This is a genomic window from Methanofastidiosum sp., assembly GCA_013178285.1.
GTDB lineage: Archaea > Methanobacteriota_B > Thermococci > Methanofastidiosales > Methanofastidiosaceae > Methanofastidiosum.
Genome location: JABLXD010000003.1, coordinates 1 through 55,929, shown reverse-complemented (window position 1 = coordinate 55,929; position 55,929 = coordinate 1). Strand labels below are relative to the sequence as shown.

The 55,929-nt window shown below is 36.1% G+C and carries 74 protein-coding genes; 33 read left to right on the top strand and 41 right to left on the bottom strand.

The window, feature by feature from the left end:
- Positions 1-121 precede the first annotated feature (121 nt).
- Complete coding sequence (locus tag HPY60_02750) at positions 122-1,321, bottom strand: hypothetical protein (GenBank protein ID NPV50103.1); 1,200 nt, start codon at positions 1,319-1,321, stop codon at positions 122-124.
- A gap of 122 nt (positions 1,322-1,443) precedes the next feature.
- Here HPY60_02750 and HPY60_02745 point away from each other — a divergent pair, with 122 nt between their 5' ends.
- Positions 1,444-2,256 carry a PHP domain-containing protein gene (locus HPY60_02745; GenBank protein NPV50102.1) on the top strand — a complete coding sequence of 271 codons (813 nt, stop codon included), beginning with the start codon at positions 1,444-1,446 and terminating at the stop codon, positions 2,254-2,256.
- Here the strand turns inward: HPY60_02745 and HPY60_02740 are convergent.
- The 6 genes from HPY60_02740 to HPY60_02715 are packed head-to-tail and all read right to left on the bottom strand — an operon-like array spanning position 2,242 to position 6,319.
- Positions 2,242-2,784 (bottom strand): LOG family protein, encoded by a 543-nt coding sequence (locus tag HPY60_02740; protein ID NPV50101.1) that lies wholly within the window; start codon positions 2,782-2,784, stop codon positions 2,242-2,244. The two genes, HPY60_02745 and HPY60_02740, sit on opposite strands and share 15 nt — an antisense overlap.
- 6 nt (positions 2,785-2,790) lie before the next feature.
- Positions 2,791-3,546: a hypothetical protein gene (locus HPY60_02735; GenBank protein NPV50100.1), complete on the bottom strand. Its 756-nt coding sequence runs from the start codon at positions 3,544-3,546 to the stop codon at positions 2,791-2,793.
- A gap of 8 nt (positions 3,547-3,554) precedes the next feature.
- Positions 3,555-3,866 (bottom strand): replication protein RepA, encoded by a 312-nt coding sequence (locus tag HPY60_02730; GenBank protein NPV50099.1) that lies wholly within the window; start codon positions 3,864-3,866, stop codon positions 3,555-3,557.
- On the bottom strand, positions 3,863-4,909 hold the full coding sequence (locus tag HPY60_02725; GenBank protein NPV50098.1) for a hypothetical protein: 1,047 nt from the start codon (positions 4,907-4,909) through the stop codon (positions 3,863-3,865). The genes HPY60_02730 and HPY60_02725 overlap by 4 nt, the downstream gene beginning before the upstream one ends.
- Before the next feature lie 59 nt (positions 4,910-4,968).
- Positions 4,969-5,373, bottom strand: a complete 405-nt coding sequence (locus HPY60_02720) for a hypothetical protein (GenBank protein ID NPV50097.1) — start codon at positions 5,371-5,373, stop codon at positions 4,969-4,971.
- A 31-nt stretch (positions 5,374-5,404) separates the two neighbouring features.
- Positions 5,405-6,319, bottom strand: a complete 915-nt coding sequence (locus tag HPY60_02715) for a 2-dehydropantoate 2-reductase (GenBank protein ID NPV50096.1) — start codon at positions 6,317-6,319, stop codon at positions 5,405-5,407.
- 154 nt (positions 6,320-6,473) lie between these two features.
- Between HPY60_02715 and HPY60_02710 the strand changes: the two genes are divergently transcribed.
- Positions 6,474-7,328, top strand: a complete 855-nt coding sequence (locus HPY60_02710) for a DUF2666 family protein (GenBank protein NPV50095.1) — start codon at positions 6,474-6,476, stop codon at positions 7,326-7,328.
- Here HPY60_02710 and HPY60_02705 read toward each other — a convergent pair.
- From HPY60_02705 to HPY60_02650, 12 genes are all read right to left on the bottom strand, one after another.
- Positions 7,318-7,791 carry a DnaJ domain-containing protein gene (locus tag HPY60_02705; GenBank protein ID NPV50094.1) on the bottom strand — a complete coding sequence of 158 codons (474 nt, stop codon included), beginning with the start codon at positions 7,789-7,791 and terminating at the stop codon, positions 7,318-7,320. The two genes, HPY60_02710 and HPY60_02705, sit on opposite strands and share 11 nt — an antisense overlap.
- Positions 7,792-7,883: 92 nt before the next feature.
- Positions 7,884-8,198: a hypothetical protein gene (locus HPY60_02700; GenBank protein NPV50093.1), complete on the bottom strand. Its 315-nt coding sequence runs from the start codon at positions 8,196-8,198 to the stop codon at positions 7,884-7,886.
- A gap of 24 nt (positions 8,199-8,222) precedes the next feature.
- Positions 8,223-8,645 (bottom strand): hypothetical protein, encoded by a 423-nt coding sequence (locus tag HPY60_02695; GenBank protein ID NPV50092.1) that lies wholly within the window; start codon positions 8,643-8,645, stop codon positions 8,223-8,225.
- Positions 8,627-9,139 (bottom strand): hypothetical protein, encoded by a 513-nt coding sequence (locus HPY60_02690; protein ID NPV50091.1) that lies wholly within the window; start codon positions 9,137-9,139, stop codon positions 8,627-8,629. The genes HPY60_02695 and HPY60_02690 overlap by 19 nt, the downstream gene beginning before the upstream one ends.
- 1 nt (position 9,140) lies before the next feature.
- Complete coding sequence (locus HPY60_02685; GenBank protein NPV50090.1) at positions 9,141-9,281, bottom strand: DNA-directed RNA polymerase subunit P; 141 nt, start codon at positions 9,279-9,281, stop codon at positions 9,141-9,143.
- Positions 9,282-9,548, bottom strand: coding sequence for a 50S ribosomal protein L37ae (locus tag HPY60_02680; GenBank protein ID NPV50089.1), 267 nt, complete (start codon positions 9,546-9,548; stop codon positions 9,282-9,284).
- 5 nt (positions 9,549-9,553) lie between these two features.
- The gene (locus tag HPY60_02675) at positions 9,554-10,354 is read right to left on the bottom strand and encodes an exosome complex protein Rrp42 (GenBank protein NPV50088.1); all 801 of its coding nucleotides are present in this window, start codon (positions 10,352-10,354) and stop codon (positions 9,554-9,556) included.
- On the bottom strand, positions 10,347-11,075 hold the full coding sequence (locus tag HPY60_02670) for an exosome complex exonuclease Rrp41 (GenBank protein ID NPV50087.1): 729 nt from the start codon (positions 11,073-11,075) through the stop codon (positions 10,347-10,349). The genes HPY60_02675 and HPY60_02670 overlap by 8 nt, the downstream gene beginning before the upstream one ends.
- Positions 11,076-11,090: 15 nt before the next feature.
- Positions 11,091-11,771: a KH domain-containing protein gene (locus HPY60_02665; GenBank protein NPV50086.1), complete on the bottom strand. Its 681-nt coding sequence runs from the start codon at positions 11,769-11,771 to the stop codon at positions 11,091-11,093.
- Positions 11,772-11,786: 15 nt separating this feature from the next.
- Positions 11,787-12,479 carry a ribosome assembly factor SBDS gene (locus tag HPY60_02660; GenBank protein ID NPV50085.1) on the bottom strand — a complete coding sequence of 231 codons (693 nt, stop codon included), beginning with the start codon at positions 12,477-12,479 and terminating at the stop codon, positions 11,787-11,789.
- Positions 12,480-12,484: 5 nt separating this feature from the next.
- Positions 12,485-13,234, bottom strand: coding sequence for an archaeal proteasome endopeptidase complex subunit alpha (gene psmA / locus HPY60_02655; GenBank protein ID NPV50084.1), 750 nt, complete (start codon positions 13,232-13,234; stop codon positions 12,485-12,487).
- Between the two features lie 17 nt (positions 13,235-13,251).
- Positions 13,252-13,599 carry a hypothetical protein gene (locus HPY60_02650; GenBank protein ID NPV50083.1) on the bottom strand — a complete coding sequence of 116 codons (348 nt, stop codon included), beginning with the start codon at positions 13,597-13,599 and terminating at the stop codon, positions 13,252-13,254.
- A gap of 109 nt (positions 13,600-13,708) precedes the next feature.
- Here HPY60_02650 and HPY60_02645 point away from each other — a divergent pair, with 109 nt between their 5' ends.
- From HPY60_02645 to HPY60_02635, 3 genes are read left to right on the top strand one after another with little or no spacing between them, the layout of a single operon-like run.
- Entirely contained in the window at positions 13,709-14,362 is a 654-nt protein-coding gene (locus tag HPY60_02645) for an ACT domain-containing protein (protein ID NPV50082.1), read from the top strand.
- Positions 14,363-14,400: 38 nt separating this feature from the next.
- Positions 14,401-14,886: an adenosine monophosphate-protein transferase gene (locus HPY60_02640; GenBank protein NPV50081.1), complete on the top strand. Its 486-nt coding sequence runs from the start codon at positions 14,401-14,403 to the stop codon at positions 14,884-14,886.
- A complete protein-coding gene (locus HPY60_02635) occupies positions 14,883-15,431 on the top strand; it encodes a flavin reductase family protein (GenBank protein ID NPV50080.1) in 549 nt (182 codons plus the stop codon). The genes HPY60_02640 and HPY60_02635 overlap by 4 nt, the downstream gene beginning before the upstream one ends.
- Here the strand turns inward: HPY60_02635 and HPY60_02630 are convergent, their stop codons facing one another.
- The 5 genes from HPY60_02630 to HPY60_02610 are packed head-to-tail and all read right to left on the bottom strand — an operon-like array spanning position 15,432 to position 20,084.
- Complete coding sequence (locus HPY60_02630) at positions 15,432-15,923, bottom strand: hypothetical protein (GenBank protein ID NPV50079.1); 492 nt, start codon at positions 15,921-15,923, stop codon at positions 15,432-15,434. It lies immediately after the preceding gene.
- A gap of 2 nt (positions 15,924-15,925) precedes the next feature.
- Positions 15,926-16,726 carry an HAD-IIA family hydrolase gene (locus HPY60_02625; GenBank protein NPV50078.1) on the bottom strand — a complete coding sequence of 267 codons (801 nt, stop codon included), beginning with the start codon at positions 16,724-16,726 and terminating at the stop codon, positions 15,926-15,928.
- Positions 16,727-16,728: 2 nt separating this feature from the next.
- Positions 16,729-18,117, bottom strand: a complete 1,389-nt coding sequence (locus HPY60_02620) for an NAD(P)/FAD-dependent oxidoreductase (GenBank protein NPV50077.1) — start codon at positions 18,115-18,117, stop codon at positions 16,729-16,731.
- A 45-nt stretch (positions 18,118-18,162) separates the two neighbouring features.
- Complete coding sequence (locus HPY60_02615) at positions 18,163-19,785, bottom strand: hypothetical protein (protein ID NPV50076.1); 1,623 nt, start codon at positions 19,783-19,785, stop codon at positions 18,163-18,165.
- 35 nt (positions 19,786-19,820) lie between these two features.
- Positions 19,821-20,084, bottom strand: coding sequence for a hypothetical protein (locus HPY60_02610; GenBank protein ID NPV50075.1), 264 nt, complete (start codon positions 20,082-20,084; stop codon positions 19,821-19,823).
- 271 nt (positions 20,085-20,355) lie between these two features.
- Here HPY60_02610 and HPY60_02605 point away from each other — a divergent pair, with 271 nt between their 5' ends.
- From HPY60_02605 to HPY60_02580, 6 genes are read left to right on the top strand one after another with little or no spacing between them, the layout of a single operon-like run.
- Positions 20,356-21,075, top strand: coding sequence for an FAD-dependent thymidylate synthase (locus HPY60_02605; GenBank protein ID NPV50074.1), 720 nt, complete (start codon positions 20,356-20,358; stop codon positions 21,073-21,075).
- Between the two features lie 13 nt (positions 21,076-21,088).
- Complete coding sequence (locus HPY60_02600; GenBank protein NPV50073.1) at positions 21,089-21,541, top strand: dCMP deaminase family protein; 453 nt, start codon at positions 21,089-21,091, stop codon at positions 21,539-21,541.
- Positions 21,542-22,231 (top strand): serine/threonine protein kinase, encoded by a 690-nt coding sequence (locus tag HPY60_02595; protein NPV50072.1) that lies wholly within the window; start codon positions 21,542-21,544, stop codon positions 22,229-22,231. It abuts the gene before it with no gap.
- Between the two features lie 43 nt (positions 22,232-22,274).
- Complete coding sequence (locus HPY60_02590) at positions 22,275-23,222, top strand: replication factor C small subunit (protein ID NPV50071.1); 948 nt, start codon at positions 22,275-22,277, stop codon at positions 23,220-23,222.
- A 7-nt stretch (positions 23,223-23,229) separates the two neighbouring features.
- Positions 23,230-24,603 (top strand): replication factor C large subunit, encoded by a 1,374-nt coding sequence (locus tag HPY60_02585; GenBank protein ID NPV50070.1) that lies wholly within the window; start codon positions 23,230-23,232, stop codon positions 24,601-24,603.
- 11 nt (positions 24,604-24,614) lie between these two features.
- Entirely contained in the window at positions 24,615-25,781 is a 1,167-nt protein-coding gene (locus HPY60_02580; protein NPV50069.1) for a pyridoxal phosphate-dependent aminotransferase, read from the top strand.
- On the opposite strand, the gene hypA is transcribed toward HPY60_02580, so the two are convergent.
- On the bottom strand, positions 25,778-26,140 hold the full coding sequence (gene hypA, locus HPY60_02575) for a hydrogenase maturation nickel metallochaperone HypA (GenBank protein ID NPV50068.1): 363 nt from the start codon (positions 26,138-26,140) through the stop codon (positions 25,778-25,780). The two genes, HPY60_02580 and hypA, sit on opposite strands and share 4 nt — an antisense overlap.
- 62 nt (positions 26,141-26,202) lie before the next feature.
- On the opposite strand from hypA, the gene HPY60_02570 reads away from it, so the two are divergent.
- A complete protein-coding gene (locus HPY60_02570; GenBank protein NPV50067.1) occupies positions 26,203-26,493 on the top strand; it encodes a signal recognition particle protein Srp19 in 291 nt (96 codons plus the stop codon).
- Here the strand turns inward: HPY60_02570 and HPY60_02565 are convergent.
- The gene (locus HPY60_02565; GenBank protein NPV50066.1) at positions 26,490-26,783 is read right to left on the bottom strand and encodes a DUF211 domain-containing protein; all 294 of its coding nucleotides are present in this window, start codon (positions 26,781-26,783) and stop codon (positions 26,490-26,492) included. The genes HPY60_02570 and HPY60_02565 overlap by 4 nt on opposite strands.
- A 106-nt stretch (positions 26,784-26,889) precedes the next feature.
- Between HPY60_02565 and HPY60_02560 the strand changes: the two genes are divergently transcribed.
- The 3 genes from HPY60_02560 to HPY60_02550 all read left to right on the top strand — a co-directional run bounded on the left by HPY60_02560 (position 26,890) and on the right by HPY60_02550 (position 32,070).
- The gene (locus HPY60_02560; GenBank protein NPV50065.1) at positions 26,890-27,402 is read left to right on the top strand and encodes a nitroreductase family protein; all 513 of its coding nucleotides are present in this window, start codon (positions 26,890-26,892) and stop codon (positions 27,400-27,402) included.
- Positions 27,403-27,511: 109 nt separating this feature from the next.
- Complete coding sequence (nifJ, locus tag HPY60_02555) at positions 27,512-31,081, top strand: pyruvate:ferredoxin (flavodoxin) oxidoreductase (protein NPV50064.1); 3,570 nt, start codon at positions 27,512-27,514, stop codon at positions 31,079-31,081.
- Complete coding sequence (locus HPY60_02550; GenBank protein NPV50063.1) at positions 31,081-32,070, top strand: dihydroorotate dehydrogenase-like protein; 990 nt, start codon at positions 31,081-31,083, stop codon at positions 32,068-32,070. Before nifJ ends, HPY60_02550 begins: the two co-directional genes overlap by 1 nt.
- On the opposite strand, the gene HPY60_02545 is transcribed toward HPY60_02550, so the two are convergent.
- From HPY60_02545 to HPY60_02525, 5 genes are all read right to left on the bottom strand, one after another.
- Positions 32,071-32,682, bottom strand: coding sequence for an ABC transporter permease (locus HPY60_02545; GenBank protein ID NPV50062.1), 612 nt, complete (start codon positions 32,680-32,682; stop codon positions 32,071-32,073). It abuts the gene before it with no gap.
- Positions 32,676-33,320, bottom strand: a complete 645-nt coding sequence (locus tag HPY60_02540; protein ID NPV50061.1) for an ABC transporter permease — start codon at positions 33,318-33,320, stop codon at positions 32,676-32,678. The genes HPY60_02545 and HPY60_02540 overlap by 7 nt, the downstream gene beginning before the upstream one ends.
- A gap of 8 nt (positions 33,321-33,328) precedes the next feature.
- Positions 33,329-34,444: a betaine/proline/choline family ABC transporter ATP-binding protein gene (locus HPY60_02535; GenBank protein ID NPV50060.1), complete on the bottom strand. Its 1,116-nt coding sequence runs from the start codon at positions 34,442-34,444 to the stop codon at positions 33,329-33,331.
- A gap of 42 nt (positions 34,445-34,486) precedes the next feature.
- Entirely contained in the window at positions 34,487-35,386 is a 900-nt protein-coding gene (locus HPY60_02530; GenBank protein NPV50059.1) for a glycine/betaine ABC transporter substrate-binding protein, read from the bottom strand.
- Positions 35,387-35,459: 73 nt separating this feature from the next.
- A complete protein-coding gene (locus HPY60_02525; GenBank protein NPV50058.1) occupies positions 35,460-35,945 on the bottom strand; it encodes a GNAT family N-acetyltransferase in 486 nt (161 codons plus the stop codon).
- Between the two features lie 149 nt (positions 35,946-36,094).
- Here HPY60_02525 and HPY60_02520 point away from each other — a divergent pair, with 149 nt between their 5' ends.
- From HPY60_02520 to HPY60_02495, 6 genes are all read left to right on the top strand, one after another.
- The gene (locus tag HPY60_02520) at positions 36,095-37,468 is read left to right on the top strand and encodes a dihydrolipoyl dehydrogenase (protein NPV50057.1); all 1,374 of its coding nucleotides are present in this window, start codon (positions 36,095-36,097) and stop codon (positions 37,466-37,468) included.
- Positions 37,469-37,514: 46 nt separating this feature from the next.
- Positions 37,515-38,234, top strand: a complete 720-nt coding sequence (locus tag HPY60_02515; protein NPV50056.1) for a DUF432 domain-containing protein — start codon at positions 37,515-37,517, stop codon at positions 38,232-38,234.
- Between the two features lie 86 nt (positions 38,235-38,320).
- The gene (locus tag HPY60_02510) at positions 38,321-39,070 is read left to right on the top strand and encodes a mechanosensitive ion channel (protein ID NPV50055.1); all 750 of its coding nucleotides are present in this window, start codon (positions 38,321-38,323) and stop codon (positions 39,068-39,070) included.
- Positions 39,071-39,161: 91 nt separating this feature from the next.
- Entirely contained in the window at positions 39,162-39,716 is a 555-nt protein-coding gene (locus tag HPY60_02505; protein ID NPV50054.1) for a zinc-ribbon domain-containing protein, read from the top strand.
- Positions 39,717-39,776: 60 nt separating this feature from the next.
- Positions 39,777-40,466, top strand: a complete 690-nt coding sequence (locus HPY60_02500; GenBank protein NPV50053.1) for a DUF4389 domain-containing protein — start codon at positions 39,777-39,779, stop codon at positions 40,464-40,466.
- The gene (locus HPY60_02495) at positions 40,467-41,231 is read left to right on the top strand and encodes a PrsW family intramembrane metalloprotease (GenBank protein NPV50052.1); all 765 of its coding nucleotides are present in this window, start codon (positions 40,467-40,469) and stop codon (positions 41,229-41,231) included. It begins immediately after the preceding gene.
- Between the two features lie 290 nt (positions 41,232-41,521).
- Here the strand turns inward: HPY60_02495 and HPY60_02490 are convergent, their stop codons facing one another.
- The 4 genes from HPY60_02490 to HPY60_02475 all read right to left on the bottom strand — a co-directional run bounded on the left by HPY60_02490 (position 41,522) and on the right by HPY60_02475 (position 43,531).
- Positions 41,522-41,977 (bottom strand): hypothetical protein, encoded by a 456-nt coding sequence (locus HPY60_02490; protein NPV50051.1) that lies wholly within the window; start codon positions 41,975-41,977, stop codon positions 41,522-41,524.
- A gap of 148 nt (positions 41,978-42,125) precedes the next feature.
- The gene (locus tag HPY60_02485) at positions 42,126-42,734 is read right to left on the bottom strand and encodes a hypothetical protein (GenBank protein ID NPV50050.1); all 609 of its coding nucleotides are present in this window, start codon (positions 42,732-42,734) and stop codon (positions 42,126-42,128) included.
- A 5-nt stretch (positions 42,735-42,739) separates the two neighbouring features.
- On the bottom strand, positions 42,740-43,069 hold the full coding sequence (locus HPY60_02480) for a DNA-binding protein (GenBank protein ID NPV50049.1): 330 nt from the start codon (positions 43,067-43,069) through the stop codon (positions 42,740-42,742).
- A 9-nt stretch (positions 43,070-43,078) separates the two neighbouring features.
- Positions 43,079-43,531: a 30S ribosomal protein S19e gene (locus HPY60_02475; protein NPV50048.1), complete on the bottom strand. Its 453-nt coding sequence runs from the start codon at positions 43,529-43,531 to the stop codon at positions 43,079-43,081.
- Positions 43,532-43,638: 107 nt separating this feature from the next.
- Between HPY60_02475 and HPY60_02470 the strand changes: the two genes are divergently transcribed.
- From HPY60_02470 to HPY60_02460, 3 genes are read left to right on the top strand one after another with little or no spacing between them, the layout of a single operon-like run.
- Positions 43,639-45,420 (top strand): chloride channel protein, encoded by a 1,782-nt coding sequence (locus HPY60_02470; GenBank protein NPV50047.1) that lies wholly within the window; start codon positions 43,639-43,641, stop codon positions 45,418-45,420.
- 35 nt (positions 45,421-45,455) lie between these two features.
- The gene (locus HPY60_02465) at positions 45,456-46,094 is read left to right on the top strand and encodes an SdpI family protein (protein ID NPV50046.1); all 639 of its coding nucleotides are present in this window, start codon (positions 45,456-45,458) and stop codon (positions 46,092-46,094) included.
- Positions 46,095-46,631, top strand: a complete 537-nt coding sequence (locus HPY60_02460; GenBank protein NPV50045.1) for an NAD(P)H nitroreductase — start codon at positions 46,095-46,097, stop codon at positions 46,629-46,631.
- Between the two features lie 2 nt (positions 46,632-46,633).
- Here the strand turns inward: HPY60_02460 and HPY60_02455 are convergent, their stop codons facing one another.
- Positions 46,634-47,233, bottom strand: a complete 600-nt coding sequence (locus HPY60_02455) for a tetratricopeptide repeat protein (GenBank protein ID NPV50044.1) — start codon at positions 47,231-47,233, stop codon at positions 46,634-46,636.
- Between the two features lie 254 nt (positions 47,234-47,487).
- Here HPY60_02455 and HPY60_02450 point away from each other — a divergent pair, with 254 nt between their 5' ends.
- The 6 genes from HPY60_02450 (at position 47,488) to pfdA (ending at position 49,582) form a co-directional block, all read left to right on the top strand.
- Complete coding sequence (locus HPY60_02450) at positions 47,488-47,652, top strand: DNA-directed RNA polymerase (protein ID NPV50043.1); 165 nt, start codon at positions 47,488-47,490, stop codon at positions 47,650-47,652.
- 209 nt (positions 47,653-47,861) lie between these two features.
- Positions 47,862-48,017 (top strand): 50S ribosomal protein L39e, encoded by a 156-nt coding sequence (locus HPY60_02445; protein ID NPV50042.1) that lies wholly within the window; start codon positions 47,862-47,864, stop codon positions 48,015-48,017.
- Positions 48,018-48,028: 11 nt separating this feature from the next.
- Positions 48,029-48,304, top strand: a complete 276-nt coding sequence (locus HPY60_02440) for a 50S ribosomal protein L31e (GenBank protein NPV50041.1) — start codon at positions 48,029-48,031, stop codon at positions 48,302-48,304.
- A 5-nt stretch (positions 48,305-48,309) separates the two neighbouring features.
- Complete coding sequence (locus HPY60_02435) at positions 48,310-48,963, top strand: translation initiation factor IF-6 (GenBank protein NPV50040.1); 654 nt, start codon at positions 48,310-48,312, stop codon at positions 48,961-48,963.
- A 10-nt stretch (positions 48,964-48,973) separates the two neighbouring features.
- Complete coding sequence (locus HPY60_02430; GenBank protein ID NPV50039.1) at positions 48,974-49,165, top strand: hypothetical protein; 192 nt, start codon at positions 48,974-48,976, stop codon at positions 49,163-49,165.
- Positions 49,166-49,582 carry a prefoldin subunit alpha gene (pfdA, locus tag HPY60_02425; GenBank protein ID NPV50038.1) on the top strand — a complete coding sequence of 139 codons (417 nt, stop codon included), beginning with the start codon at positions 49,166-49,168 and terminating at the stop codon, positions 49,580-49,582.
- Positions 49,583-49,640: 58 nt separating this feature from the next.
- Here pfdA and HPY60_02420 read toward each other — a convergent pair whose 3' ends face one another.
- The gene (locus HPY60_02420) at positions 49,641-50,663 is read right to left on the bottom strand and encodes a deoxyhypusine synthase (GenBank protein NPV50037.1); all 1,023 of its coding nucleotides are present in this window, start codon (positions 50,661-50,663) and stop codon (positions 49,641-49,643) included.
- Between the two features lie 85 nt (positions 50,664-50,748).
- Here HPY60_02420 and mtnP point away from each other — a divergent pair, with 85 nt between their 5' ends.
- Positions 50,749-51,486, top strand: coding sequence for an S-methyl-5'-thioadenosine phosphorylase (gene mtnP / locus HPY60_02415; protein ID NPV50036.1), 738 nt, complete (start codon positions 50,749-50,751; stop codon positions 51,484-51,486).
- Between the two features lie 32 nt (positions 51,487-51,518).
- Positions 51,519-52,034 (top strand): adenine phosphoribosyltransferase, encoded by a 516-nt coding sequence (locus HPY60_02410; protein ID NPV50035.1) that lies wholly within the window; start codon positions 51,519-51,521, stop codon positions 52,032-52,034.
- 39 nt (positions 52,035-52,073) lie between these two features.
- On the opposite strand, the gene upp is transcribed toward HPY60_02410, so the two are convergent.
- Entirely contained in the window at positions 52,074-52,748 is a 675-nt protein-coding gene (gene upp / locus HPY60_02405; GenBank protein NPV50034.1) for a uracil phosphoribosyltransferase, read from the bottom strand.
- A 34-nt stretch (positions 52,749-52,782) separates the two neighbouring features.
- Complete coding sequence (locus tag HPY60_02400) at positions 52,783-53,760, bottom strand: hydrogenase (protein NPV50033.1); 978 nt, start codon at positions 53,758-53,760, stop codon at positions 52,783-52,785.
- A 95-nt stretch (positions 53,761-53,855) separates the two neighbouring features.
- Between HPY60_02400 and HPY60_02395 the strand changes: the two genes are divergently transcribed.
- Positions 53,856-54,368: a 50S ribosomal protein L16 gene (locus HPY60_02395; protein NPV50032.1), complete on the top strand. Its 513-nt coding sequence runs from the start codon at positions 53,856-53,858 to the stop codon at positions 54,366-54,368.
- Positions 54,369-54,414: 46 nt separating this feature from the next.
- Here HPY60_02395 and HPY60_02390 read toward each other — a convergent pair whose 3' ends face one another.
- Positions 54,415-55,185, bottom strand: coding sequence for a rhodanese-like domain-containing protein (locus HPY60_02390; protein NPV50031.1), 771 nt, complete (start codon positions 55,183-55,185; stop codon positions 54,415-54,417).
- Positions 55,186-55,262: 77 nt separating this feature from the next.
- Positions 55,263-55,929, bottom strand: a 667-nt coding sequence (locus HPY60_02385) for a DUF835 domain-containing protein (GenBank protein NPV50030.1), incomplete at its 5' end; no start/stop codon positions are given.

The following is a 55,929-nucleotide window of genomic DNA, read 5'->3' as shown; positions in this document are numbered from 1 at the left end:
CTGCTAAAATAAAATCATGAAAAACAAACTTATTTTATTTTTTATATTATAACTTCTTTCTTAGATAAACCATTTTGTTGATTTTAATGTTATATTACAACCGGTTATAACATTAGTAAAATTATAAGGCAAACTTGACTCTATCAATCTTCTCTTTAATCGCATCGATTACAATTGGATCATCATTCCATGCCCCGAGATTAATAACTTCAATGCAATTAGGCATTTCACACTTAGAAACAAGCTCAGGCAAATCACACATGCTGTGAATGCTATCAGCACTAATTGCAGCAGAGAAATAAAATATCTTCTCTACACCATTTTGAATTAATTTCTGGATAGCTTCTGAGGTGCAAGGTTCTCTAAACTCCATCCATGCAAGATCTAAATTCTTAGAATCGTATCCGTCTTTAACAAAAATCTCCAGAACATCTTTTCTAAATTTAATCTCGTGCTCTGTTTCCGTTGGCCATTCCATGTCCCACTCTTTTGGCTGCCCATGTCCAACAAGTAAAACTCCAACTTTTTTCTTATCTGCCTTTCCTAGGTTCTTGTTTACTCTTTCGATAAACATGCTCTGCAAAGTCTTTGAATCCCATAGAGGGCCAGTATAGTCTATTGAAACTCCATAATCGTCGAAATCAATTTTTTCAATTAACTCCTTACCTTCGGCAGTATGATTTGAAATAGTCAAGAAAACTTCACTAACAATTATTCTGCTTGCTCCCTCATTTAATGCTGTGATGGCTGCAGCATCAGGCCTTGGCTCATCTTCTAAGAATGAAAGATAGAACTTAGTGGATAGGTCTCCTTCTTTTCTAAATCTTTCTTCTAAAGATTTCATCATCCTTTCATGCATTTTCTTATGTTTGCTAAAACCAACATGGATATACTTTTTCCTCAACATATAGAGAAAGATTGGCCTAACTAAAAATGGGATAAACTTAATCTTCTGCTCATCAAACTCTCTAAACTGATTTATCCATCCTATTGGATTATAGTCTTCTGGCTCACCATGGGTAAAATAAATAACTGCAGTATTCCCATTACCAAAATCGCCTTTTTTCCTAGTGAGTTTTGGAACATATCTTTTATCTTTAGTTGATAGTAATTTATAGGTCATAATATAATAACCAGCTACAATAGCTATTAGAAAAGCAAGAATGATAATCCCTATCCCATCTCTATAGGTATACAGAAGAGGAATGAAAATAAAAAATTCAATTATTAACAAGGTTAAATAAATTCTAATCTTACTCTGATGAACTGTTAGATATTTAACAATTGTTACTCCCACCAATAATCCAATAATAATGGCCATCGGAGGTAAAATATAGTTAATCTAATCACCTTATTAAAAATTAATTCATTTTCAATTAAAAAATTTGTTATTGTTTTATGAAATCAGAAAGTCATTTAAATTGATTCAATTTCTTGTTTTCAATGAAAGTAGATTTACACGTTCATACTACAGCGTCTGATGGACTTCTTTCTCCAACAGAGATGATAGCAAAAACCAAAGAAAATGGAATAAATACACTAGCTATTGCAGATCATGACACGATTGATGGCATACCTGAAGGTATGAAGGCTGCAAATGAAAAAGGAGTAATGCTAATACCTGCTCTTGAAATAAGTGCAAAACATGAAAAACAGGTCCATATGCTGGGCTATTTTGTAGACTATACAGATTTGAAATTCCAGAGCTTTGTAAACAAACTAAAGAATTCCAGAGAGGATAGGAACGAGAAGATGCTAAAAAAACTCGGGAATATGGGCTTTGAGATTACTATGGAAGAGCTAAAAGCAAGTGCAGAGGGAAACATTGGGCGACCCCACATAGCAGACCTAATGGTGAAAAAAGGATATGTATCTACTTTTGCAGAAGCCTTTGAAAAATACATAGGTAACGATAAACCCTGTTATGTTTCAAAGGAAAGACCAGATATAAGGAAGGCCATTGAATTAATAAGGAAATACAAAGGTGTTCCAGTATTGGCCCACCCGAAATATACTTTTCTAGAAGGAGAAGAACTTGAAAACTTCGTAGCTTATCTATCCGACGTCGGTCTTGGAGGGCTTGAAGTCTACTACTCCAAGCACAGTAAAGAAGAAGAAGCAGAATACCAAAAACTTGCAGAAAAGTACTCTCTCATCCCGACAGCAGGCTCTGACTACCACAGAAACGGCGATGTTTTTGGCATGGAGCTAAAAAAAGAATATCTCGATAAATTATTGGCACTAAAGAACATCTAAAGCTTTTATTATTCTTTCAACTAAAAAGTTGGGATCATCAGAAGCCATAATATTTTCATCTGACTTACCGAGCTTCTTTAATACATCAGAGAATAGATCAGAAGCACCGCCAGTTCCAAGTAACAATCCAACTATCTTCTGTTCATCGTAGGCTATTGTAAGCTCATTTAGAGTTCCAATCATTCCCTGAACAGAAATAACAGCATCACAGCTTCTGACAAGCGTAACATTCCTGCCTTTGTACCCAGAACCAGTGAATATAAGGGAATCAAAGACATCAGTAGGATACTGATAATCTTCAACATGTTCTTTTAGGTTAATAGCAGGTGATACTCCAACTGTTGTTCCACCCGCTTCTTTAGCGCCCAGTGTCGCTTCTAAAGGAAGTCCAGGACATGCACCAGAAAAAAGTACAAGATTAGTCTTTGCTATTACTCTTCCAAGTTCCCTTGCAGCTGCCCTGATATCGCTTCCTATGTCGCCCCTCGCAGAACCAATGACTCCAATCTGATACCTTCTAATAAAAATCTCTCCCTAGATAGCCTTCTTGAAGTAGTTCACTTTGGGCTCATAGAGGTCCCCTCTTGAAAGAAGCTCCCTTACAGCATTGTCAATATCGTCTGCTAGGTAGTCATCCTTTAGCTCGTAGAGAATAAGGTCAAGAACTACGCCTTCGCCTTCGTCAAGCTTTTCTATGGCTTCCATAACCTTTGATTCAAGAGCAGAATCAGAATCAAAGATTCTGCTCTCCTCAGCATACTCTATAAGGTAGTTTAGCTCTTCAATTGCATCTATTAAGTCGGGATTTATTCCTTCTTTTTTTGCTCGGTCCATTGCCTTTCTCACATTCTTCTCTTCATCATAAATCTTCTGCGCAATCTTAAACTGCTTTTTCTGTCTTAAGGTCGTTAGGACTGATTCAGCTCTGTGGAGTGTCAGCATGTTAGGAGGGGCTATTGAGAGGACTTCAAGATTCAGTTGCTTTTTACCCTGCCACTCGCTGAGCTTAGCCATGAACTGGACAAGGTCTCCCTTCTTAATTGACATTAGAAGTTTTGTGTTTTCTCTAAATGCTAGTGCAACTATGCTCTGCGTTCCATCGTCAAGGAAAACAGATCCATAAGTTCCGTCCTCAGAAAGTCTTGGTTCAGCCATTATAGTCGCTACGCCTTTTAGTCTGTAAACTTTTAACCCGTCTTGAGTAATAACATAGTTAGTTGCAAAATCGTCCTCTGGCTTTACAAAGTAACCCTTATGGATTTCAGCAAGTGAGAGTCTCGAAGAAGGCATTCTTTTCTTCATTGGTATACCTCCTTCTCAATCTCTTGAACTTTTTTGAAGAGTTCAAGATTAAAATCAGTAAAATCTTGGATTACCTCTGAATCCACAATTATCTGCCCGCCTTCTTTGTAAGGGCTACCTATGACCCTTAGAACTTGTTCCATATCGTAAAGATTATCAGATGAAACACTAATGGCGCCTGTTCCATCATCAAGTATAAGCATGTAAGTAGAGGGATCTATAGAAACAACTACCCCTAAGAAAGAAACTAATGTTTCATCACCCTTGATTTCACGTATTTCTTTTTCAATGGAGTAATTTAACTTCATTGCATCTCCTTACCTATGGCCTCTATTACCATCTCTATCTCTTCTTCTAAATCAATGTCAAAAATATTGTGAACTTGGAATACACTTCCGACAAACTCACTCTCTGCAACATTTCCAGTGATTAGTATCTCTTTTCCTAAAAGGCTAGAATGATTGTCAGATAGATACGACTCTCCGGCATTTCTGAAGTTGAATCCTTTCTCAAGATAGCTTTTTATTCCTTCATGAACGTGGTCAGCACTTACCCCCAATATCTTCTCTGCCTTGTCCTTGAAAAATGAAGCCCTGATATAACCTGTTGAATCGTCTATCCCAAGATCCAATATCGCAACTTTTGTAGGTATCACTTCTAGCTTGCAGTGCTTGCAGAATCCCTTTTGGCCGGAATCCATTTTTCTAAAACAAGTTGGGCATCCCTCATAGAAGAATACAGAATATAGCTTTGCAATTGTTCCCCTTATTTCCTTGAACTTGTCACCGGGATTTAAATCAGAAATCATTGCCCTTTCATACTTTAAAGATTTTAATGTGGAACTCTCAGGCAAGGACGACTGGTCAACTCCTTCCGGATTAACAATCACCTTGCTCTTTGAAGAAATATAAAGTTGGGGCCCCTTCATTCCGCCTTTGACCTGGCCGGCTATTACTTTTATGACGTCCCCTTTGTTCACTGTCTCAGAACATTTAACGGCGTTCTCATCCCAAAATACAACTGCAATCTCTCCAGTCTTATCCGCAATCGCTATATTAAGGACTACTCCTTGAGATCCATCATCTCTAGTAAATTCCTTTGGGGCGTACTTTCTTGTAACGCGCCCTAAGACGTTAACGTCTTTCATTCCTTCATTAAGAGACTCTATCTTGAGATCTTCTTTACCGGGCAGAGTTATCCCTTCTTCAGAAGCGATTATAGAAAGAATCCCTTTAGTTGTAAGATTAAACATTGAGGATTCTTTTTTTACCCTAATCTTCTCTTTTATCTGAGCTTCCGTATAACCCTTTTCCACCAATTTAGACATTATGAGGGATACGTCATCTTCCATCAAAGCACCTATTAACTTTTTATTTAATGAATATTAAAATACTTTTCGATTAGACTTTATCAATTTGAAACTATCCTTATATTAAGATTGATATCTGCATATCTGTCAGTCCTATTGTAAAGTATGAGGTACCACTTCCCTCCGTGGGGGGCTTCCCAAAAAATTTTTCCATCTGTCGAAAGACTTGGCAGCTCTTCATACTTATAGAATCCATCGTTCTGCCTTAGCTCATAGTTTGGCTGGTCGACCAATCTTATTTCAAGTAAGGAATTTGCCTTATATTCAATCTCAAGGTCTTCTCCTGGTTTTAGATCAAAAATGAAAATCTTCGTGTCCCCTGCCGCAACAAATGTCTCTTCCTTAACAGACCATTTAGGAGAGAAGTAATCTGTAAGAAATAGATAAGCTCCTGAGATAACAAGGACTAAGATAATTATTCCAAAAACTTTGGATAAATTATTCATAATGATAATAAAAATCCATCATTTATATAAGTTATGAGGATTTTTGTATTAATTTGTTTTCTTTAAATTTTACCATGTTTAGAAGTGCTTTATTGTACGGTGAAGGTATGTTGACTCTTTCTCCAGTTTCAATAATCTTACCGGATATATAATCAATCTCAGTTCTGTTGCCCTTTCTTAAATCAGATAAAGTAGAATTTATGTTCTTAGACGTGTTTTTGATTACGTCAATGGTCTTTTCAAAAATATCATCAGGTATTTTAATCCCATCCTTTTCTAAAATAGTCTTTCCTTCTCTTGTGATTTCTTTAACTATCTCTACTAGGTTCTGGTCAAGTAGAATTCCATTCTCACCATCAAGTATTGAGGCTAATGGATTTATAGCCGAATTAATAATCACTTTTGACCATATCTCACTCTTTATGTTTTTTGTATATTCTGTTTTAATCCCAGCTTTATTGAATAGATTTACAACGCCCATTGCATTTTTGTTTTCGTCTGAAAGTGATCCAATGAAGGTGGTTCCTTTTCCCCTAAACTGAAGTCTAGCAGGTGCCTCAAGAAAAGCACCCATGCTTGTAACGGCACCCAGGATATTTTTACTCTCAACATAATTTGAAATCTCTTCAATATTTCCTGCGCCATTTTGAAGTGACATGACCTTTACATCTTCATTTAGAATTGGGAGTATATCTTTCAAGGCTGTTTTTGTGTCGTATGCCTTAGTTGTGATAATAATCAGATCTGAATCCTTTGCATCAAGAGGATTTGAAGATGCTTCGATTCTAACATTGAATTCTTCAACTCCAAGAATAGAAAGGCCATTTTTCTTTATGGCGTCCATATGGGCCTGCCTCCCAATGAGCAATATATCTACATCTCCTCTTTTTAGAAGTCCTCCAAATAGGCTACCAATAGCACCTGCTCCGATAAAAGCTACTCTCACTTTATCACTAGTAATAATAATGAATTACTTTTTATATCTCTTATCGGTAAAAATTTACAGGAGATATTATGAAAAATCTAACCTAAATCTCTAAATAATAATATATTCAGTTAAGGCTTTAAAGTATCAGCACAGAATGAGATTAGGTGATTTGATGGCATTGCCTGAAAAGGTTGAGTTTATCGGTAACTACAAGGGGTGGAAATGCTACAAAGGTTTTGACACCCTTGAGGGAAAAGACAAGCTTGATATTGCACGATTATTACTCTCTATACGAGAATCATTTAATGAAAAGATATATGAATACTTAGGCCAGGGATTTGATCTAAATTTTATTCAGGCCATAGTTGACTCAATTATAAAGGATGAAAAAAAAATTTCGGGTGCACTTTACAAAGCAAAATCTCCAACGACCACTAAAAAATTATCAGAGATAGCAGAAATAAAAGAAGCAAAGGATATTGCAAAGGGACTACTCACAGAGATGATACTAGAAAAACTTGGAATTGAAAGACTAACCCCAGAAGTACTTGACAATTATCTCGGACAGAAACCTATTGAAGATAAGGGCAGTGAAACTGTTATTAATAAAAATATGGTCCATTTCCTCGGAAACTATGCCGGGTGGAAGTGTGTTAAAAGAATGGAAGTTGAAGATCTAACTGAAGATCTAGATATTGCTATGATTCTCCTATCGATTAGGGAATCTTTCAATAACAAAATCTATGATTACATGTCTGATAAGTTTGATATGGACTCTCTTGATGAGCTAGTTGAAGACATCATACCAAAGAAAGGCAGATTTAAAGAAGAAGATATTGCTTCGGCCCTTTCAAAACTAAATGAGTCTGAGTTTATTTCAGGACTTGAAAGAATATCCCAGGATAAGAAAGCTATTGATATCCTAAAGAGGATAGCTACTGAAAAGACACTTGCAGGATTAAAACTTTCTTTATTAAACGCTAAGATGGTTGAAAAATATATTGAGAAGAAGGCACTTATTGCCTGAGGATGCTAAGCATATATATCGTGACTAAAACCATAATAAACATTGAAGAATAGACTATTATCCTGATAAGTGTCTGTTTTGAGTTTTTTGCATAATCATAGGCAACGTAAGGTCTACTCTTAACAAAAGTTCTTGGGATTGAATCAAAGTTTACAGAATTACTATTTTGGTCTGTTGTATATGTCCACCCAGGTCTGCCTTCATAGTTGACTGTCTTTTTGGTAGAGAGATATTTATCTCTTTCTTTATCGTATTTTGTTTTTTTATCTTTATCGATTAAGGTTTCATAAATCTCTTTCAGCTCTAAAAATTTACTTTTTGCCCAATCCTCTTTTCCTGGATTTTTATCCGGATGGTACTCTAGGGCTTTTTTTCTATAGGCCTTCTTAATCTCCTTAATATTGGAAGAAGGTGTTATGCCTCCAATCGTTTCATAATAGTCTATTTTTGGATTGTACGACATCTTATCAGTAAAATCAAATCTATATTATCTATTCTAAAATTGGAATACAATATATAAATTTATTACTTAAAAAATATTTTAGTATAAGAGATTTATCTGAACTTGGAGTATTTTGTTAGGACTCTTAATATCTCCATTGCAATATCCTTGTCTATTACCCCTTCGTCTTCCTTATCTTTAAGGAATTTTTTGGCCTCTTCTACACCAATTTTTGAAGCTTTGGCATAAAGTGGCCCACGGATCAGACCTGCTTTTTCTTCAGGAAGTTTATTTAATACTTGGTTTAAATCCCACTTGAAATCTGATACCCTTCCCATGTTCAATTTTTTAGTTTTTTTAGAATATATTTTTTGTTTGAATTTTCTAGATCCTTTTGAATAAAATGTGTTAGATTGTCCTTCTGCCATCTGACCCTCTCTTTTCTCTAATTGTTAAATAAAACTTTTTAAGTCTTTGCTTAATTCTAATAGATTTTCCTGTTGCTTTCTTATAATTTTATCCTCATAAATTTGATTTTCAATTGAAATAAAGGTCCAACCGCCCTCCTTTGAAGAAAATTTAACTGCAAGAATTGCTTTAGGAGAAAGAACCGTCTTCTTTGATATTTCAGATGCCACGTTTAAAAGTGAATTGATCTGTGATTTTTTAATCTTGATACTTGAAAGTTTGGTGCTCTTCACTTCCATTATTATAGTAATTTTGTCCTTAATTGCGATGATGTCAGGCCCACTCTGGCTAACTCTTTTGCTAAAGACAAAATAGCCGTTTTCAAGCAGAAACTTCTTGACTTCGTATTCTGCACGAACTCCTCTGGATTTATTTCTTGTTACTGCCGTCAGGTTGAACGCTTCCATTTTGATACTTTAATTTTAGGGCCAATTGGGGAACTTGAAATATCGTCCCTTAAGAAATTGATATAATCTCCATTCCACAATAGAACGGGGCCTTCTTGGTCACCTTCATAATCTTGACAGAAAAACATCTCCTTTATGAAGTCGAAGGATTCGCTTTTATCGCCTTGGATAAGTAAAGGCAGATCATCATCAAAGAAGTCTAATTTATTATTTATGTTCATTTCTCTTCTAAGAGAAACTGAAATATCTATGACGCCTAGCCATTTCCAATCTTTTTTGTCTATATACATAAAAGAAAGGGCAGAAGGATTTCCATCCTTTGATTCAACTATCATTAATCTTCTGCAGCCTTTGAGAACAGCAATATCTTTTAGCTCTTCAACAGATTTTTTACCCCTTGTGACTTGAAAAGAAAGAGGTATAACTCCTAGTAGCTCTTTAACAAAGGACCTAGTCCTTGTTGATGGCCTTCTAGAAGTTGAGATAAGCATCATATTAACGTGCTTGCACTGTCTTTGCCATTTCTGGCCTCATCTTGATGAATATTCTGTTACCACAGTAGGGACATTTAATTCCCCTTATATCATCAAGTTCTGTAGGGGTGAGTATTCTTTTACATTCAATGCATTTATACAACTATTCACTTCCTACTTTACCGGACACTTTCTGTGAAACTCTTCCCATTGGAGTATCTGGAAGATATGTGCCTCCTGCAAATGTGGTCTCACACTTAGTGCATTGCCAGATTGCAGTGTTAATCCTTTTTACAGATTTTCTTCCACACTGTGGGCACTTATGTTTTTGTCTCATCTGTGCTTCAATGTTAGAGATCTTGACTCTAATCCTTCTACCGTATCTTGGCCCGAATCTTCCTGCACTTGTTGATTTATTTGAAACTGCCATGAACATCACCTCATTTCAGAGAATTTTTCTTTTAAAAGGGACCTTACTTCGTCGCCCCTGACCTTTGAACGTCTGACGATGTCTAAAATCTCCTCTTTTTTAAAGCTTCCTACATCTCCTTTCTGCATAGCTGAGATCCTTCCATTGTCTTCAGTTGTAGCGGTTATTCTTGAATCCATTACACTTTCTTCTTCCATTGAAGGGTCGTATAAGATTGAATCTGCTATTTTTGCATAAGTACAGGGTATAGGTATTTTTCTCATAGGTAGAGGCATTAACTCCTCTGTTTTCTTACCTTCTTCATCTAAAACTGGCATTTTGGTGTTGTAAAGAGCACCTATTGCAGCAATTCCAGATGCATCGAATAGATTTCCATTGTAATCCATTATGTGTATATCCACAAACAAAACCCTAACAAGTTCCCCTTCCTTAATAACTAATTTTTCAAAATCAATAGCACCTGATTCTCTAATTCCTCTGTCGACAATTCTTGCAAGTTCTATTGAGTCTTCCCTTGGTGGCCCTGCTTCAAAGTCAGGTGAAGCCATTGGAATTAATTCTGCATTAGTTGTAAATACTCCTTGGTTGGGTGTGTCAGGGAATGGTGCACCGGTTTCACATTTAACGCCAGCGATTACCTTTGTGTTCCCAATTTGAACAAAACATGACCCTTCGGCTTTGTTTGCAATTCCAAGTTCGATCTTAAGATCTCTCATGTCATTAAGGCCTCTGCCATCGTCACGTTTACCGTTCTTTAAGAGGCTAATCATATAATCTTTCTTAATATCTGAAAGAACACTACTCATTTGGCACATCCTCCGTGATGTACTTTTTCTTTAGCGCTTCCTTTTGGATCTCATATACTTGAAGGCATCCTTTTCTACCGAGGTCCAATGCTTCCTCAAGCTGTTCTTCTGTTAAGTCTCCATCCATCTGCAATAAACTAAACTCATCTCTTCTTGGAAGAAGTGCTAATGGTAAATCTGCTTGACCGTAGTTATCCTCTTCCTTACAGAGGTCCAATACAATCTTATCATCAACTTTTCCAGCGGCGCATGCAGGAACTAATTCTTTCATGGGTATTCCTGCGTTAGCAAGTGCTACAGATGCGGCAGTTATTCCTGCACATCTTGTTCCAGCATCTGCTTGGATAACTTCAATGTTTACCTCGACCATGCATTTTGGGAAATTTTCTAATAGTAATGCAGGCTCTAATGCGCCTTGTGTTACTTTACCAATTTCTACCACCCTTCTGCTTGGGCCAGGTCTTTTTCTCTCTTCAACTGCGAATGATGCCATATTGTATCTGCACTTTAATATAGCCCTATCTGATTTTTGAAGAAATCTTGGGTATGCTTCCCTTGGGCCATAAACTGCACAATAAATCTTGTTTCCGCCCCATTCAATGTAAGATGAGCCATCTGCTCTTTTAAAAACTCCAACTTCTATCTTTATGTTCCTTAATTCATCAATGGCCCTTCCATCAATTCTCTTGCCATTAGTAAAGAACTTTATGTCTTTCTCCATGTATAACACCTAGTATTATCTTGATAATTCCGTTTCTAGTATTTTTTTTATCCTGTCAGTTAGCCCTGGTATGTGGGCTTCTCTATCAATTTTAAGAATGGCGTTCTCAACTATGTCTTCCATTTGTCTCTCGCCTTTAATCCATATATTGCCATTCTGACCAACCATTATTTCGCATTTGGTCATTTGTTTCAATAACTTAATCATAGATCCTTTTTTACCGATTACTCGGGGAACTCTTGTGGCATGGATTTTAACAACCCTTCCCCATTTCAATTTGCCATAAGGTCTTTCCTTAGACTGTAGAACTATGTCTGAGGATTCCCCGACATCTTTAATATTTGCATAAATTACATCGCCAACTTTGAATATCCTTTCAAGGTTTGAAGTGTCCTTAACATACCTTAAAGCGTCTTGGACATGAAGGTTAGCTAGGTAGGGGGCATTTACTTCTAAATCCCAACTTAGAGGATTAATACTTACAACTGTTCCAATTACGTCGTCGCCCCTTTTTGGTATATACTTTCCTTCAAGCGGTACTACCTTGACACCATCATTTTCTATATAGACTATGCCTAAAACAGAGGATATTATTGTATCCCCAAATTTATCAACGCCATATTCGTATCTAAAAGGCCCTTTTGCGATTGCCATTCCTGGCGTAACGATTGATCTGTCTTTAACTAAAAATTCCAATGCTATCTCTCCGTATTATTTATCCATTATTTTTGTCTCAACGTTTCCCTTTGTGGCGCCATTTAACTTGCTGAAAAGGTCGTCTTGTAATCCGGCCGGTATTTCAATTACAAACATCCAAGAGCCATCTCTTCCCCATTCTTCTTTAATAATAGTACCAAGAGTTTTTACAAATCCCATTGCTTTAGGTGCATATTCTGCGGGTACTTTGACTCCTATTCTTCTATTTTCAATCTTAATAGGTAGAATTGGGGCCAGTGCATGAATTATCTGTTTAATCTGATCTTCAGTTCTCCGGTACATATCTATTGAAACTCTTGCCTCTTCTAAAGCTGTTTCAATTCTTTGTGGTGGGTGTGGGTGACCAGTCTGAGGATTTATGGCGTGTCTTGAAATATAAGAGACAATCTGCGCTCTCTTATTTTCCATCATTGCTCTTCTTTGCTCGGTAGTAAGGTGTATTTCTCCTTTCTTTAGAATAATTTTTGAAATCTCACTAACATTATCTGTACCAAATGCTTTTTTAAGAGACTCTGGAGATGCTTTATCTCCCTTGTTTGCGTCTTTAAAAATAAAGTTTGCAGCGAGGAAATCATCTGCTTCATTTCCTCCCTTAAAATCTTGGGCCTTTTGAGGATCAACTAAGATCTCAAAATGTTCCCCTTGGTACTTGAGTTTTGCAGTAACTGCATCATCTAGAGATATCAAACAATCTACTCCTTATCCTCCTCTTCCTTAATCTCTTTAACTTTCTCGATATAGAAGTTTAATTTTTCTTCATTTATTTTCTTAAACCTCTTATCTTCCATGCTAATTACAGCCATTTCTACATTGCTCTTGCTCAAGTCACCCTCTATTGATTTCTTAAGTGCCCTCAAGGCAAGCATTATTGCATCTTCAATTGAAATTTCGGGGGAGTATTCCTTTTCGAATATCTCCATTGCTACTGATCTTCCTGCACCTATGGCTGTAGCTTTCCATTCAAGGTAAGCTCCTGAAGGCTCAGTTACAAATATCTGAGGCCCTTCTGAGTTGATACCTGCAAGAATTAGAGAAGCACCAAATGGCCTTAATCCGCCATACTGTGTGTGCATCTGCTTTAAGTCTCCAATCTTCTTTGCGAGCATCATGACAGACATCTTTTCATCATAGCTCAATGTGTGAATCTGTGCTTCTATTCTTGCTCTGTCGACAAGAATTCTTGCGTCTGCTATGATTCCTGATGTTGCTGCTGCAAGATGATCATCTATTTGAAATATCTTCTCAAACGATTCGGGTTCAACAAGCCTTGAAGGGATTCTCTTATCTACACAAAGGACTACTCCTTCGTTGCATTTAATGCCTATAGCGGTGGCTCCCCTTCTTACTGCCTCGCCAGCATATTGAACCTGATACAAACTTCCATCTGGACTAAAAACGGTGATTGCCCGGTCGTAACCAGATGCGGGTGGAACGAATGCCATTTATATACCTCCATAAACTAATTAACATTAGACTTAATATTTTTTTCTAACCCCTTTATAGTTCCTGATACATAAAGAGGCAATATGTTAACTTTTTCTTTACCTACAGATTTAGTAAGTGATAGTATAAATATAGCTTTGTACAATGATTTTATATTACTTTCTATTATGCCATATCTTCTACTTTCATCGTAATCCTTTACCCAAAGACCTATTTCAGAAGCGCCAAACTCTCCTAAAAAATCAATGGCTGTATTCCAGATAGCCTTAACTAGGTCCTCTCTTTTAAAGTCTTTCCCCCCCTCAATTTTAAAACTGACATACCTTGTCTTTTCTCTGAGGGTCTTTGGAGTTTTAATGGACATAAAAACAACAAAAATAGGTATAATACAGATGATTTAAGTATTTTGGTATAATTTATCAGCCTAGCTATTATTCAGAACATTTAAATATAGTATCATACAAATAATTACTGTGTCAGACAAAAAAAGTATAGCCGAAATAGTAAGGGAGTACATAGGTGCACACCCCTCAATAATGGACTGTCTTAAGTATGGAATAATCAACTATTCTGCATTATCACGAATGATAATGGACGAATATAAAATAGACAACATGGTAGCGGTTCTAATAGCGTCTAGAAGATATGCTGAAGAATTACAGAAGGAAAAAAATTTTCTTGAGAAAAAAATAAAAGTTATTCTAAAGAAAAGTAGGATTAACATAAAGACAAAAGTTGCAACTTTAACTTTAAAACCTGGCTGGCACGTTTTCTTGAAACTTGAGCCCGTTCTAAAGAAGACCCTATCGGAGGGTTATCTTATTAATATTATCCAAGGATCCCAAGGTATTACTTTGATTTTACTTGAAGACTACCTTGAGGAAGTTACAAATCTTATAGGCAAAGAAAATGTATTGAGAGTGTCAAAGAACCTTGTCGAAATATCTGTTAAGAGCCCTGAAGATATTGGGAATACTCCAGGAGTTGTATCGTACTTATCCTCAAACCTTTCAGCTGTGGGGATAAATGTTATTGAGACTATGAGCTGTTTCATGGATACAATATTTGTCGTTGATGAAAAAGACATGGTACTTGCCTTTGAAGCACTCAACAGGTGCATAGATTAATCCTATGTGATATTAAAAGTTTGAAAAAAGGTGGTAATATGGAAATGAATGTCATTGACATAAAGAAGGATGATGGTGTAGAGTTTATAGTTGGACAGGGAAACTTTTCTATATATACCGTAGACGATCTAGCGAAGACTCTTTTAACATGTGTTGCAGGAATCAAGATAGGGGTTGCAATGAACGAGGCCAAACCTAAGCTAACAAGGGTTGCAGGAAACGATGAACATCTAAAAGAGCTTGCAGCAAATGCTGCTTTAAAGATAGGTGCAGGACATATATTTGTCATTATGATGCGAGGAGCCTTCCCAATTAATGTTTTAAACAATGTTAAAACCCATCCTGCAGTGTGCACTGTTTATGGTGCAAGTGAAAATCCCTTCCAAGTTATTGTGGCAAAGACAAATCTAGGAAGCTCTGTTATAGGTGTTGTTGATGGAACCTCAGCAGAAAAAGTTGAAGACAAATACGAAAAGAAAGAAAGAAGAGATATCTTAGAAAAAATAGGATATAAGGTAGAATGAAGGTCAAAATAGATAATCTAAAGGGATTAAGGTTATTGAATCCTGGGCCACTAGTTTTAATCACATCAAAATATCAGGGCAAATCCAATATTGTTACTGTAGCATGGACTAGCCCCATCTCCCATTCTCCCCCTCTTATTTCAGTGTCTCTTTCAACGAAAAAGCTATCCCATGTTCTAATAGGCAATTCCAAAGAGTTTACTGTCAATATACCATCAATGGATCTAATTGACAAAGTATTACAGTGTGGGTCTGAGAGTGGAAGAAATGTTGATAAGTTCAAGGAATTCAAGCTTAAAGAAGTTAAAGGTAAAAAGGTATCATGCCCTTCAATAAAAGAATGCTTTGCTTTTATCGAGTGCAAAGTAATTGACTGCTTTTTATGTGGTGATCATTACCTTTTTATTGGGGAGATAGTAAATTGTGAAATTGAAAAAGATTTCTACAAGGACTACGTTGATATTGAGAAAGTTAAATTCATTAATCACCTAGGGGGGCCCTACTTTACAACGCCGGATAAAATAGTTGAAAAGAAAAGAGAATAGTTACTGAAACTCCGATACATGAGCCCTTCTAATATCTTCCATTTTTAAGTCATACATCTTAAACTCATCTTCATACTGCCTAATATTATTCATTGATTGGGCAATTCCATCTTCCTGACCATTGATAAAATACTCTTTTAAGATTTTAATCTCAACTGCTGCATTATTTAAAGATTGAACTTTTTTTAAGTAGTAGTTTGTGTAGAGAACTAGCCAGTCTTTATTTGTTTTTTGGGCTTCGCCCATTGCATTATCAAGGGCAGTTTTGGCTGTTGTAAGCTCAAGTATAGCTTTATCAGCATAAACATTAACATTGTCCATGTCTTGAATAGAATAAGCATTTGAGGCAATATTATAGTATTCTATTCCTTTAGCTAATCTGAGATTTGCAGCTTTAACACTTGTATTCCAGTTTTCAAGAGAAGTATTAAGGCATAGAGGTAGTAAAAAAATCAGAACTAAACACAATCCTAATATTCTTCTACTTTTCATTTTTACACCTTTCTAGATTTTTTTAGATTGATATATAACTCCATCATATCTTCAAAGACATAATCTGATTTTATATGGGATTTTAAAGCTTCAGATTTGTCAACTACTCCACTCAATACAAGTGCAGTTCTAATCCCAAAGTTTCTTCCTGCCAATATGTCCGTATCAATTCTATCCCCAATCATCAAGCTTTGATCTTTTTTTGCAGAGATTCGTTTAGCGGCCATTTCCATGATTAACGTTTTGGGCTTTCCTATTATAATGGGCTCAACACCACTTGCAGCCGTTATTGATGCCAAAATTGCACCACACCCTGGGAGAATCCCTTCATGCGATGGGTATGTCAGATCAGGATTAGTACCTATATATATTGCGCCGTTCTGGATTGCAAGTGACGCTTTCTTCATCTTCTCATATGTAAAAGATATATCCCACCCCACGACAACTATATCGGGATTATTTTCATCTATTTTTATCCCAGAATTCTCTATTAAGGATACTAACCCATCACCACCTACAACATATGCACTTAGATTTTCTTTTTCTTTTAGGAATGTATCCTTCAAAAATTCTACAGTTGCGACTCCAGAGTTTATTATTTCATGTTCACCAATATTTATTTTCATATTTCTTAATCTTTTTGAATAGTTGGAAGGAGTTTTGGCAGAGTTATTGGTGACGCAAATAAACTTAATTCCTTCTTCAATTAAATAGTCAATGAATTCTTTAGCACCATTTATTGGATAATGGCCCCTATAGAGAACGCCGTCTATGTCCATGAATATATACTGGATGTCTTTCAAAATTAACTCTCCTTTTTCAATATCCCTTGTGCTGCAAGAATGCCTGTAGCTGCTGAGTTTACTATATCTCTTGAAAGCCCAACTCCATCTCCTGCAACGAAAAGATTTGGGAGATTAGTTTCCATTGATGAATCAACTTTTACCTTTATACCATAGAACTTAATCTCAGGAGCATATAGGAGTGTTGAATCGCTTCCAACTCCAGGGAGTACATTATCCAATCTTTCAAGTGATTCTATTAAATTTGTTACTATTCTATAAGGCAATGCCATTGCTATGTCGCCGGGAGTTGCAGACAGAAGTGTTGGTTTAATATTGCTTCTTCTAATCCTCTCAGGTGTTGATCTTCTTCCTCTTCTCAAATCACCAAATCTCTGTATCAGCGGTTTCCCCCCTCCAAGGACTGTAGCTATCTTAGCAATAGAGACGCCATAAGAAGTAGTATCTTCAACAGGCGATGTCAATGTGACCCTTGAAAGAAAAGCAAAGTTGCTATTCTGGGATTTGATGTCCCTCATTGAATGGCCGTTTACACCAACATACCCATCATACTGTTCCTTCATTACATATCCTTCATGATTTGTACAAAAAGTCCTTACAAAATCATCATAGGTCTTAGAGTAGATGTGAAATTTTGGATCTCTATTAACTTCAATTACCGGCTTCATCACGACTTTAGAAACCTCAACCCTAACTCCAACATCAATCGGTTGGTGCTCTATATTAATGCCGAGTTCATTGATTTGAGACATTAGAAAACTAGAGCCTGCCCTTCCAGGGGCTGCGATGACATAGTCAGATTCTATATTATGAGAAATATTTTTTTGTAAATATGTGGTAATATAATTATTCTTACTTTTTTCTATTTTAGTGACGTCTGCAAGCAGAACAAATTTTACTCCTTTTTTTTCGAGATATTTTTTTATTGAGTTAATTACTACGGGAGTATAGTCGCTTCCTATGTGCCTTTGTGGTATTTGTATAAACTTAATTCCTGATGCTTCAGCTTTTCTTTGTAGAGCTTCGATCATCTCAGTTTCGCCGATAAAAAGTTTCTCAGGAGCACCATGTTCTAAAAATATTGAATCTACTTCGTTTACTAGCTTTAATGCTTTGTCTGCTTTTCCAGTGAGCTCTTCCAGATCACCTCCTATATCCGGCCTTAAATTTAGAATTCCATCTGAAAGGCAACCTGAACCGCCAGCCCCATACAAGACGTTACAGGGATTACAAGCATCACACACACCTGTATGTTCAAGTGGACATTTTCTACTATCTACATCTCTGCCTCTATCTAAAAGAACAATGTCAAATTTATCATTTTCAGAAAGTTTGTAAGCGGAAAATAGACCTGCAGGGCCCGCCCCTATTATAACAACTTTTTTCTTCATATAAATAAGATTAGAATTACAAACTAAAAAAGCTTATGGATTACCCTATTTTTTTGAAGGTTTTTTTGGAAGGCCTCTTAGGGGTCTTTTTGTTTTGAGTTTTGATTTTTTAATTGGTTGAGGCTTTTCCTCAGGTAGGTCCTGTCTTAGGGGTATTTCTTGGGAATATGATTGAGTGGGTCCTTCCTGCAATTTTGGCCTTTCGGTTAGTTGGGTAGGTGGTTTTTTGGGAAGGCCTATTTTTTTAACATTCATCTTTAATAAAGCTATGATAATGAAAAACGCAGCAATTACTACTATAGGTAGTGCTTGAATCAAAATATTTGATTCTAAGACTAAGTTGATGTCCTTTTCAGTTTCTCCTTCAACTTTTACTATCTGAGTAACTTTTCCATACATTGTTGAAGAAGCTACAACTTGATACTCTTTTGGTGGAAGACCTGATATCACTATTGTGCCAGAATTATCTGAGGTGCCTTTTTGGACTCCATCTACGAGTATAGAAACCCCATTTATTGGATTACCTTTAGCATCTTTTAGCGAAACTTTTAGTGAGCCGTTTGCCTGTTTTAAAGTCAAAGATCTTGATAATCCTTCTTTAGAAATTTCAAAATTAATCTCAGAAGGATCATACCCTTTTGCATCAGCTTTTAGTGTATATACTCCAGGTACAAGCTGTATTGTACCATTTGCCTTTGTAATTTTTTGAACTAAAACTCCACTTCCTGTCTTTAATATCTCTGCTTCAACTTCAGATAGGGCTCTGCCATCTTCAGTTTTTATTTCATAAGTAAGGGTGCCTTTCTGTTTTGATAATACGATTGTGACCTCTTTTTGCTCTTCCTGTGAAAGATTAAAGGGTTCAGTTGTATACTTCTCATAGTCCATAAATTCGACTTCTACAAAATAGGTACCTGGTTTAACTGAGAATCTAAAGAATCCTCCAAGATCTGTTGAAGTGTAGGATACAGTTGTTCCTTTCAGGAAAACTTGTATTCCAAATAGAGGTTTGTCATCATCTGTAGTTACTTTTCCATAAACCTCACCCTTGATAGTTAAAGGGACATTGACAGAATAATCAACAGTATCCACTGGAGTTACAGAGTTAGGCAACTCATATTCTGAAGTAGAATAAGAAGCTATAACTTTATAGTTTTGTGCGTCGGGAACTTCAATTCTATATTTTCCATTTTCATCTGTGTTGACTGAGAATGTTTCGTTTGTAGTTACATTGGTCACTTTAACAGTTGCATTTGCAACTCCCGGTTCACCGGCTTCAAAAATATTGTTGTTGTTTGAATCTTTGTAGACATTGCCCGAGAGAATCTTAAATCCTGAATGTCTCATATAAAATGTTTTTGAATCAATTGAAGTTATATCCACATTTTCAAGTATTGTCACGAATCCACTTTTTGTAATAGTAAATGAATAAGTTCCTTCAGCTATGTTTTCAAAAAGTAACTCCCCTCTAGAATTTGAGTTTCCAGACCTCTGATAGTTTGTATCTGACTGTAAAGACAATCTAATTTCTGCATCTTCAATTGGAGTTCCGTTAACACTGGCAATATTAATGAGAAAATTTTTGTTAGTAGCGCCCCAAGTAGATGGTGCCATAAGTACCAATATAAGTATTGATAAAATGGCAATCCTTGAGTATCTTCCTAACATTGTTCTCCTCAAGATTATTTGTTAAAATAAAAAAATTAAATCTCGGAAAATACTTTTCTTACGTCTTTTACCTTTATAGTGTCTTCCATCTCAACTATTCTTGTCTCGCACTCTATAACATCCCTTGCGTCACCAGTAAGCTCTAGGTATGTTCCAAGATCAGTGTCGTATGTTTTTACATTTACAGACCCTGGAATTGTTCCTGGGCTTATTGTGCCAAGGTTTAGGTTTTCGACAAGTATCCTAACTGTGTAGGGCTTATCTATATGCCTTTCAATTCCTCTTTCAACTATTTTCATAACACTTCACCTATCCTTTAGTAGCTGATAATCAATATACAGTTACCAGTTTATAAGCTTTTCGATATCGATAATATATAACAATGTTCCAAAATGATTACAAAATATAAACAAAAATAGCTTAATGGCTTTAGATTTATTGATGGTATTATTTAAATAGTTAAAAGCTATTGATAATCAATAATTACTATTTTTTATATAAACTTAACGGGTTAGGCTAAATTGTAAATAAATGCTTAATCTTATAAAATATTTAGAGTAATTCAGCATAATGAAAGTTGTTCTTTTAGAGTATACTAGGAATCCTGAAACTGTTTGTGCTGTAGCGGCCCTTACATCAATGAAGGAAGGAACTCCTTCTGATATGCTGAAGGAAATAGACACAGAAAATGCAAAAAAGAGGATTCAGCGAGTTGTTGGGTATGGTCACTATTCAGTTATTGAACACGCAAGTTTTACTTTTTCTATTGAAGGGATATCCAGGGCATGCTCACATCAGCTTGTAAGGCATAGAATAGCTTCTTTTACCCAGCAGAGCCAAAGGTATGTTAAGATGGAAGAAGTTCCATTTGTTACGCCTCCTTCCATTAAGAAAAACAAAGCTGCTGAAGAAATATTCAAAAAGAGCCTTGGGGATACTTCTGAAAGTTACAAGAAGCTCCTTGAATTGGGTATAACCCCCGAAGATGCAAGATTCGTACTTCCAAATGCAACAAAGACTAATCTTGTCATGACTATGAATGCAAGAGAACTACTACATTTCTTCAATTTACGTTGTTGCAACAGGGCACAATGGGAGATTAGGGATATGGCTTGGGAAATGCTATACCAAGTTCTTGAAGTTTCACCGGCCATATTTGAATCTTCTGGCCCAAAATGTATCAGCGAAGGTATATGCACTGAAGGTAAAGCTTCATGCGGTTGCTACAAGCTATTTGACGGAAAAAAGATTGATGAAAGAAGGATAATTGTCAAAGAATTTTATAAGTAATAACGTGATTTTTATGGCAAGGATGGATATTGACACATATTTTATGAGTATTGCAGAGTTAGTTAAGAAAAGGTCTACATGTATCAAACAGCATGTGGGTGCGGTATTAGTCAAGGAGGGCTACATAATTTCTACAGGTTACAATGGTGCCCCGAGGGGCCTTCCTCACTGCTCAGAAGAAACATGCCTTAGGCAGACACTTGGTTCTCTTGAAAAATCACATTTGTGTAGAGGTGTTCATGCAGAACAGAATACTATAATTCAAGCTGCAATACATGGTGTTTCAACAGAGAATTCAACCGTATACTCTACGCACTTTCCCTGTATGTCCTGTACAAAGATTCTAATAAATGCGGGAGTTAAGGAAATAGTATATGGAAGAGACTATGACCTTGACAATGAAATAAAAATGAACATGATAAGGGATGCAGGCATCAGAGTAAAAAAATTGCTCTTGTCTGATTAAATGGAAAATATCATAAGCGATATAAGATATATTGATTACCCTTCTTTCTCAAATGAGAGAGCTTCCTTATTGAAAAATTCTCTTCTTGAAAAAGGGGTTGAAGAAATCTACTCATTTGGTAAAGTTGAAATTGGAACTGATAGGGCAATCGGTAAAGGCAACACATCGATTATCTTTTTGGGTAAATTGAAAAACAAGAAAGTAACAATCAAAATTGAAAGATCTGACTCAGAAAGAAAAGGCTCACTAAAAAAAGAAGCTAGATATCTAATTAAGGCAAACCAGCATGGTGTTGGTCCAAAGATATACGGGTATGAAGATAATTACATAATAATGGAGTATGTTGAAGGCAATCAATTAATAGAAGGTGTGTTTGACAAAGAGGATATATTTGATATCACAAGGCAGTGCAACGCTCTTGATGGGGCAAAAATTAATCACAGGCAGATCCAAGGAGGAAAGCACATTATTTGCGGTAAAAAAAATGTTATAATAGATTTTGAAAAAGCACACTTATCAAATACTCCAAAAAATGTCACGTCTTTTTTATCCATGTGTTTCTTATCAGATTGCCTTGTTAGAGAGAGAATAAAGGCGATATTTGATTTTGAAGAAGAATTCATTAAGACACTTTTAAAAGATTATAAATACAATTGCAATATAGAAGAGCTTATTAATAATATCCAATAAGGTTTAAATAATTTAGATAATTAGAGTAATTGGTTGTGATTTGATGGAGTTTGAAAAACCCTGGACGGAAAAGTACAGGCCTCAAAAGCTTGACGATATAGTTGGAAGAGATCCCATAATTAGAAGACTTAAATCCTATGTTGATAAAAAGTCTATGCCGCACTTGTTATTTGCTGGACCTCCAGGTGTTGGAAAGACCACAGCGGCTATAGCCCTTGCAAAGGAAATATTTGGGGAATACTGGAAGCAGAATTTTCAAGAAACAAATGCTTCAGATGAGAGAGGTATTAATGTAGTTAGGGAGAAAATAAAGGACTTTGCAAGAACTAAACCCATAGGTGGAGATTTCAAGATAATATTTTTAGATGAATCTGATGCTCTTACTTCTGATGCCCAGAATGCATTGAGGAGAACTATGGAGGTTTATACATCGACCTGCAGATTCATTCTTTCATGTAATTACTCTTCTAGGATTATTGACCCAATACAATCCAGGTGTGCAATATTCAGATTTGGACCGTTGTCAACTGATGCAATAAAAACTATGATTAAGAAGATTGCCGAGGAAGAAAAAATTGATCTTAAAGAAGACGGCCTTAATGCAATTGCCTATGTTTCTGAAGGAGATATGAGAAAGGCCATAAATGCGCTCCAGGCTTCATCGGGCATCGGAGATTCAATAACAGAGAGTTTAGTCTATCAGGTGACCTCAAGAGCGAAACCTGAAGAGATTAAAAATATGATGAAGGTTGCTCTATCTGGAGATTTTATAGCTTCTAGAAAGATACTTCAGTCACTTCTTTTAGAGCAAGGGTTGTCGGGAGAAGACATAATAATGCAGATGCACAGGGAGACATTCAATTTAGAAGTATCCGATAAGGAGAAAGTTAGAATTGTTGATATGATAGGTGAGGCAGACTTCAGGCTCGTTCAAGGGGCTAATGAGTTTATCCAGCTTGAATATCTTCTCGCCAATCTTTCCTCAGGATAACGATAATATGCTTGTTGAGAAATACTTCCCAAAAAATTTTTCTGAGATAAAAGGTCAACAGGCACTTGTAAAGGATATTCTTGCTTGGATAAATACTTGGGGAAACGAAAAAAAAGCTCTTTTAATTTATGGACCGCCGGGCAGCGGTAAGACTACAATGGTCAAAGTTTTGGCCAAAGAACTTGGATATGATTTGATAGAGCTAAATGCCAGTGACAAAAGAGATCAGACTGCCCTAAACAGGATAGTTGGAAACGCTGCTTCTTCAAAGACTCTTTTTGGCTACAAGAAAATAATATTGCTGGATGAGGCAGACAATATCCATGGCAAGGAAGATTTTGGTGGAGCAAAAGCCCTACTTGAAATAATAAAAAATACACAAAATCCAATTATACTTACTGCAAACAGTTACTGGGAGGTATCTCAAGCTATAAGGGACAACTGCAAACTTGTACAATTTAAACGTCTTCAATCAAGGACAATCTTTGCTAGATTGAAAGAGATAGCTGTTGCAGAGAAAATTGAAGCAGATGATGATGTTCTAATGAAGATTGCAGAGCAATCGACAGGAGATATGAGGGCGGCCATTAATGATCTTGACTCCTTAGGTAAAAAGCTTGTAAAAGGGGACGAGAAATTAGTAGGTTCAAGAGATACAGAAACTTCAATTTTTGAGGCTCTTTCAAAACTTTACATGTCAAACTCCATTGATGTAAGAAAAGAGTTTTTTGACATTGACAAAAAGCCTGACGAACTCTTGCTATGGATCGATGAAAATACCCCAAAAGCCTACAAGGGTAGGGAGCTACTAAAATCTATGGACCTTATTTCAAAATCTGACATTTACTTAAAACGTGCATTTAATACCAGAAACTATTCAATGTGGAAGTATGCATCAGATCTCATGACTGGAGGGGTATCTGTTTCAGGGGTAACTGATCCACGATATATCGCTTTTTCTCCACCAAAATATTTTCAGGTCCTTGGGTCATCGAAGAAGATGAGAGAAACAAATAAGATAATCCTCAATAAGATCGGGAAAAAGTGCCACTGCTCTAGAAAAGTTGCAAGAAGTTACATACCCTTGATATCCACATTATTCTTAAATCCAAAGAAAGGTGCGCTCATAGCTAACTTTTTTGAATTTGATATGGAAGAAATTAAGTTTATTGATGAAAAAAATTATAGAAAGATAGAGCTAGCAAGAGAAGAGCTTTTAAAGGCGCCAGAAAAAAAAGAGAAAATTGAAACAGTTCCAGTAACAGCAGAGAAAAAAATAGAGCCCAAAAACGAAACTACTAAAAAAGAAAAAGAATTGCCAAAAGAAAACGAGAAAGAGGATAAACAAAAGAATCAACAAAAAACACTTTTTGACTTTTAGAGGAAGATAATATGCCTGAACATTCTATATCGTCATCACTTGATAAGATCCCAAAATCTGGTATAAGGAAATTATTTGATCTTGCACAGAATATGGAAGGAATCATAAGTCTTGGGATCGGGGAACCTGACTTTGACACTCCTTCACATATAGTAGAATCTTCTATTAAAGCCCTTAAAGAGGGAAAAACTTACTATTCTCCAAATTCTGGAATTTTAGAATTGAGACAAGCCATCTCTGAAAAGATGAAAAGCCAGAACAAAGTCGATGTATCCGAAAATGAAATCATAGTAACTGTTGGCGGGGGAGAAGCTCTGTCACTTGCAATCCAGTCTTCAATAAAAAGCGGGGATGGGGTTATCGTTCCTTCGCCCGCTTTTGTTGCTTACGTTCCTACAGTTATGCTTTCTGGAGGGAATCCAATCGAAGTAGAATGCCGAGAAGATGAAAATTTTATATTGAATCCCGACCTTTTAGAAGAAAAAATAACTGAAAATACAGAACTATTAATACTGAATTCCCCTTCAAATCCTACTGGATCAGTCATGAAGAAAAGTGACTTAGAAAAGATTTCAGATATAGTTATGGAATACAATCTAAAGGTATTGTCTGATGAAGTTTATGAGAGCCTTATCTATGACGGTAAAAAACATGTCAGCATCGCATCACTTAATGGCATGGAAAATAATGTTATAACTGTGAACTCATTTTCAAAAACTTATTCTATGACGGGCTGGAGAGTTGGATACCTATGCTCAAAAGACGAAATCCTCCTTGATAGAATGTTAAAACTCCATATGTACGGTCCTGTGTGCAACAATACTTTTGCCCAATTTGGTGCTCTGGAAGCTCTTAAAGGGCCTCAAGACTTTGTGGATCAGATGAGGGAAGAATTTGAAGATAGAAGAAATCTCCTTTTGAGTAGAATCAAAAAAATGAAAGGGGTTAGTGCAATAAAACCTGAAGGTTCATTCTATCTTTTTATGAACATATCTGGCATGGGTATTAAATCAGAAGAGTTCTCTGAGAAACTTTTAAATCAAGAGAAGGTCGTCACAGTTCCAGGTTTAGCTTTTGGCCCATACTCGGATGACTATGTGAGGCTTGCATATCCGCTTAAAAAAGATAAGATCAATGAGGCATGTGACAGGATGGAAAGATTTCTTTCTAAATTTTAATCCTCTTCAATTTTTATAGACTTTATGTTAAACTCTCTTCCGGAGAGAATTGTGACATCGTTTGATCCACATTCACATACCATCTGAAGTATTGGGAAATCATTTTCAGAACTAATATTAAATTCCTTGCCACATTTATTGCAGTGAACTCTTGGCTTTAAAAATTTGATATCAAGCTTTGCACCTTCTGCAATAGTTCCTTTAGAGATTATGTCAAAGCAGAATGTAAGCTGCTCAGTATTGACTAAAAGTATCTCCCCCATCTCTAACTTAATCGATTTGATTTTCTTGGCCTTTTCTTTCTGAGCGGCTTCAAGCACGGTTTTTAGCATTCCGTCTGCAAGAGAAAGTTCATGCATAGATTCACCAATACACTTTTATATTCTGCCAAAAGAGTATTTAAAAGCTTAGGGGGATTATTTTGAAGGGATATATAATATGGCCTTCTTATATTGATAAAAATCTTTCAAAGAAAGGCGGAAGGAAGCTTCCAAAGAATTTAGCTCTGGACCATCCAAAGTTTGACGAGATTAAAAAAGCTCTTGATACTATTGGAATAAATCATGAGATTCAAAAGATCTCAAAATACCCAAAGGAACAGGGAAAAGAAGACAGAAATCTTGGAAGATTTGTAGTTGAGAAAAAATTCTCCAAAAATGAAATACTTAAAAAAATATCAAAAGAGATAAGAAAAAATAGGGGTGGAAATTAAGATCTGTCCTGCAAAGTCTCTACTTCAGGAATAATCCTTTTTCCTGCGGCAACTTTGTCTATGCTGTGTACAGTCCCGCCAAGTTTTTCTATCTCTTCTTTTAATAATTCATAATCAATTGAGTCCCCTTGTATTGAAAGTTTGACTGTTTCAGTTTTTTGGTCAATTTCAACAACTGAGATATTTACGCCTATAATCCCAGGAATTTCTGCTAGTTTATTTGCAAAATCTGGGAGTATTGGTTTATGGGGTTTTAAAACATCAAGAACTATAACCCTAATTGAACTCATGCATCTACCAAAGTTTATTGACTATATTGACTTATATAATAGTTTCGGTATTTATCAGAATTAGATTTATAAGTTTAGAGTTTGAATTATTAGTGGAGGAATTTAGATGGAAGCCCTAGATGCAATCCGTACAAGGAGAAGTGTAAGAAAATTTACAGATAAATTGATACCAAAAGAGATGATTGATAAACTATTGGAAGCGGCTATGAGTGCACCGTCTGCCGGAAATCAACAGCCTTGGCATTTTGTTGTCATTGACGATAAAAATATTTTAAATGAGGTCCCTAAGGTGAGTCTTTACGCTCCTATGGCAAAGGAAGCTACTGCTGCAATAGTAATCTGTGGTGACCCCAGTTTGGAAAAGTATCCGGGATTTTGGGTTCAGGACTGCTCAGCTGCTACCCAGAACATTTTACTTGCTGCTCACGCCCTTGGTTTGGGTGCTGTTTGGTCTGGGATATACCCTCTTGAAGACAGGGCCAGTGGCTTTAGAAAATTACTTGGAATCCCAGAAAATATCGTGCCACTCTCGATAGTGATAATGGGATACCCTGTAGAGATGCCAAAACCAGTAACTAGATTCAAAGAAGAAAGGGTAAAATATAACAAATGGCAATAATTTATTTATGGATGCCCATATCTTTTCTTGGAAAACAAGTCATGGGATAACCTTATATTTTAATTTTTTTATGACCCTATACAGACAAATACGTTAATGGTGAGATTTTATGAAAAGGCCAATGGTTACTATTGATGGAAATGAAGCTGCTGCATATACAGCTTATCATGTTAATGAAGTTATATCAATATACCCAATAACTCCTTCTTCCACAATGGGAGAGTTATCTGACCAGTGGGCATCTGAAGAAGAGCCCAATATATGGGGTACTGTTCCTCATGTAACTGAGATGCAAAGTGAGGGTGGAGCCTCAGGAGCCGTTCATGGCTCATTGCAGAGAGGCGCACTTACTACCACGTTCACAGCGTCCCAAGGGCTTCTTTTAATGATCCCCAATATGTATAAAATAGCGGGAGAACTGACTTCTACCGTTTTCCACGTAAGTGCTAGATCTCTTGCAACCCACGCCCTATCAATCTTTTGTGACCATAGTGATGTGATGTCAGTACGTTCTACCGGATTTGCGCTTCTAGCATCAAACTCTGTTCAAGAGGTAATGGATCTCTCAATTATTGCTCAAGCTGCAACTTTAAAATCTAGAGTTCCTTTTTTACACTTCTTTGACGGATTTAGGACATCTGCAGAAACTTCAAAAGTTGAAAAGTTGACACTTGAAGATTTGAAAGAAATGATAGACGAAGATCTAGTCAGGGCTCATCGTGCAAGAGCCTTATCCCCAGATAATCCAATAATAAGAGGAACTTCGCATAACCCCGATACATACTTCCAAGCTAGAGAAAAAATAAATCCATATTATAATGCCTGTCCTGATTTGGTCCAAGAAGCTATGGACAAATTTGCAAAGATTGTAGGTAGACAGTATAAACTATTCCAATATGAAGGGGCGCCTGATGCAGAAAGAATCATTATAATTATGGGAAGCGGTGCTGAAACTGTAGAAGAAACTGTTAAGTATCTCATTGAAAAAGGTGAAAAGGTAGGAGTTTTAAAAGTAAGGCTATTTAGACCATTTTCTTTAAAACATTTTATTTCAGAGATCCCTCTAACTGTAAAAAGCATTGCTGTCTTAGACAGAACTAAAGAACCAGGCTCCTTAGGTGAGCCACTGTACTTAGATGTCACAACTGCTATATCCTCTGCATTTTCAAATGGCATGTTAAAAATGGACAAGATGCCAAAAATAATTGGGGGAATATACGGATTATCTTCAAAAGAGTTTAAGCCTTCTATGGCAAAAGCTGTTTTCGATGAATTAAAAAAGAGTGAACCGAAAAATAGATTCACTGTTGGAATTAATGATGATGTAACTCATAAGAGTTTAGAATATGATCCAGACTTTTTTGTTGAACCTGAGAATAGAACGAGGGCCGTATTCTTTGGATTAGGTGCGGATGGTACAGTCAGTGCAAATAAGAGCTCAATAAAAATCATTGGTGAAGAAACTGACAATTACGCACAAGGATTCTTTTTTTATGATTCAAAGAAGGCTGGATCACTTACAATTTCTCACTTAAGATTTGGGCCAGATCCAATAAGGTCACCTTACCTAATTGACAGGGCGAACTTTGTAGCTTGCCATCAATGCTCATTTTTAGACAAATATGACATGTTAAGTGTTGCTCAGAAGAACTCAATCTTTCTTTTGAATAGCCCATATCCAAAAGAGGAAGTATGGAACCAATTACCTAAAAACGTACAACAGCAAATTATAGATAAGAATATTAAATTTTATACAATTGATGCCTATGATATTGCAAAGGATATTGGTCTTGGGGTTAGAATAAATACAATTATGCAGACATGCTTTTTTGCGTTGAGTAATGTAATCCCAAAAGAAGATGCGATTAAATCAATTAAAAAGTTCACAGAGAAAACATACGGCAGAAAGGGAGAAAAAATACTAAAGATGAACTACGAGGCCATTGATAAAGCAATTGACAATCTATATGAAGTAAAGGTACCTGAAAAGGCCACAAGCAGTTTTGATTTGAAATCATCGATGCCGGAAGAAGCGCCTGACTACGTAAAAAATGTAATATCAAAAATGATAGTTTTCAAAGGCGATGAACTCCCTGTAAGTGCATTCCCTGAAGATGGTACATACCCAACTGGTACAACTAAGTGGGAGAAGAGAAACATTTCACTTGATGTTCCTGTCTGGGATCCTGAAATCTGTATTCAGTGTGGAAAATGTGCATTTGTCTGCCCACATGCAGTTATTAGAGCCAAAGTCTACCCAAAAGATGCATTAAAGAAGGCCCCTGCTTCATTCAAACATATTGAAGCAAAGTTCTCACAATTCAAAGATTATTTATACACTGTCCAAGCTTCTCCAGAAGACTGCACAGGGTGCAAACTCTGTTATGAAACATGCCCTTCAAAGAATAAAAAAGATCCAAAACTAAAAGCTATAAACATGGAATTTAAAGACCCCATACTCGATAGAGAAAAAGAAAACTGGAATTTCTTTGACTCTTTGCCTTATGTTGAACGAGGGAAGTTAAATGTCTCAACTGTAAAGGATATCCAGCTTCTAGAGCCCTTGTTTGAGTTCTCTGGTGCTTGCTCAGGCTGTGGCCAAACCCCTTATGTCAAGCTTATGACCCAACTGTTTGGAGATAGGGCCGTAATAGCCAATGCTACAGGATGTTCCTCAATTTATGGAGGAAATCTACCCACAACACCTTACACAAAGAATAAGGACGGCCGGGGCCCAACTTGGTCAAACTCTCTTTTTGAAGATACTGCAGAGTTTGGACTTGGTATGAGATTAGCCCTTGATAAGCAGAAAGAATACGCAATGGAGCTAGTTGAAAAACTTAAGGATGATTTAGGAAAGGATCTAGTATTTGAACTCAAAAACACAAAACAAGATACCGAAGCAGGCATAAACAAGCAGAGAGAAATGGTCAAATTACTAAAGGCCAAACTAAAATCTATAGAAAAACCTGAAGCAAAAGATCTAATGAGTTTAGCTGATTCACTAGTTAAAAAGAGTGTTTGGATTTTAGGTGGAGACGGATGGGCCTATGATATTGGATACGGCGGTCTTGACCATGTCCTTGCGCTAGGAAAAAATGTCAACATCCTTGTTCTTGATACTGAAGTCTATTCTAACACAGGAGGGCAGAAGTCAAAAGCAACACCTCTTGGTGCAGTTGCAAAGTTTGCAATGGGCGGAAAACGAACTCCAAAGAAAGATCTTGCCATGATGGCGATGAGCTATGGTAACGTATATGTTGCAAATGTTGCCTTTGGCGCAAACAATGCTCAAACAGTCAAAGCATTCCTTGAAGCAGAAGCCTACGAAGGAACATCAATAATTATAGCATATGCTCACTGTATAAATCAAGGTTATGACCTTATCAATGGTCCTGAGCAACAGAAACTTGCCGTTCAATCCGGATACTGGCCTCTTTTAAGGTACAATCCAAATCTTGAGAATGAAGGTAAAAATCCACTTCAGTTAGACTCTGGCAAACCAATGATAACTCTTGACAAATACATCTACAACGAAACTAGGTTTAAGATACTACTTAGAAGTAAGCCTGAAGTGGCAAAAAAACTTCTTGAAGAGTCTCAGAAAGAAATCTTTAAGAAATGGAACTTCTATAAATATTGGTCAGAAATGCCAATATCAAAAGAGGAGGAAAAATGATAGATCTTTCAACGAACTATATGGGATTAAAACTAAAGAATCCCATAGTAGCTTCATCTTCCTATCTATGGGAAGATCCAAGAAATATTAAAAAAGCTGAAAAATCTGGAGCTGCTGCGGTTGTTTTGCACTCATTATTTGAAGAACAACTTGATATTCAACAAGATGAATTAAATAAATTTTTACTGCAAGGAACAGAAAGTTATGCAGAAGCTCTGACATATTTTCCGGAGATAAAGGAGTTCAAGTTTGCGCCTGATGAATATATAGATCTTTTAAAACAAATCAAGTCGGATTCTGAAATCCCAATTATTGGAAGCTTAAATGGTGTTTCAGATGGGGGTTGGATAAAATACGCAGAAAAGATTGAAGAATCGGGTGCAGATGCACTTGAATTGAATATCTACTACATCCCAACTGACCCTTCAATAAACTCTGAAAAGATTGAAGAAAACTATATTAATCTTGTGAAAAGTGTAAAACAAAAAATTAGAATTCCATTAGCAGTTAAACTTAGTCCGTATTTCACTTCAACGCCAAATTTATTAAAAAAGATTGAAGAAGCGGGTGCAGATGCTTTTGTCATATTCAATAGATTCTATCAGCCCGATATTGATATAGAGAACCTTGAGATAACAAAGAATCTTGTTTTGAGTAGTAGCGATGAATTAAGATTAAGACTGAGATGGGCAGCGATTATGTATGGAAAGATAAAGCCCGATATCGCAATTACAGGCGGAATACACACCAGCCCTGATGTGATTAAATCAATTATGGCTGGGGCTAAAGTTTCAATGATGACCTCCGCTTTAATTAAAAATGGTATCGAACATATTGAAAAGACCTTGTCTGAAGTTACAGATTGGCTTTCTAAACATGAATATGAATCAATGAAATCGATACAAGGATTATTGTCGCAAGAAAATGTATTGGAACCATCTGCTTACGAAAGAGCAAACTATATGAAGATTTTAGGGTCTTATAAGTAGCTAGTAACCTGATTTTGCTTTTAATTTTTTTTCAGTTATTGAGAATATCATATCTAACGTTAGGGCTATTAAAATTGCAGGTATGGCTCCACTTAAAGTTTTATTGATATTAAAACTTGCTAGTCCTTCAAATATTATCCTTCCAAGACCTCCACTACCAATAATAGCCGTTAAAACTGCTATGCCATTTGCAATTATAGCAGAAAATTTTAATCCTGCAAATATGGCAGGGTATGCTAAGGGGAGTCTTATATGCCTCATTATTTGGAGGTCTGTCAATCCAATGCCTTTACCTGTGTCAATAAGTGCAGCATCGGTCTTTGATAATCCCACATACATATTTTTAACAATTGGAACAATTGATCCTACAACTATAGCGACTATAGCAGGTAAAACTCCTATTCCAACTAAAGGAACTATTAGTGCTACAAGAGCAAAGCTTGGGATACTTTGAGCCATATTTATTGTTGTTAGAACAAAGTAAGAAACTCTCCTGTAAAAAACTGAGAGAATGGCAAGGGGTGTTGCTATGCATATCCCTATTGATAATGCTGTAAAGACGAGGGTAAGCTGTTGCAATATGGCTTCTAAAAGAGGGAATATTGCTACCAAGGATTATACCTCCTGGCCAATCTATTTTCAACAATCCATGCTATAAAATCGAATAGGACCCCCAAAGAGCCGACCCAAATAGCGGCAATTATTATGGCCGGAATATCATACCTATATATTCCTGCTTGTAAAGGAACTCCAAGACCCCCTGCTGCGATTAGACCACCTAAAGTGGCAATGCCCATTATATATACAACTGCAATCCTAATGCCGCCGCTTATCAAGGGCAATGCCATTGGCAACCTTATTCTCAATAGTATTTCATTCTTCGTAAGACCTATCGCAGTTGCAATTTCAACATATTCCTTGCTTACATATGCCAATCCTGTGTAAGTGTTTCTCATTATGGGAAGTATTGAGTACAAGACACATGCAGCAATAGTTGGTTTCTCCCCCAGTCCAAGAATCGGTAAAAGAAAAATGAACAATGCCAATTCAGGTATAGTCTCAATCACATTTAAAAAATTAAACCATGCATTTGCAATCTTGGGGTTATTATACACTAAAATTGCTAAAGCCACACCTATAAAAATTGAAATGATCAATGCTATGGAAAACATATAAAGATGCTGAATGGTCCTCAAGGTAATTTGCTGTGTAATCCAGACCGATACTATTGTGTCCAGGATACTTACCATAAGACCATCTACACTAATTCCATTAAAACTGAATTAATCATTACAATTCCTAACACTTTTTCTCTTTCCATGACAACTGCAGAGGGCTCTTTTGAGGATTTTAAAATTGATATTATTGATGAAAGACTATCATGAGGAGAAACAGTAATTAATTTTTTGCCAACTTCAAATATAGATTCATCCTTATTTTTTCTATTTAATAGTTCAATTAATGCTATTTGAGCAATGTCTGAGTTTGATTTTTTTATTATACAAACTTCATTTTTCTCAGAGATCATTTTATTGATAGCTTCTTCGCATGAAATATCCACTTCAATCATGCAATTTTTATCAAGTGGCAGCATTACATCCTTTGCCTCTAAAAATCGAAGTGCCTTGAATTTATTTTCAGTTCCAATTATTTTTGAAACAATTTCATTTTCAGGTTCAAATAGTAATTCTGAAGGTGTTCCAATCTGAAGCATCTTTCCACCATGCATCACCCCGATTCTATCGGCCAAAATGAAACTTTCTTCAATATCATGAGTAACGAATACTATTGTTTTGTCGAGTTTTGTTTTGATTGTAAGAAATTCATTTTGAAGTTGCATCCTCAAAAGTGGGTCAAGTGCCCCAAAAGGTTCGTCCATTAGTAGTAGAGGAGGATCCATGACAAGGGCTCTTGCGAGACCAACCCTCTGTTGTTGGCCTCCACTAAGTTGATTTGGATAGCGAGACCTAAATAGGTCAGGAGGCAAAGCAACTAAAGATAGTAACTCGTCGATTCTATTTGAAATATCTTGATCCTTCCATTTCTCTAAACGTGGGATTAGGCCTATATTTTCTTTGACCGTCATATGGGGGAAAAGACCAATCTGTTGTATGACATACCCTATTCTTCTTCTAAGATTGACCGGATCCATATCTTTAGTATCTTGGCCGTTTAGATAAATAGCTCCTTGATCTGGGTCTATTAATCGATTGATCAATCTTAAAGTTGTGGTCTTACCAGAGCCACTTGACCCAAGTATGACAAACAGCTCACCCTTGCATATTTCAAATGAGACATTATCTATGGCTTTTGATTCTTTGTATATTTTTGTCACATGTTCAAACTTTAGTGAGTCCAAGCATTCACTTGAAATAAATTTATTCGTCTTATCCTCTCCAATTAAAAAAATAAATAATTAGTTTTTAATTAGACCTTGAGAGATTAAAAATGCCCTTGCGATATCCCTTGATTCTTTCTTTTCGATGTCATACTGATAGTTCATGTCCGCCATTGCTTTGTCATCAATTCTTCCCTCAAGTTTCTTAAGAATGCTTATCACAGCTTCGTCTTTGGCAAATGAAGTAGTTGTTATAATTATTGCATCATATGGTAAAAGCCCACCTTTGTCGTCCTCTAAGACAACAAGGTCAAAGAGTTCACCCCTCTTATCAGTTGTGTAACCGGTGATGACATCTACTAGTTTATTATTTATTGCTTCATATACTAGGGTTGGCTCCATTGATTTGACATCTTTAAATTTAAATCCATAGGCTTTTTCAAATGTTGGGAGCCCATCTGGAGCTGTCGGGTACTCAATGTCAGTTCCAAGAACCATAGATGGTGCATAAGGTTCAAGCTCACTGACCTTTGTGAGATTCCTTTCCTCAGCCCAAGTTCTTGGAACAGAGATTGCATAGTTATTCTTAAATCCAAGTTTTGTAACGACAGTTATGCCTTCTTGATCTCTTAATCCTTTTTCAACTTCACTATAAACTACATTTGGATCCCAATTGTCCAATGCGGGTAGTTTCAAAACAGTATTATAGAAGGCACCAGTATAGCCAACAAAAACATTAATTTGCCCCCTCTTTAAGGCTTCATAGTTAATTAGTGTACCTCCAAGCCCTTCTTTTACTTCGGTCTTATACCCAGCATCTTCTAGTAACAAAGATATCATGTGCCCAAGAATATATTCTTCATTATATGGCATTGTACCGATAACAATTGTTTTTTCTGTTCCCTGGCCTATGCAGCCGGCAGCTGCAATGATCAGCCCTAATATCAATATCCCTGACAGAAATAATTTATTTTTCATTGACACCACAATTACTATAGAAATGGCTACCTTATATGTTTTACTTAAATGCCTAGAAAGAATATATTCCCTCTTACAAAAATAGCTCAAACATCTGCTCAGTCACTGTTTTTCCCCATTGATCGTCTTCATGCTCTTTGCATATTGTGAATCCAAATTTTTCATATAGATGTCTTGCAGCATCTAATCCTGCAAAAGTCCAAAGGAAAACTCTTCTATAGTTTTTTTCTCTACAGAAAAGAACTGATTTCTCCATTAGTAGATTTCCTAAACCCCTACCTTGATAATTTGGGTCCAATATAAACCATCTCAGCCTTGCCCCTTCTTCATCTGAGTTTATTCCGTCTAGTATAATAGATCCGACAAATTCATCGTTCACATGTGCCGTCCAGATCCCGTCTCTATTTTTATCAAATCGATTTAAAAATTCCGAAAGTTCAGTTGCAACTTTTGATTCAAAGTAAAGATCAAAATCCCAATTCATAGAGTAGTATTCTGCATGTAACTTAGTTATTCTACCAATTACTCCTGGAAAATAAGTATCCAATATTTTAATCATTATAACGCCTTCTCAATACAATAAGCTTCTATTTGTTTAAACTTAAATATTTTAGGGATTGAAATAACAAAACTTTATTATATTGAAAAAACTAATAATAAATTATAGACTAATTTTTGACATATTGTAAAATCAATTGAGGAGAGTATATGAAAAAATACGATGTAATAGTTATTGGGTCTGGAGCTGGAATGGGTGTGGCAAGTGATGCTCTTTCAAGTGGATATAAAGTAGCTGTAGTAGATAAGGGGCCCCTTGGAGGTACATGCTTGAATTTAGGATGTATACCTTCAAAATTACTTATTTTCCCTGCAGATAGGGTGGCAGAAATAGAAAATTCAAAAAAACTTGGTGTTGAGGCAAGTATAACTAAAATCCGTTTTAGAGAAATAATGGAGAGAATGAGATCTTCAATTGCAGAAGACAGAAATGGTATGAGAGAGGGTATAAAACAAGCTAAGAATCTTGACTTCTATGAGTCAACTGGTTACTTTGTAGATGATTATACAGTTGAAGTAGATGGAAAGAGGATAATAGGTGAAAAGATATTCATTGCTGCTGGTGCTAGACCCCATATACCCGATGTTAAAGGGCTTGATAAAATAGAATATTTGACAAATGAGAGTATTCTTGATTTAAACGAGCTTCCTAAAAGCGTAGTTGTCTTAGGAGGCGGATATATTGCCTGTGAGTTTGGTCATTTTCTAGCAGGAATGGGGAGTGAAGTAACAATAATACAAAGGAATTCAAGGCTTGTGGCAAATGAAGAGCCTGAAATTTCAGATTTGCTATTAAACGAAATGTCAAAAAGAATGAAAATACACACAAATACTGAGGTCATTGAGGTTTTGCAAAAAGATGGCTTAGTGAATGTAATAGGAAAAGTAAAAGATTCAGAAAAGACTATTGAAGTTAATGCAGAGAGGATCTTAGTCGCGGGGGGAAGGGTTCCAAATTCCGATCTATTAAAAGTGCAAAATACTGGAGTTGAAACAGATTCAAGGGGGTACATCAAAGTAGATGAGTATTTAAAAACTTCAAAGGAAAACATTTGGGCTTTTGGTGATGTTATAGGCAAATACATGTTCAGGCATTCTGCAAACAAGGAAGCTGTATACGCATGGCATAACAGCATTCATGAAAAGAAGGTGCCAATGGATTACAGTGCCATACCTCATGCTATCTTTTCATACCCTGAAATTGCATCTGTTGGAATTGGAGAAAGTGAGGCAAAAAAGAGTCACAAAATATTGATAGGTTATGCAAAGTATAATAGTGTTGCAAAAGGAATTGCTATGCTAGAAGAAGAAACTTTTGCTAAAGCTATAGTTGATAAGGAGAATAACAAGATTTTAGGATTCCATATAATTGGTCCATACGCTTCAATATTAATCCAAGAGGTAATTAATGTCATGGCAAACAATATGGATATGAGGGCAATCTTCAAAGGAATCCATATCCATCCAGCTTTGCCTGAGCTAATCCCCTCAACGTTGGGGAATTTAATGGAGCCAGAAGATTAATTATAGGGTAAAACTCATAAAGGAAAAGATAGAATAACCGATAGCCATGTATGGATATTATAAATCACCTCTAAATCCCCTTAGAATTTCAAAAGAAGGTATCCATCTCCAGATTGAAAAAGATGGTAATACCCTTCGTTATGAGAGAACTAGCCCTAATGAATCGATAGAGAAAATTCTACTAACAAAAGACTGCGGCATTATTATAAATCCAATAGAGGCTCAAAAAATCCATAAACAGGTTTCTCAATATCTTTTAATAGAATTTGAGAAATCGGTTTTTGTTGAGCCAAAAGATACTAATAATATTTATCTAACATTTCCTATAGATATTGGGGTTTTCATATCTGGAAGAAAAAATTATGATCTCCTTGATACTTTTACCCTTGCAAAACAAAAGTATACCCTCTATGGAGATCCAAGAAACGGAGTGATATGTAAATACCATAAAAGCCCTGTTTTTACATCCTTACCTAATAATCTAAATCCATTGATTAATGGTGTGATGAAACTTAAGCTGATAAATACTACCGATGACTGGATTGAGATAACAAAAAGTGTTTTTGATTCACATGAAATGAAAGTTTATTTTAACGTGGCCCTTGTTTCAATGAGAGCCCATATGAAAATACTAAGTGAGAAGATTGCAGAAACAGAATTTATTAATTCAGGTGTTAAAAGAGGTATGAAGAAGGCACTCGAGGTATTTGAACCTTCAAAGATTACGGTTTCACAAAAGAAGTTTACTATGGAGGAAGGCCTTTGAATCTAGATGAAATCTTAGATACACTGTCAAAGACTATTGGAATTATAGAAACAGATAGGATCTTCCCATTTATCTTTGCCATTGGGATGATTATTTTTTCAATAGTCTTGGCAAAGGGCTTTTCAATGGTTCTAAGGAGGTACCTTAGAGATAAGTTTGACAAAGATAGATTGGGAATCCTCCTAAAAGGTAGTTACTATGGCATAATAATTTTAGCCGTAATTTTAGCACTCCCCATATTAGGGATCAACACATCAGGACTTCTAGTAGCAGGGGGAGTAACAGGTATTGTTATAGGATTTGCAAGTCAGAGTATAGTCGGAAATCTTATTTCAGGATTATTCATAATGGCTGAGAGGCCCATCAAAATAGGAAGCCAGGTGGAAATAGATCAAGTGAAGGGATTCGTTGAAGATATAGGAATTATGTCAACAATACTAAGAAACTATGATGGTCTTTACATAAGAATTCCAAATGAGAAAGTATTCACTAATAATATCACAAATATTAGTGCAAATATAGCAAGAAGGATTGAATACACAATTGGCATAAGATATAGTGATGATGCCGATAAGGCAATAAAAATAATATCTAATTTAATTGAAGACCATCCTTTCGTTTTAAAGAGGCCCACCCCAGATATTTATGTTGATGAGCTAGGGGACAATTCAGTTAATATTGTAGTCAAAGCTTGGGCACCTGTTGGGCAGTGGTATGGAACTAAAAAGGAACTTCTCTGGAAGATAAAGACAGACCTTGAAAAAGAAGATATTCATGTTCCTTTCCCACAAAGAGTTGTTTGGTTTGCAAATGAAAAGACCGACAATAATACTTAAATTATTATTGTTATTTTAATTTTCTCGCGAAAAATTAAAAACTCTTAGAAAATCTTTTAAAAGGCGAGATACTAATAAATATGGTGATAAAATGGTTTTTTGCGGAAAATGTGGAAAGGACAATCCGATGGGCGCAAAATTTTGTGAAAACTGTGGAGCAACGCTTGAAGCTCCAACATACCAGCAACCACAAACAACATACGCTCCTGGAAACTGGCTATCGCATGAGCATGCCGGATTTTTACCAAGATTTGTTGCATGGATCGTGGATACTATAATACTTGGAGTAATAGCATGGATAGTGAGCATACCATTTGGTACTAATTACGGATATGGTTATAATATGAACTACAATGCCGGATTCAATCTAGGTGGGGTTGGAACCTTTATAACACTATTAATATCTCTTGCATACTTTGTTTATCTAGATGGTATGCAGGGTGCAACAATAGGTAAAAGAGTGATGAAGCTTAAAGTTATAGGCACAAATGGTGCTATGCCTATAGGCCCAGTTCCTGGATTTATAAGATGGCTAATCAAAACTATACCATTATTAAACATAGTAGCATACATATGGATACTCTTCGATGCAGAAAAACAGGGATTACACGATAAGATTGCCAATACCTTTGTTGTAAAAGAATAAATTATTATTTCTTTTTTTATTTTAAGAAATCTATTTAAGTGAGAAATTTTCTTTCTTTTCATGATCTACTGCCCCCGATGTGGTATTGAAAATCCAGAAGAAACGCTCTACTGTAAAGAATGTGGCGCATTTATAGGTGATGATGAAGACAAGAAAAAACTGAACGGAAACGTTTGCCATTCGATTAAAGATTACCCAGTTACATTCTCATATGTTTATAGTGAAATATCTTCACGCTCAGAGTTATTAATAAGGATCCTATATTTATTTGTTTTAGGCATTATCATTGAAGCATGGGGAATTGTTGCAGGTCTTGCCCAGATATTCCAGTTTTTCTATGTTCTTATATATGCAAAGAAGCACAAAGGTGCATTTGACTTTATGGCAGGATTTTATAGATTCTATTTCAATGTAAATGTGTATTCATACCTTTTGACAGATGAGAGACCCCCTATCACTAGTGAGGATACAGAATATCCATGCAGGATTACATTTTCTTTTGAATTTACTTCAAAGAGAATAGAACTTTTGATAAGATTTTTTTATGGATTTGTATTATCCCTAATAGCCTCTGTATGGGGGATGATAGTTTCTCTAGTTGTATTCATTGAATGGTTTTATATTTTATTTACGGCAAAGAAAAACTTTGGCCTTTGGGAATTTTCAGTAAGATTTATTAACTTCTTTATGAGAGTCAATGCATATATTTCAATACTAACAGATGAAAGACCTCCAATAACTGGTGACTAAATGGATCCAATAACGCTCCTTGCAATTGCATTTGCTCCAGGTTTGCTCTGGGTATGGTTCTTCTATAAAAAGGATAAATTTGAGCCAGAACCGAGAAAGATAATTATAATTACATTTATTCTTGGAATAATTGCAACTATCCCAGCAGGCATACTAAACACTTTGCTGATACCATTTTCAATTGATCAGGCCGGAGTCCTTTTACTTTTCTTTGCAGCATTTTTTGTAATAGGTCCTGTAGAGGAGATATCCAAGTATTTGGCCATGAGGATTTATGCCTTGAAGTCAAAGGAATTTGATGAGCCTATAGATGCAATGATATATTCAGTTGTAGCAGCGCTAGGATTTGCAACTTTTGAAAATTTTATGTACATCTCTCAGTTCGGTGCTTCACTAATCCTAATGAGGGCGATAACAGGTTGTCTTGGTCATGCAGGATTTTCTGGGATAGTAGGGTACTACGTAGGGAAAGCTAAGTTCTCAGTTCCTAAAAACAATAACCTTGTCTTTAAAGGTCTTGCAATAGCTGCATTCTCGCACGGACTTTTCAATTTTGTCTTGTTCACACAGACTATACTTGCATTCTTATTTATCCCTCTACTAATTATTCTTGTATACTTCCTGACAAAAAGACTTGGGGAGATGTCTTCTGCATCGCCATTCAAGCCATCAGATTATTACAATTTCAAATGCCCAAAATGCAAAAAGGAAGTTTTGTTAGCATCAAACTTCTGTCCAGAATGTGGATTTAAATTCAATAGGTAACTATTTATACCAAAATAAATTTTATTATTTATCCCTTATAGCGAGGGGTTCATGAGAGGAAATCTTTCTTCTATGAGTGAAACAGCAAATATAAGGGTAATACCCTATCAACGGTCACCCGGTGATGTGGCATATCGCTTAGATGATTCGGGGGTTACAATGATGGGGATCAGCCCACCACGAGAGTTACCGAAGGAAGAGAGGATACCCGAACGATGAACTTCGGGGTTAGTTAGGTGGGCGACAATAATTATTTTAAAAAATCATTATAAAAATAACAGAAAAAGAATTTATCTTCTATAAGTTTGCTTGCGGTAACTTGAAAGATCTTCATTTGGTCTTGGAGTATAGTCTCTTAAGATATTTGAAATCTCTCCATCCGTTACACCGACATTTTTTGAGAGTTGAACCATTTTATCTCGAATTCCAAATAATTTTTCTCTAGCAAGGTCGCATCTTTCAACTGAAGGATGGTCCCTCAAAAATTCAAACTCTTTTGAAAGTGCATCTATATCGACATAAATGGAAGTAATAAGATCTCTAAACTGGTAATCACCTTTCTTTTGAAGCTCTCTGACCAAATCCTTAGCCCTGTAAAGCTGGTATATGGCAGCAATTATCTGCAGTTTCTCAAGGTACTTGCCACCAGGATATCCAACTTCGTAGAGCGCAGTTCTAATTGTCTTTAGGATCTCAAGTTCCGTCTGATTCTTTAACTTTGCATAAGTTCCATCAAACATTGCCATATGATCACCACCATTTATGATAATTGATGAGAAGATATAGTTAATCATTTTAGTTAATAATGTTAAACAATAAAGGTAACATTTAACTAAATATATTAATATTAAAAATGCTAAAAGATAAAGGATATAGGAAAATCTATGAAAAGACTTAGAATGCGTACCTATCTTTATAACCTATGACTCTACTCTGGGAGTGTTTTGGAAAATAATCGTATGGGTAAAGACCCCTCTGCCTCATTAAATCCTTAATCTCAGACTCATAATCACTCTTTTTAATCAAATCAGTTGGTCCCTCTTCAATTATAAATAAGGAGTGACATATAGGCTTTAGAATTCTATAGCTTATTCCCATGAGAGGCGCAACATAGGATACGTCGTATTTGTCTTCAATTCGCCTCATATCAGAAAGCTCTAATCTTGGGCTTCTATCATCCCTTCTAGTTCCGTCTGCTATAATATCAACAGATACATCTTCTAAGAAGGATTCAATGACCCATTTATGAAGGAAAGTTATCCCGTCGTTTGCAAATCCGTCCTTTTCAATCCTATCTACTGACTTCTCAAGTAGTTCTTTATCAATTTCAAAAAGTTTAAACGGAAATTCAAGTGCTTTGGCGGTTTCTTCTGCATACTTCCAGTTAGAATTTACACCAAATGTTATTGTATAATTTGTAATATTACACGGAAGTATTTTTTTTAGAAAAATATTTGTAAGGGAGGAGTCCTTCCCCCCGGAAAATAAGACAGCCGTTTCCATAACGACTAGATCCTTCTTATCTTAAACTCCTTCTTGTTGCTTAAAAGAGCCCTTTCCAGTATCTGTTTTAGCATTGCGTCATCGACTTGCTTTGTTATTTTTCCGGCTTGGTAGAGCTGAATCAGTAGGAGCTCTATTTGTTCGCCTTCTTCTTTTCTGGCCATCTTTACTCTAGTAAGTCTCTCCCTGGCTTCAGGAGTTAGAAGGGCACGCATTATTTGCTGCTTCTGTAGTTCAAATTCAGTCTTCTGCTGTTTAGCCTGTTCATCTGCCATTGCTTGTTTTTGAAGTTCTTCTAACTTCTTTCTCTTTATGGCTTCAGCATCATCAGACAAAAAATCACTTTAGTAGTATTTTTTAAGTTCAGGTATATCTGCTTCTATTTTAGACTTAATTTCGGAAGCCTTTTTGTCAAGAAGAGACATTCCCTGTGGGGACATTATTCTTCCATTTTCAGCTTTTGTTATGTATCCGCCCTTTTCAAGCTGTGTAAAGATCTTTCTTATTATCGCACCAGATGATTTTGTAAACTTCTCAGGTTTTACGCCTCTATTCTTTTTACTGCCATAGTTGACTCTCAAGGTCTCAACACCTACAGGACCGTATACATACACCTTTCTCATTATAGAGGCCGCTCTTATATACCACCAGTCATTCTGGTCTGGAACTTTCTCTCTTGATGATCCGGTTTTAACAAAAGTTGCCCACTGGGGTGGTGTTATATTCTTGTCATTTTTTAGTTCTTCCTTAACACCGTCAATTAGCATATCAGCAGGAACATCATATACTGTTGTAATAATACTCACCTCTCTTGGTATTAAAAAAGCATTATTGTTATGTTTTTAAAGCTTTTTGGTGTACTCTCCGTAAAAGCTATAAATGATGTATTAGATACCTTTTGAATATGCATTTTAAGAATACCGGATATCTAAAAGAATGGGCAGAGCTAAACGCAATCGCTTTAGTTCTAGGAATATTTGCGGGTCTTGGTGCGATTGTATTCGGTAAAATGATTGAGCTTAGTAAGCATTTTTTTGAAATTATATTCCAAAGAGGATTTCTAGGTGCACTAAGCATTATTATCATTCCTGCAATAGGCGGTGTTATAGTTGGCCCAATTATATACAAATACTGTAGTGAATCTAAGGGCCATGGCGTACCTGAAGTAATGTATGCTGTAATGGCAAATAAAAGTGATATAAGAAAAAGGGTAGCTTTTTTCAAAACTATTGTATCCTCAATAACTATAGGGAGCGGGGGCAGTGCTGGCAGAGAAGGTCCAATTGCCCAGATAGGAGCTTCTATGGGTTCGACCTTCGGCCAATTTTTTAAATTTGATGAGAAAAAGAAAAGAATATTGGTCGTGAGTGGTCTTTCTTCGGGGGTTGCAGCAGCTTTTAATACACCTCTAGGAGGAACTATATTTGGGCTTGAATTAATACTCACGAATTTTTCTCCAATAAGTGTAATCCCCATAGCCTTATCTTCAGTAATATCTGTAAGTATAGCAAGAACTATTCTGGGGCCAGAATCTGCAATTAGGGCGGCCACCTTTACTTTTAATCCGGCAGAGATACCATTCTATATGCTTCTCGGTGCAATAATGGGCATTGTTTCCTTTTTTTATATTAAAGGATTTTATTTCTTTGAAGATTCATTTGAAAAGATTAAGATTCCTTTCTACGTTAAGCCAGCAATCGGAGGATTTCTAACTGGGCTTGTAGGATTTTCATTTGTAGGATATGGTGTTTTGGGCGGTGGATTTGAAGGTATCAATGCGGCCCTCTCTGGGCAAATTGGATTGACTTTATTGATATTACTATTTTTTGCAAAATTCTTGGCGACTTCATTTACGCTTGGTTCAGGCGCTTCTGGAGGGATATTCTCTCCATCTTTATACCTAGGTGCAATGCTTGGTGGTGCACTAGGGATAATTTTTGATATTTTTGCTCCAAATGTAATTAGTTCTCCGCCTGCTTATGCCCTTATAGGTATGGGTGCTTTTTTTGCAAGTGTTGCTAAAGTGCCTCTGACATGCATAATAATGATACCAGAGATGAGCTCAGATTATTCAATGATCCCCACTCTAATGATCTCAGTTTTTGTGAGCTATGGGTTTTCGGCTCTATTCTTAGGAAGAAGCTCAATATATATGGAAAAACTCAATAAAAAAATATCAACTACTAAGTCCTTCTCAAAAGATCTCTCTGATGTCACTGCAATGGATATTATGACGGGGGATATTATCTCAATGGAGCCTGACATGCCTCTAAAGAAATTCTGGGACTACGTTAAAAAATACAAAAAACTTGGATTTCCAGTTATAAAAGATGGAGAGCTTATAGGCATGATATCAAACAGTAAAGTTAAAAATATAGATAGTAAGAAGATACCTTTTCTAAAAGTTAGAGACGCAATGTCCCCGCCTAGCTATGTCCGCCCCTATGATAGAGTGCCAAAGGTCTTGAGTATAATGGATGAGAGACAATGTGGAAGGGTACTTGTTATTGATCCATCTTCAAAAGAAACTATAGGGATAATTACTAAATCTGACTTATTGAAAGCATACAGAATTGCAAAGAATATTGGTGACGACGAAGATAAATTCAAAATAGCAGAAGAGTTTGAAGAGGAAATTTCACATGTATCCCACAAAATACATGATAAACTCAAATGGCCAAAATAAAATAACTTTTTAAACTAGATTGTTTTTTTCACATCATGAAAGCAAATGATGTTTCATTACTTATCATCGTTTTGTCATTCTTTATTGGGGCATTTTCTTATGCCTATATGCCTGATATTATGCCAACACATTGGAATGCCCAAGGAGAAATTGATGGATATATGGATAAATTCTGGGGGCTATTTTTGCTTCCAATGATATCATTTGGAATTTTTGCTCTTTTTGTCTATCTACCAAAATTTGAACCAAGAAAAAATAATCTAGAGGCTTTCAAAGATTACTACGAAGGAATAGCATTAATAACGGTGGGATTTCTTTTTTACATATACATACTTTCAATATTGGCTGCAATTGGATATCAATTTAATATGGTCCAGATGATGGCTCCTGCCTTCGGAGCGCTTTTATATTATGTGGGGGTTGTTTTAGAAAAAACAAAGAGCAACTTTTTTGTGGGCATAAGAACACCATGGACAATAAGTGACGAAGTTGTCTGGGAGAAGACCCACAAGCTTGGTGGAAAGTTGTTCAAAGCATCAGGCATAATTGCTCTTTTTGGGGCATTCTTTAAAGGAATTGCTTTTGTACTAATTATTGTCCCTGTTTTAGCTTCATCTGTAGTAGTTATGATTTACTCGTATCTTGAATATAGAAAAAAACATAAAGGTGAATAATTGGATTTTTTAGAACTCTGTGAAAAAAGATATAGCTGTAGAAAGTATCTTGAGGAGCCTGTTGAGCGAGAAAAAATTGAGAGATGCCTTGAAGCTTCAAGAATTGCACCTTCTGCTGTTAACGCTCAGCCTTGGAGCTTTATAGTAATAGACGATCCAAAATTAAAAGAGAGTGTTGCAAGGGAAACTTTTGACAAAGTATCCTCATTTAACAAATTTGCACTAAATGCCCCTATACTTGTTGTCATAGTGAATGAGAATCCAGTTATAACTGGAATTCTTGGGAGATTTGCACAAGGGAGGGACTATACCCTAATGGATGCTGGGATTACTGCATCACACTTCTGCCTTATGGCTACAGAACAAGGTCTTGGTACATGTATCCTTGGATATTTTAATGAAAAGAATGTTAAGAAAATTCTGAAAATACCAAGAAACAAATCAATTTCACTTATTATTTCTGTTGGATACCCTGCAGACTCGCCTAGAAAGAAAAATAGAAAATCAATCGAAAAGATGAGAACATATAATATATAAAATTACGAGTCGTTTGCAAAATCATTTTCTGGTAAAACTTCTCTGTTTCTTACAATGTTATTAACCCAAGACTCCATGAAATTGTGTAATTTATCATAAACTTGAGAAGCTATTTCAAAATCAATTTCTATTATTTTTTCATAATCGTGTCGTGCTCTTTCCTTAAATCCTCTCTCAAAAAATATGTTGCCTCGCTGAAAATATGCATCTTTAAACTCTGGGTCAATTTCTATTGCCTTTGTAAAATCATCTATTGCATCGTCATATCTAGATTCTTTGACATAGGCTTGCCCCCTGTGGTAGTGGGCCTCGGCAAAATCATTCTTTAATTCAATGGCCTTTGTGAATTTATTAATGGCTTTAGAGTATTCTCCGCATTTGAAAAATGAAAGTCCTGATACAAAAAATTTTTGGGATGCTTTCTCATAATAATATGAATCTTTCCTAGAAGTGTCTTTAGAGTATATACTATCGCTTTGAGAGTTTTTTATTTTGAATCCACATTTTAAACAGTAATTAGATTCTTCTGGAAGATTTGTCCCGCATTTAAAACAGTTTGTAATGGTCTCCAAAATAACACATCCAGTTCTATCTGGTCCCAAATAGAATCAAAGGGTATATAAGTATTTTGCAAAATATTAAAATATTATACAATTGTAAACTTATTATTCGTTAGTTTATATGATTGTATTGATTAAAGATTTAAGTTTGTTTTAATTATATGTATAATACTAAAGATTATCTTAAGAGATTAATAATTAAATTTTATTTTATCAATTAAAATCGACAACTTTATATACTCTCTAACAAAGTTACAATTAGGGCCAGAAATGGCCAAACAAAAGGAGTAATTAAAATGTATGGTGAAAGAAGAGGGGGATACGATAGACCTCCTCGTGAAATGCACAAAGTAACATGTGCAGAATGTGGAAAGGAAACTGAAGTTCCATTCAAGCCAGATGGAACAAGACCTGTCTACTGTAGGGATTGTTACCAAAAGAAAAACCCAAGAAGGTATTAAGTAGAGTTTTTTAGTAAAAGGTTATTTCTAGTAAGTTAATAGGAAAAGTCCTTTTATTTTTTATATTTACAATTTTCTAGATTAAATTTTTTTGAGAATACTTCAATTGAAAGTTTTTTAAAGAGATTGCAAGTTTTTAGAACATAAACAAAAGACATATAAATAGATATTTAAAAGCCTAATAAACTCGCTATTATCGGAGGATTATCATGTCTAGAAACAAAGGACTCGGAAAAAAGAAGAGACTGGGTAAGGCCATGAGCCAAAACAGAAGAGTCCCTGTTTGGGTATGGGCCAAAACTAAATTAAAAATTAGATCACATCCAAAAAGAAGAAATTGGCGAAGAACTTCTCTTAAGAAGTAGAGGTGAGAACAATGGACAACAACGAAGAGAGAATGTATGTAGTACCCTTAAGGAAAGTTAAAGAAGCCCCAAGAACACAGAGAGCTGCAAGAGCAACAAGGGCCTTGAGAGAGTTTGTAATAAAGCATTCAAAATGTGAGAATGTTAAAATTGACAAAGCATTGAATGAAAAACTCTGGGAAAATGGCATTGAGAGTTCTCCTTCAAAAATTAAAATTAGAATAGTAAAGGGCGAAGAAGGAGAAGAAGAAAAGAGAGATGTTGTTACTGCGTATCTTGCGGAGTAAAGTTAATGATAAGACAGTTGAAGTTCAGTGGCAATCCGTTTGTTGGTATATTCAGTTTTACTAATAACAATATAACTATCGTAAGGGAAGATATTGGAGAGCATGCGAAAAATATAGAGGAAGCTCTTGGAACTGAACTTATATTAAGCACAGTTGCCGCAACTGATCTAGCAGGCATTTACATTGCGGGCAATAATAATGGGATTATACTTCCATATGTAATCGAAGATGAAGAGCTTCAATTAATTGAAGATAAGAAAATAAACAACTGCATCCTTGATACAAAGGAAACGGCAGTTGGAAATCTTATCCTATCTAATGACAAAGGGGCCATAATAAGCCCAATATTGTCAAAAGAGCAGAAGCTAATTGAAGATGTACTTGGTGTTGAAACGGCTATATCTTCATTGGGAAATCACAAATATGTGGGTAGCGTTGCAAGAACAAATAACTTTGGATGTATTGTTCACAAAGAAGCAAAAGAAGATGACATTTCCCTTATTAAAGACCTTTTGAAGGTTGATGTGCGAATGTCAACTTTGAACAGGGGAGTTTCCTATATTGGGGCCTGTATGGTAGTAAATGACAAAGGGGCTATTGTTGGTGAAACAACAACAGGCGTAGAATTAAGTTATGTTGAAGATATAATGGGCGTATGAGGTGGACTTTATGATGAAAACCTATACAGTTGAAGGTATTATCAAACTAAAAAACAGCACAAAACATTTTGTTAAAGATTTTAATGGTGTAAAGGAAGAAGATGTTGTAGAGGACATCTATTCTAAATATGGCTCAATCTATGGATGTAAAAGAAGAAACATCGAGATAAAGAGCATAGTAGAAAAAAAAGGAGATATGTAAATGGTAGGCGAGGAAGAAGCCATAAGGAAGCTTAGTGCAGAACTAAACTACCTAAATGAGCAGTCAAAATTAATATCAAACAACTTGTCTCTGCTATCTTCCCACAGAAATGAACTAGCTCTTTCAAAGATAACTCTAGAAGGCCTAAAAGGAGTAAAGCAAGGAAATGAAATCCTTATACCTATAGGTGCAGGGAATTTTGTAAAAGGAACAGTTACTGACACAAATACCGTAATAACTACTCTTGCAAGAGATGTAACTATGGAAAGAGGTATTGAGGAAACAATTGCAAAGCTAGACGAAACTTTAAAGGAAGTGGAAAAAAACTTAGGCCAAAACGAAGCAACACTCCAGAATATCAACGCACGAATGAATGAAATAGAGAGACAAGCTGACGAAATTCTTCAGAAAAAATAATAAATTTTTATAAACTAATTCTTTTCTAAATAATTTTATAAAAAGTTAATTAAAAAATTTATTTTAAAAGATCGTTGAATCTGTTTTCCTTTCTCTTCTTCCAGCCACCCTTGTGATAGGCATAGCTTACAATCAATGGCATGGCTACTGTGGCTTCGGCATAGACCATCTGTTCACTGCCACTCTCGACTTTTCCCCAAGAATGTGCTTCTTTTAGCGTCGATCCTGAGAGCGCTCCGTCCCTCTCATCGGCTACAGTTATCTGAATAGCGTACTTATGCATGTTGACTTCTTTTCCAAGGATATCTGCTGCTACCGGAACATCCTGAGCAAAATTTTTTGGAACTCCTCCACCAATCATAAAAAGACCTGTGTCTTTTGAAGCAATCTTAATCTTCGTAAGTTCAAAGAAATCCTTAGCACTGTCAATTGAAACTTTTGGTTTGTTGCCTCTAGCGTTCTGATGGTATACTAGACCAAATCCAGCACTACAGTCAGAAAATGCAGGAACAAATATTGGAACTCCCTTCTTATATGCCTCAAGAACTATTGAGTCATCAACTTTTGATTCATGTTCATGGAGGTACTTTCCCATCGCCATGATGAATTCTCTCGAAGAGTAAGGCCCTGGTTCAAGAGAATCTGCTATTTCAGCGATAGTCATGTCGCAGACCCTAAGTTCATCTTCATCGATATAGGTGTCATATATCCTATCAATGCTCTGCTGCCTTAGCATTTCATCGTCAATGAATGGGGTTCCCTGATAGTGCTTAAATCCTAAAGCCTCAAAGAATTCCTGATCAACAATTATAGCGCCAGTAGATACAATTGCATCCACCATATTGTGCTTAACCATATCGTATACTACTTTTTTTAGGCCTGCACTAAAGATAGACCCGGCAAGACAAAGTATGATTGAGCAGTCCTTGTCCTCTGTCATTTTTTCAAGTATATATGAGGCTCTTGCAAGGTTTTTAGCTTGGAATGCCATCTTTGAAAAAGCTTCAATTATCTCTCTTGAATCAAAACTTTTAATATCAATATGTTCAATTTCTTTACTTAATAGCTCTTCTTTCTTCATAGAGCAGAAGATTATATTAAACCTTAAATATTTTTCCATGTAACAAATTTTATAAAATTATCCAATATTTGAGTTAGTGATTAGTATGACAAAAATAGGCATTATAGGCGGAAGCGGTCTTGACGATCCAAAACTTTTGAAAGATTATGAAGAAGTATACATGACCACAAAATATGGGAATCCTTCAAGTTCCTTTATGACGGGGAGAATAAACGGGAAGGATGTAGTAATACTAGCAAGGCATGGGCGAGATCATTCGATTTACCCATCAGGAGTCAATTACCGGGCAAATATATTAGCATTAAAAAATATTGGCTGTACCCATATACTAGCAACGACAGCCGTTGGATCTCTAAGAGAAGAAATTCATCCAGGCCACCTTGTTTTTCCAGATCAGGTCATAGACTTTACAAAAAAAAGAGAGTATACTTTTTTTCATGAAGAAAAGGTAATACACACACCGACTGCCGACCCGTTTTCTGAGAACTTAAGGGGTCTAATAATAGACAGTGCCAAAAAGCTTGATTTAAAATATCATCCAAAAGGAACTGTTATAACAATAGAGGGCCCAAGGTTTTCAACTAGGGCTGAGTCCCATATGTTTAGAATGTTTGGTGCAGATGTAATAAATATGTCGACTGTTCCGGAGGTATTTCTTGCAAAAGAGCTTGAAATGGAATATGCCACTGTAGCCATGTCAACAGACTATGACTGCTGGAAGGAAAATGAAGAGCCTGTAACTTTTGAGATGGTACTTGAAATATATAAGAAAAATTCTGAGAATGTAAAGAAACTAATAGTTGAAACTATTCCAAAAATATAGAAGGTGATTGCACGGATAAGAGGATAGATAGCATAAGAAATAAGATAAGAACGATACCAGATTTCCCAAAACAAGGTGTGATGTTCAGAGACATCACGACTTTATTGAAAGATAAAGACGGACTAAAAGACACAGTAGATATAATCTATGAGAAGTACAAAGATAAAAAGATTAATCTTGTAGCAGGTGTTGAAGCTAGGGGATTCATACTTGGTGGGGCAGTTGCCTATAAACTTGGTGCCGGTTTTGTCTTAATTAGAAAAAAAGGTAAACTACCTCATAAAACTGAAAATCATGAGTATGAGCTTGAATATGGAAAGGACTCAATTGAAGTCCACCTTGATGCTATAATGAAAGGAGATAATGTACTATTAGTTGATGACCTAATAGCAACGGGTGGAACTGCATTGGCAGCTTGCAAACTCATAGAAAAACTTGGAGGAAATGTTGTTGAAACTGCCTTCATAGTAGGCCTTCCTGAACTTGGTGGTATGAGGAGGCTAGAAGACTACGGTGTTTTCACTATCGTAGATTTTGAAGGTGAATAAAAAAATATTTTTTTTATTAAATATAAAAATTAAATATAATTATTTTTTAATTGGCTCTCCAAAGCATCTGTCCCCAGCGTCTCCAAGACCTGGAACGATGTAGTTCTTCTCATTGAGTTTTTCATCTATTACAGCTGTGACAACTTCAACATCCTTATGCTTTGCAAGTATCTCTCTTATCCCTTCTGGGGCGCTTATCACTGCGACGACGATGATCCTCTTGAATTCTCCCCTACTCTTTACCTCGTCAATAATCCTTGAAATTGTATGACCTGTTGCAAGCATTGGGTCTCCTATCATAATAATATCATTTTTAGTTGTTTTTGGAACTTTTACATACTCAACGGATATTATTGATTCCGGTGCTGGTCCCCTCCATGCACTTATAATCCCAGCTCTTGCCTTTGGGAATACCTTGTAAAATCCTTCAATGAAAGGAATCGCTGCTCTTAGGATGTTTATCATGACTAGATTATCCTTGTCCGATATCCTAATACCCTTTGTTGGGCAAACTGGAGTTTCTACATCAATTACCTCATAGTCAAAGGTCTTTGATAACTCGTATCCCATATATCTCCCAAGCTTGTTCAAACCTTTCCTGAATTTTATCGGGTCGGTATTCTTATCTCGAAGTTCATCAACAAGTTCTTGTATAGCCAAATTTTGCTTAAAAGAAATAACTCTATCATTTTTTTCTAGGTCTTCAATACCCATCTGCTACACCTATGAAGGTAGCAAAAAATAGTATTTAAAGGTTAGTATCTAGAATGCGCCAAAGTTCATCTTGATGTATTCTTTCGTGACTTCTTTCTTCCTTTGTAATCTTACCAATGGTGCTTGATTTAATATTCTCCTTTTCTAAAGCGGCTATTATCTCTTCTGTTCTCTCTTTAGGGGAGATTATCATGAGGGCACCAGAAGATATCAATCCAAAAGGATTAATCTTTAAGATGTCGCATATCGATTTAGTTTCAGGATATAGATTTACTCTATCAGGGTAGAATTCAAATCCCTTATTTGAAGCGTCTGCTATCTCGTGTAATCCTCCGATAACACCGCCCTCTGTTGGGTCGTGCATGGCAACTGCCCCAAGAGATGAAGCAATTAAAGCTTCTTTTACTACAGAAATTTGATTTAATAATTCCTTTGCATTTTCTAAAAGACTTTCATCGAGGTGTTTGGAGAGAAACTCACTTTTTGAATCTGCCAGTATTGCTGTGCCTTCAATGCCCGCACCTTTTGTAAGCAGAATGTCGTCACCCTCTCTTGCGCCGCTTGTCGAAACATACCTATCGGTAAATCCAATCATAGTTCCTGAAAGAATAAGATCCGATACCTTTGAGGAGATCTCTGTGTGACCGCCAACAATGGATATGCCGATCTCCTTTGCTGCCCTCTCTATATCTTTAGATATTTTTTCTAACTCATCATCGGTCGTACCCTTTGGCATGATTATAGTGGAAAGGAAAAACATGGGCTTTGCCCCCATTGAAGCAACATCGTTTGCACAGACATTTACTACGTGAAAACCTGCGTTTTTACCAGCTCCAGTTATAGGGTCCTGAGAGACGACCATTCTTCCAGGGAGCTTTGAAATATCAATTACAGCGGCATCTATCCCAACGTTTGGACCTACAATGACCTCTTTCTGCACGCTGCCAAGGTATGGAAATACCTTCTTTGAAAGTATGGAACCATCTACCTTGCCATCGGGTAAGAATCTCATGAAGCCTCTTTGCAATTTGTTTTAAAAAGGTTACACTTAGAAAGCCTTATAAACTGCGTTAGGAAAGGTGCTCTACAGTCATTAAGGTGATTATTATGGCAGGACTTAGACCATCAAGAATTGACAGAATGGTAAATAGGCCGAATTACACAAGAAGAGAATATGTAAGGGCAGTTCCCGGGATTAAGGTAGTTCACTTTGATATGGGAGAACTTGGAAGTAAGTTCCCTTATGAGGTATATCTTGAATCAAAAAATGCTTGCCAGATAAGGACAAATGCCATGGAAGCATCAAGGATTGCTGCAAACAGATACCTAATGAAGGCACTTGGAAAAGCAGCCTTCCACTACAAGATTAGGACGATACCCTTCCAGATCATTAGAGAAAACGCAATGGCATCTGGTAAAAAAGCAGATAGATATGGTAACGGAATGAGACTTTCATTTGGAAAGCCTATCGGTACAGCTGCTAGAGTCGGCTCTGGACAGAGAATCATGTCTGTTTGGGTAGAGAAAGAAGGGATTGAAGCAGCAAGAATAGCTTTGAAAAAAGCAGCAATGAAACTCCCAACTACCGTAAAGATAGATGTCCAAGAAAGAAGTAACTAATTTTTTATACTTTTTTAATTAAAAATTTTAAAATTAAATTTAATATTTATTTTGCAAGATTGTAGTAGACTGAGTAGCCATCTGTCACTGCGTAAACATTGTTAAAGTTTCTATCTACCAAGAACTGTGCTCCACTTACAGATTTCTGGCCTGTGTTGCAGTATAAAACAACTTTTTTGTCCTTTGGTATCTGAGTAATCATTACCCCAAGCTTGTTGTAAGGAATATTGACTGCATTTGGTATGTGACTTTCGGCAAACTGCTCTTCAGTTCTGACATCTATAAGATAAATATCTTCTTTGCTATCAATCAACTGTTTTAGTTGTGAGGCCGTCAGGGTCTTGTATGTTGCAGTTGTAATCGGCTGATTTGTTATTTTAGATATAACCTGAGAGGCATACTGGTCGACAGCAACTTTTGTATAGTCTCTGTCAGAGCCTGCAAGAACAAACACCTTCTGTTTCATCTTAAAGAAGTCACTTGTTTCGTAGAATATTTTGTGGTCGCCATTTCTAAGAGCGTTCTGGTCAGTTTCTGAAAGTATTCTCTTAGAAAGATCGCCTGTATGCTCTTCAGAGTCGGGCCCCCCAAGAATTATGACATAATCATAAGCAGCATACCCACTATCTTGTAATCCAAAGTAATCCACCATCAGATTGTTCTTCCTAAGTAGTGGAATAAGGTCAGGATTCATCCCGATGTCAATAGAGTTTGCAACAACAGCGACTTTACTCTCTGCTATTACCCCTGGTACAAAACTTAAGGATAGTGCCAATAAAATTAGTACGGAAACTGTTTTCCTTCTCATTTTTATCACAGAAGGTAATTTTGAAAATCAAATATAAGAGTTTCTATTATTGAATAAAGAGATAGAAAAAATATAAGCGTTATGTATCAAAGTAATTTTTTACCCTTCTCTGTAATCTCAAGTTTCTTGTTTCTGCCTTTTCTGTGTACTATAACATGCTTATTTGTTTCAAGGAATCTAACATTCTTTCTAACAGTTGGTCTTGTCATTGCTAGCTCTTTCCCCAGACTAGAGTAAGAAGGATTGATACCCAACTTATTCTGATTAGCAATATATTTTATCATGTCAAGCATCCTGTTGTTTAAAATATCCATTGATTTCAAGAGTATAGGCTTTGATTCCTTTTCTAAAAGCTTTAGGTGTCTTTGATCAACTGTGTCTTTATCAACTGAAAGAATTATGATATTGTTACTAAAGTAGGCTGTTTCCCTAAGCTCACTTATAAAATTATACACCTCGTTAAATCCGTTTTTGGCAATAAGGTGATCAATGCTATCAATCATTATGACATTTTTATTTTTTAGTTTTGATACAAAATCGCCCATAGTTCCTATATTTGGTGAAACTGTGTTGGGACCATTTCGTTCAGACAGCCAGAAATAGTCAAAGTCTACATCTTCAAAATCAAAGTTATCTTTTTCATTTCTTGATATAAGGGTTCCTTTGTAGCCTATATAGATGAGTTCTCTAAAGGCTTCAAAAGGTAAAAGATTAGAAGGTTCCTTTGAGAGGTATAGATTCCCATCATTTAAC

Bases quoted from the DNA above. Each gene is read 5' to 3' on its own strand.
- HPY60_02495 (NPV50052.1), top strand. From the start codon at position 40,467: ATGGATCCAATAACGCTCCTTGCAATTGCATTTGCTCCAGGTTTGCTC.
- HPY60_02680 (NPV50089.1), bottom strand. From the start codon at position 9,548: ATGGCAGTTTCAAATAAATCAACAAGTGCAGGAAGATTCGGGCCAAGA.
- mtnP (NPV50036.1), top strand. From the start codon at position 50,749: ATGACAAAAATAGGCATTATAGGCGGAAGCGGTCTTGACGATCCAAAA.
- HPY60_02615 (NPV50076.1), bottom strand. From the start codon at position 19,785: ATGTTAGGAAGATACTCAAGGATTGCCATTTTATCAATACTTATATTG.
- HPY60_02525 (NPV50058.1), bottom strand. From the start codon at position 35,945: ATGATTAAAATATTGGATACTTATTTTCCAGGAGTAATTGGTAGAATA.
- HPY60_02635 (NPV50080.1), top strand. From the start codon at position 14,883: ATGAAGGTCAAAATAGATAATCTAAAGGGATTAAGGTTATTGAATCCT.
- HPY60_02565 (NPV50066.1), bottom strand. From the start codon at position 26,783: ATGAGTTCAATTAGGGTTATAGTTCTTGATGTTTTAAAACCCCATAAA.
- HPY60_02490 (NPV50051.1), bottom strand. From the start codon at position 41,977: ATGGCAATGTTTGATGGAACTTATGCAAAGTTAAAGAATCAGACGGAA.
- HPY60_02640 (NPV50081.1), top strand. From the start codon at position 14,401: ATGGAAATGAATGTCATTGACATAAAGAAGGATGATGGTGTAGAGTTT.
- upp (NPV50034.1), bottom strand. From the start codon at position 52,748: ATGGGTATTGAAGACCTAGAAAAAAATGATAGAGTTATTTCTTTTAAG.
- HPY60_02605 (NPV50074.1), top strand. From the start codon at position 20,356: ATGAAAGTTGTTCTTTTAGAGTATACTAGGAATCCTGAAACTGTTTGT.
- HPY60_02675 (NPV50088.1), bottom strand. From the start codon at position 10,354: ATGAGTAGTGTTCTTTCAGATATTAAGAAAGATTATATGATTAGCCTC.
- HPY60_02720 (NPV50097.1), bottom strand. From the start codon at position 5,373: ATGAATAATTTATCCAAAGTTTTTGGAATAATTATCTTAGTCCTTGTT.
- pfdA (NPV50038.1), top strand. From the start codon at position 49,166: ATGGTAGGCGAGGAAGAAGCCATAAGGAAGCTTAGTGCAGAACTAAAC.
- HPY60_02650 (NPV50083.1), bottom strand. From the start codon at position 13,599: ATGTCCATTAAAACTCCAAAGACCCTCAGAGAAAAGACAAGGTATGTC.
- HPY60_02465 (NPV50046.1), top strand. From the start codon at position 45,456: ATGAAAGCAAATGATGTTTCATTACTTATCATCGTTTTGTCATTCTTT.
- HPY60_02595 (NPV50072.1), top strand. From the start codon at position 21,542: ATGGAAAATATCATAAGCGATATAAGATATATTGATTACCCTTCTTTC.
- HPY60_02430 (NPV50039.1), top strand. From the start codon at position 48,974: ATGATGAAAACCTATACAGTTGAAGGTATTATCAAACTAAAAAACAGC.
- HPY60_02610 (NPV50075.1), bottom strand. From the start codon at position 20,084: ATGAAAATAGTTGAAAGAGGAATTGAAAGGCATATAGATAAGCCCTAC.
- HPY60_02735 (NPV50100.1), bottom strand. From the start codon at position 3,546: ATGCCTTCTTCGAGACTCTCACTTGCTGAAATCCATAAGGGTTACTTT.
- HPY60_02500 (NPV50053.1), top strand. From the start codon at position 39,777: ATGATCTACTGCCCCCGATGTGGTATTGAAAATCCAGAAGAAACGCTC.
- HPY60_02520 (NPV50057.1), top strand. From the start codon at position 36,095: ATGAAAAAATACGATGTAATAGTTATTGGGTCTGGAGCTGGAATGGGT.
- HPY60_02590 (NPV50071.1), top strand. From the start codon at position 22,275: ATGGAGTTTGAAAAACCCTGGACGGAAAAGTACAGGCCTCAAAAGCTT.
- HPY60_02400 (NPV50033.1), bottom strand. From the start codon at position 53,760: ATGAGATTCTTACCCGATGGCAAGGTAGATGGTTCCATACTTTCAAAG.
- HPY60_02690 (NPV50091.1), bottom strand. From the start codon at position 9,139: ATGATGCTTATCTCAACTTCTAGAAGGCCATCAACAAGGACTAGGTCC.
- HPY60_02725 (NPV50098.1), bottom strand. From the start codon at position 4,909: ATGGAAGATGACGTATCCCTCATAATGTCTAAATTGGTGGAAAAGGGT.
- HPY60_02700 (NPV50093.1), bottom strand. From the start codon at position 8,198: ATGGCAGAAGGACAATCTAACACATTTTATTCAAAAGGATCTAGAAAA.
- HPY60_02560 (NPV50065.1), top strand. From the start codon at position 26,890: ATGGAAGCCCTAGATGCAATCCGTACAAGGAGAAGTGTAAGAAAATTT.
- HPY60_02540 (NPV50061.1), bottom strand. From the start codon at position 33,320: ATGGTAAGTATCCTGGACACAATAGTATCGGTCTGGATTACACAGCAA.
- hypA (NPV50068.1), bottom strand. From the start codon at position 26,140: ATGCATGAACTTTCTCTTGCAGACGGAATGCTAAAAACCGTGCTTGAA.
- HPY60_02470 (NPV50047.1), top strand. From the start codon at position 43,639: ATGCATTTTAAGAATACCGGATATCTAAAAGAATGGGCAGAGCTAAAC.
- HPY60_02620 (NPV50077.1), bottom strand. From the start codon at position 18,117: ATGAAGAAAAAAGTTGTTATAATAGGGGCGGGCCCTGCAGGTCTATTT.
- HPY60_02745 (NPV50102.1), top strand. From the start codon at position 1,444: ATGAAAGTAGATTTACACGTTCATACTACAGCGTCTGATGGACTTCTT.
- HPY60_02445 (NPV50042.1), top strand. From the start codon at position 47,862: ATGTCTAGAAACAAAGGACTCGGAAAAAAGAAGAGACTGGGTAAGGCC.
- HPY60_02505 (NPV50054.1), top strand. From the start codon at position 39,162: ATGGTTTTTTGCGGAAAATGTGGAAAGGACAATCCGATGGGCGCAAAA.
- HPY60_02450 (NPV50043.1), top strand. From the start codon at position 47,488: ATGTATGGTGAAAGAAGAGGGGGATACGATAGACCTCCTCGTGAAATG.
- HPY60_02730 (NPV50099.1), bottom strand. From the start codon at position 3,866: ATGAAGTTAAATTACTCCATTGAAAAAGAAATACGTGAAATCAAGGGT.
- HPY60_02580 (NPV50069.1), top strand. From the start codon at position 24,615: ATGCCTGAACATTCTATATCGTCATCACTTGATAAGATCCCAAAATCT.
- HPY60_02515 (NPV50056.1), top strand. From the start codon at position 37,515: ATGTATGGATATTATAAATCACCTCTAAATCCCCTTAGAATTTCAAAA.
- HPY60_02435 (NPV50040.1), top strand. From the start codon at position 48,310: ATGATAAGACAGTTGAAGTTCAGTGGCAATCCGTTTGTTGGTATATTC.
- HPY60_02485 (NPV50050.1), bottom strand. From the start codon at position 42,734: ATGGAAACGGCTGTCTTATTTTCCGGGGGGAAGGACTCCTCCCTTACA.
- HPY60_02395 (NPV50032.1), top strand. From the start codon at position 53,856: ATGGCAGGACTTAGACCATCAAGAATTGACAGAATGGTAAATAGGCCG.
- HPY60_02670 (NPV50087.1), bottom strand. From the start codon at position 11,075: ATGGAGAAAGACATAAAGTTCTTTACTAATGGCAAGAGAATTGATGGA.
- HPY60_02530 (NPV50059.1), bottom strand. From the start codon at position 35,386: ATGAAAAATAAATTATTTCTGTCAGGGATATTGATATTAGGGCTGATC.
- HPY60_02420 (NPV50037.1), bottom strand. From the start codon at position 50,663: ATGAAGAAAGAAGAGCTATTAAGTAAAGAAATTGAACATATTGATATT.
- psmA (NPV50084.1), bottom strand. From the start codon at position 13,234: ATGGCATTCGTTCCACCCGCATCTGGTTACGACCGGGCAATCACCGTT.
- HPY60_02750 (NPV50103.1), bottom strand. From the start codon at position 1,321: ATGGCCATTATTATTGGATTATTGGTGGGAGTAACAATTGTTAAATAT.
- HPY60_02710 (NPV50095.1), top strand. From the start codon at position 6,474: ATGGCATTGCCTGAAAAGGTTGAGTTTATCGGTAACTACAAGGGGTGG.
- HPY60_02510 (NPV50055.1), top strand. From the start codon at position 38,321: ATGATTATTTTTTCAATAGTCTTGGCAAAGGGCTTTTCAATGGTTCTA.
- HPY60_02695 (NPV50092.1), bottom strand. From the start codon at position 8,645: ATGGAAGCGTTCAACCTGACGGCAGTAACAAGAAATAAATCCAGAGGA.
- nifJ (NPV50064.1), top strand. From the start codon at position 27,512: ATGAAAAGGCCAATGGTTACTATTGATGGAAATGAAGCTGCTGCATAT.
- HPY60_02600 (NPV50073.1), top strand. From the start codon at position 21,089: ATGGCAAGGATGGATATTGACACATATTTTATGAGTATTGCAGAGTTA.
- HPY60_02440 (NPV50041.1), top strand. From the start codon at position 48,029: ATGGACAACAACGAAGAGAGAATGTATGTAGTACCCTTAAGGAAAGTT.
- HPY60_02705 (NPV50094.1), bottom strand. From the start codon at position 7,791: ATGTCGTACAATCCAAAAATAGACTATTATGAAACGATTGGAGGCATA.
- HPY60_02585 (NPV50070.1), top strand. From the start codon at position 23,230: ATGCTTGTTGAGAAATACTTCCCAAAAAATTTTTCTGAGATAAAAGGT.
- HPY60_02630 (NPV50079.1), bottom strand. From the start codon at position 15,923: ATGAAAAGTAGAAGAATATTAGGATTGTGTTTAGTTCTGATTTTTTTA.